Below are 44,246 nucleotides of genomic sequence, written 5' to 3' on the forward strand. Positions count from 1 at the left end.
GTCGAGGAGCGCTGACACTTCCGCGCCGACGCGCAGAGCCGCAGCTTTCCAGGCCCCGCCCCGCTTCCCGGGCGCGGGGCCTCGCCGTGTGCGGGGGCTGCTGGGGGTTTCAGGGTCGGCCGGGGGTTCGGGGGTTGTCCCCCGGGTCGGCACAGCACGGGTGTGGTCGAGCGCGACTTCGTTCCCGTCGAGGAGCGCTGACACTTCCGCGCCGACGCGCAGAGCCGCAGCTTTCCAGGCCCCGCCCCGCTTCCCGGGCGCGGGGCCTCGCCGTGTGCGGGGTCGCTGGGGGCGTGTGGAAGCGGAAGGGGCGTGCGGGACGCGCGCGGTGGCGGCCGGAGAAGAGGAAGGCGCCCGGAAAGCAGAAGGCGCTCGGAGAAGCAGAAGGCGGCGCCCGGAGAAGCGGCTGGCGCCTGGAGCAGCAGAAGGTGCTCCGAAAAGCGGAAGGCGCCCCGGCACAGCAGAAAGCACCCGGAAAAGCAGAAGGCGCCCCGGCGCCGGTCCCCCCACGGGCCGACGACCAGGGCGCCTTCCCAGTCCCGGTGCGGATTCCCCCCACGGGATCCGGCCGGGCGCTTGTGAGGACACAGCGCCTGAATCGCTGTCGAGTCGAGTCGAGTCGAGCAGAGCGGACGGACAGGCCCGCGGCTGCTCCGGTTCGGGTGCGGTCTGCCGGGACAACGCACACGCTGGGAGGGCCGCTCAAAGCTTCCCGGTGTGCGTGGCCCCGGCAACGCAATCACTGAGGCCGTCCCCCAAGACAGCCTCAGATGCCAGTCGGCGCCCCCCAAGACGCCTTCCGACATCGCCAACTTAGACCTTCGAACCCCTTCGATGGTTACGTTCACATCACTGTGATCTGCGTCTCTTGCAAATGTCCCGTTGTATGCGCAAGAGATCCGTTCGACGAACGATGCCCCAGCGTAAGGAAGATGCGCGAGACTTGTGAAGAGCTTATGTGAGGGCCGCCCCGGACTCCAGACCGCCCCCGGGTTTTGCGGCACGGAACGTCCGCAGCCGGAGGCTGTTGGTGACGACGAAGACCGACGAGAAGGCCATCGCGGCACCCGCGATCATCGGGTTGAGCAGGCCCGCGGCGGCCAGCGGCAGCGCCGCCACGTTGTAACCGAAGGCCCACAGGAGATTGCCCTTGATGGTGGCGAGAGTGCGCCGCGCGAGCCGTATCGCGTCCGCGGCCACCAGCAGGTCCCCGCGCACCAGCGTCAGATCGCCCGCCTCGATCGCCGCGTCGGTGCCCGTGCCCATCGCCAGCCCCAGGTCGGCGGCGGCCAGCGCGGCCGCGTCGTTCACACCGTCCCCGACCATGGCGACCACACGCCCCTCGGCCTGGAGCCGCCGTACGGCGTCCACCTTGTCCTCGGGCAGCACCTCGGCGACCACCTGCTCGATCCCGACCTCGCGGGCCACGGCCTCGGCGACCGCCCGGTTGTCCCCGGTGAGCAGCACCGGGGTGAGCCCCAGGCCGCGCAGCGCCCGCACCGCCTCGGCGCTGGTGTCCTTCACGGTGTCGGCGACCGAGAGAACGCCCAGGGCCACCCCGTCCCAGCCCGCCGGCACGGCCGTACGGCCGCCGCTCTCGGCTTCCCGGAGGGCCCGGGCCACGTCGTCCGGGACCACCTCGAACAGCCGGCCCACGGCCACCTCGCGGCCCTCCACCCGTCCGCGTACGCCCCGCCCGGGGACGTTCTCGAAGCCCTCGACCGCGGGCAGCGGGCCGACCCGCTCCTCGGCGCCGGCGGCGACGGCCCGCGCGACCGGGTGCTCGGAGGCGTGCTCCAGGGCGCCCGCGAGCCGCAGCAGCTCCTTCTCGTCGGTGCCCTCGGCGGCGTACACCTCGCGCAGGGTCATCCGGCCGGTGGTGACCGTGCCGGTCTTGTCGAGCACGACCGTGTCGACGCGGCGGGTGGACTCCAGCACCTCGGGGCCCTTGATGAGGATGCCGAGCTGCGCACCGCGCCCGGTGCCGACCAGCAGCGCGGTCGGCGTGGCCAGGCCCAGCGCGCACGGACAGGCGATGATCAGCACGGCGACGGCCGCGGTGAACGCGGCGGTGGTGTCGCCCGTCGCCCCGAGCCACAGCCCGAAGGTCGCGGTCGCCACCAGCAGCACCACCGGCACGAACACCGCGGAGACCCGGTCGGCGAGCCGCTGCACTGCGGCCTTGCCGCTCTGCGCCTCCTCCACCAGCCTCGCCATCCGCGCCAGCCGGGTGTCGGCCCCGACCCGGGTGGCCCGGACGACGAGCCGGCCCCCGGCGTTGACGGTCGCGCCGGTCACCGCGTCCCCGGGCGCCACGTCGACCGGCACGGACTCGCCGGTGAGCATGGACGCGTCCACGGCGCAGGCGCCCTCGGTGACGACGCCGTCGGTGGCGATCTTCTCGCCGGGCCGTACGACGAACAGGTCGCCGACGGCCAGCGTGCCGACCGGCACCCGCACCTCGCGGCCGTCCCGCAGCACGGACACGTCCTTGGCGCCCAGCTCCAGCAGCGCGCGCAGGGCAGCCCCGGCGCGCCGTTTCGCACGGGCCTCCAGATGTCTGCCGAGCAGCAGGAAGGCGGTCACCCCGGCGGCGACCTCCAGATAGATCGTGGAGGAGGCGTCCGCGCGGGAGACGGTGAGGTCGAAGCCGTGCCGCATGCCGGGCATGCCCGCGTCGCCCAGGAACAGCGCCCACAGCGACCAGCCGAACGCGGCGAGCGTGCCGAGCGACACCAGGGTGTCCATGGTGGACGCGCCGTGCCGGACGTTGGTCCAGGCGGCCCGGTGGAAGGGCAGCCCGCCCCAGACGACGACGGGCGCGGCGAGGGTGAGGGACAGCCACTGCCAGTTGTCGAACTGGAGCGCCGGGACCATCGCGAGCAGGACCACGGGCGCCGCGAGCAGGGCGGAGACGGTCAGCCGCTGCCGCAGCGCTGCCGGCTCGGGCTCGTCCCGCGCGGGTTCGCCGGACTCCTCCTCGGGGGCGGGCGGGGCGGGCTCCTCGGCCGTGTAGCCCGTCTTCACGACGGTGGCGATCAGGTCGGCCACCCCGACGCCCTCGGGGTAGCTGATCCGGGCCTTCTCGGTGGCGTAGTTGACCGTCGCGGTCACGCCCTCCATCCGGTTGAGCTTCTTCTCGATGCGGTTCGCGCAGGCCGCGCAGGTCATCCCGCCGATCAGCAGCTCGACCTCGGCCGGGGCCGGGGGTGCCTGGGGGGTGCTGGTCATCGCCGTACTCCAGAGAAGAAGACCGGGCCGTACCGGGCCAGTATCGGCGGCCCGGCACGGCCCGTGACGCGCAGGGGGTCTCAGGCGCGGCCGGTCAGCTCGTAACCGGCCTCGTCGACGGCGGCGCGCACGGCCTCCTCGTCCAGCGCAGCGGCGGAGACGACGGTGACCTCGCCGGCGGCGGCGACGGCCTGCACCGAGGTGACGCCGGGGATCTGGGAGAGCTCGGCGGAGACGGCGCCCTCGCAGTGGCCGCAGCTCATGCCGCTGACCTTGTAGACGGCGGTGACGGTGTCGGTCTGGGCGGTCATCTCGTTACTCCTCGTCGAGGCGTATGGGGCTGATGCGGTCCACGGTGGCGCCCGCACTCACCACTGTATACCCCTAGGGGGTATTTCTCCAAGAGGGGTCCCGACGCGCCAGCGAGCGCGCCCACAGCAGCCCCGCCATCGCCACCACGGCCAGCCCCGCGACCGAGAACACGGTGAACATGTGCTGCTGCGCCTCGGTCGGCCGCGGCAGATACCCCTCGGAGAACAGATCCCGCCGTACCCCGATGTCGGTCAGCCGGGACACCAGCCAGAGCGCGACGCCGTGCGCGGAGTCCCACAGCGCGTGCAGCAGCGAGACGCCGAGCCAGGTGCCCCACACCGGCGCGTCGAACCGGAAGCGCCCGTCCGTGCGGCGGTGCGCCAGCAGCACACCGCCGGCGATCGCCGTCCACAGCCCGTGACCGAAGGGGGCCAGCACCCCGCGCAGGATCTCCGTCTCCAGCAGTGCCCTGAGATCCACGCCCTCGGTGGACACGGCCGCGCTGAAGGCGTAGCCCGCGCTCTCCAGGGCCGCGAAGCCGACGCCCACGCTCGCGCCCAGCACCAGACCGGCCCGCGTCCCGCGGATCCGCGGCCGGCCGCGCAGCACGAACATCAGCGCGCCGAGCTTCGCCGCCTCCCCGGCCAGGGCGACCCCGGCGAACATCCCCAGCGACGGATGCAGCAGGTGGTACTCCATCAGCGAGGCGCCCAGTGCGCCGAGCACCCCACCGGCCAGGAAGCAGCCGAGGACCGTTCCCGCGCCCAGGTCGCGGCCGTGCGTCTCGTAGGCCCACAGCACGAAGACGACCGGAACCAGGAAGCTGCCCAGCAGGATCAGCGAGGGCAGCGGGGCCGTGCTCCGCGTCGCGTACGTCACCGCCGCGGTCAGTACCCACAGCGCCAGCCCGCCCCAGAGGCAGCGCCGCCACAGGCCGCGGCGGACCCGCATGTCGTCCGGCGGATGCTGGGGGCCGGGGATGCGGGCGCGCGGTGTGCCGGGCGGCGGGGAGTGGCTCACGGGCGGGGTCCCCTCGTACTCCTGAAGCTCGGGCAGGGCGGTTTGTCCGCACTTTATGTGGAGTGGACCTTTGGTGCAGTACGAGGGTCCCGGCGACGCCTCGCGGGCGCGTGCCCTTCTGGAGATCCCCGCCGACGGTTAGCGTTCGCCGCGGGAAGCGGCGAGGGGTGACGTATGCGAGCGGTGGTGTTCGAGCGGTTCGGCGAGCCGGCCGAGGTGCGCGAGGTGGCCGATCCGCGCCCGGCGGAGCACGGGGTCGTGGTGCGCGTCGAGGCGACGGGCCTGTGCCGCAGCGACTGGCACGGCTGGATGGGCCACGACCCGGACATCGTCCTGCCGCACGTGCCCGGCCATGAACTCGCCGGGGTGGTCGAGGCGGCCGGAGCGCGCGTGACCCGCCTGCGCCCCGGCGACCGTGTGACCGTGCCCTTCGTGTGCGGCTGCGGCACCTGTCCCACGTGCGCGGCGGGCGACCACCAGGTGTGCGAGCGCCAGACCCAGCCGGGCTTCACGCACTGGGGCTCCTTCGCGCAGTACGTCGCCCTCGACCACGCCGACGTCAACCTCGTCGCGATCCCCGACGAGCTGTCGTACGCCACCGCCGCCTCGCTCGGCTGCCGGTTCGCCACCGCGTTCCGGGCGGTCGTGCAGCAGGGCCGCCTCACGGCGGGGGAGTGGGTCGCGGTGCACGGCTGCGGCGGGGTCGGGCTGTCCGCGGTGATGATCGCGGCGGCCTCGGGCGCCCGGGTCGTCGCCGTGGACGTCTCGCCGCGCGCCCTGGAGCTGGCCCGCGGCTTCGGGGCGGCGCACGTCCTGGACGCCTCGCGGGTCACCGGCACCGCCGACGCCGTGCGCGAACTGACCGGCGGCGGCGCCCATCTCTCCCTGGACGCCCTGGGTTCGCCCGCCACCTGCGCCGCCTCGGTGGAGAGCCTGCGCAGGCGGGGCCGGCACGTGCAGGTCGGCCTGCTGCCCTCGGCCGACGGCACGACCCCCGTCCCCATGGCCCGTGTCGTCGCCCTCGAACTGGAACTCCTCGGCAGCCACGGCATGGCCGCCCACACCTACCCGGCGATGCTGGAGGCGGTGCGCGCGGGCGTGCTGCGGCCCGACCTGCTGGTGACGTCGGCCATCGGCCTGGACGCCGTACCCGCGGCCCTCGCCGGGCTGGGCACGGCGCCGGGGGCCGGGGTGACGGTCATCGAGCCGTGGCGTTGAGGGCCGCCCACTCGGGCGCGAGCAGCGCCATCCGGGTGGCGTCGATCCACTCCTCGCCCAGCCGCACCGACTGCCGGTCGACGCCCTCGGCCACGAAACCGGCCTTCTCGTAGACGTGCCTGGCCCTCGGGTTGTGGGCCAGGACGTGCAGGGACACGCGGTGCAGGCCGAGCTGCCCGAAGGCGTGGCCGACGATCAGCCGGACGGCCTCCGTGCCGAGGCCGCGGCCCCGGCCGCCGGGGCCGATCAGGATGCGGAAGTTGCAGCTGCGGTTGTGCTCGTCCCACTCGTTGAGGACGGCCTCGCCGACGAGCTCGCCGCTCGCCCGGTCGACGATGCCGAGGTCGAGCCGGTCGCTCTGCTCGTTGCGGCTGCCGTACCAGGTCCGCAGCCGGTCCGGGTCGAACTCCTCCACGGGGCTGCCGGTCAGACGCAGCACCTCGGGGTCGGCCAGGATGCGCGCCATCACCGGCACGTCGTCCTGTGTGAAGGGCCGCAGGGCGGCTCGTTCGCCGGTCAGCACCGGCTTGATCGAGAAGTCCATGTACCGCACTGTGCCCCACCGCCGGGGCGGGGCACAGCTCGTTTTTCCTCGTCAGTCGGTCCGGCGCCCCCGGTTCCCGGGCCGGGAGGCGACCCAGCTGCGGACGGTGTCCGGGTACCAGTACGGTTTGCCGCCCTCCACGTGGTCGGGTGGCGGCAGCAGTCCGTGCTTGCGGTACGAACGCACGGTGTCCGGCTGCACCCGGATGTGCGCCGCGATCTCCTTGTAGGACCACAGCCGTCGGTCGGTCATGTGTCGCACCTCCCTGCGCGGTGCGCCACGGCCCGGCCGGGGGGCGGCCGTCGGGGGAGCCGTGGCGCGGTGCTGGCGATCACCAGGCCTGTGCCCCGTGAACGACGCTCCGTTACAGAGAGAAAGCGGCTGTCGACCTTGTGTGACGCGAAACCCGCGTATCCGGGACATGTGTGACAAGAGAGTGACGTCCGTGACGGAAGTGATGCATCGGATCGCACCGGACCCGCCCGGCGGCGGGACGACTGTGCTACGGCGGCCCGGCGCCGCCCGAGTCCCGCCCGGCGGCGCGGTGACCCGACGGCCGGAGCCGGCCCGCATCCCGCCCGGCGGCCCGTACGGGCCCTACGCCCCGCAGGACCTCAGGAACGCCCGGGTCCGGCGGGCGATCGGCAGCGGACGGTCCGGCTCGCACGGGTACATGTCCTGCTCGACGATCGCGAACAGATCGACGTCCAGCTTCCGGGCCGCCTCAAGGACGGGCCCCAGCGCGGGCACCCCCGCCGGCGGCTCGCACATGACACCGCGTGCGACGGCCGGCCCGAACGGCGTCCCCTTCTCACGCACCTCGGCCAGGATCTCCGGGTCCACCTGCTTGAGGTGGAGATAGCCGATCCGCTCGCCGTAGGTCTCGATCAGCTCGACGCTGTCGCCGCCGCAGTAGGCGTAGTGGCCGGTGTCCAGGCACAGCGAGACCAGGGAGGGGTCCGTGCCGTCGAGGAAGCGGGCGACGTTCCGGTCGGTGTCGATATGGGTGTCGGCGTGCGGGTGGACGACGATCGTGAGCCCGTAGCGCTCGCGCACCTCACGGCCGAGGCGCTCGGTCAGCGAGGTCAGGTTCCGCCACTGCTCCGGCGTGAGGGTGTCCGGCTCCAGCACCTCGCCGGTCTTGTCGTCCCGCCAGAAGGAGGGGATGACCACCAGATGCCGGGCTCCCGCGGCCTGGGCCAGCGCCGCGTTGTCCGCGACGTGCGCCCAGGTCTTCTCCCAGACGGCCGGGCCGTGGTGCAGGCCCGTGAAGACCGTGCCGGCCGACACCTTCAGGCCACGCCGCGCGGTCTCCTCGGCGAGCACGGCCGGGTCGGTGGGCAGATACCCGTACGGCCCCAGCTCGATCCACTCGTACCCGGCCTGCGCGACCTCGTCGAGGAAGCGCCGCCACGGCACCTGACGGGGGTCGTCGGGGAACCACACGCCCCAGGAGTCGGGCGCCGAACCGATGCGGATGCGGGACAGTGAGGTGGGGAGCGACTGCGCCGGCGTCGTCGTCATGGGCGCCAGCGTGCGGGCCGCCGGAAGGGGTGTCAAGGGCTGGTCCGAATGTCCGGACAAAACATTGACAGGGTTGCCGCGAGCGGACTACAAACCGTCAGGGGAAACCCGTCCGTGAGCCGGCCCGACGCACGAAGGGAACTCGATGGCGTACGACCTGATCACCATGGGGCGGATCGGCGTGGACCTCTATCCGCTCCAGACCGGTGTGCCCCTGGCGCAGGTGACGACCTTCGGCAAGTTCCTCGGCGGCTCCGCGGCCAACGTCGCCGTCGCCGCCGCCCGTCTCGGCCGCCGCACGGCGCTGATCAGCCGCACCGGGGACGACCCCTTCGGCACGTATCTGCACCAGGCGCTGGGCGGGTTCGGCGTGGACGACCGCTTCGTGACGCCCGTGGCCGCGCTGCCCACACCGGTCACCTTCTGCGAGGTGTTCCCGCCGGACGACTTCCCGCTGTACTTCTACCGGCAGCCCAAGGCGCCCGACCTGGAGATCCACGCCGGGGACCTGGACCTCGACGCGATCCGCGACACCCGGGTCTTCTGGGTCACCGGCACCGGCCTCAGCGAGGAGCCGAGCCGTACGGCGACCCTCGCGGCGCTCGCCCACCGCGCCCGGTCGGGCACGACCGTCTTCGACCTCGACTGGCGCCCGATGTTCTGGCGCGACCCCGAGGCCGCCCGCCCCTACTACGCCGAGGCCCTGCGGCACGCGACCGTGGCCGTCGGCAACCTCGACGAGGTGGAGGTCGCCACCGGGCTGCGCGAACCGCACGCCGCGGCACGGGCGCTGCTCGCGGCCGGGGCCCGGCTCGCCGTCGTCAAACAGGGGCCCAAGGGCGTCCTCGCGGTCGGCGCCGACGGCGAGAGCGCCGAGGTCCCGCCGCTGCCGGTGACCGTCCTCAACGGCCTGGGCGCCGGGGACGCCTTCGGCGGCGCCCTGTGCCACGGCCTGCTCGCGGGCTGGGACCTGGAGACGACCATGCGCCACGCCAACGCCGCCGGGGCGATCGTCGCCTCCCGGCTCGAGTGCTCCTCGGCGATGCCGACGGCGGCCGAGGTGGCGGCGGCGCTGAGCGAGGGAGCGGTGCGGTGAGGGGCGGCCGCGTCGGCAGGGCGCACCAGCCGTCCCAGGCGCCGGAGAACGCCCCCGCGGGCCAGCCGTCCCAGGCGCCGGAGAACGCCCCCGTGGGCCAGCCGTCCCAGACGCCGGAGAACGCCCCCGTGGGCCAGCCGTCCCAGGCGCCGGACCACCAGCCCCCACCTGCTCCGCGGCACGCCCCGGCCCTCCCCGCCGTGGACGTCGCCGAACTCGTCCGGCTGCGCGCCCACCGCCCGGAGTCCGTCGCCGAGGCCGCCGCCCGCCGCCCCCGGCGCCCCCTGGTCGGCGACAGCGGCCGGCTGATGATCGTCGCCGCCGACCACCCGGCCCGCGGCGCCCTCGGCGCCGGCGGCCACGGGCTCGCCATGGCCGACCGCGCCGGTCTGCTCGCACGGCTGGTCCTGGCCCTGTCGCGGCCCGGTGTCGACGGGGTCCTCGCCAGTGCCGACGTCCTCGACGACCTGCTGCTGCTCGGCGCCCTCGACCACAAGGTCGTCATGGGGTCGATGAACCGCGGCGGACTGCAGGGGGCCCGCTTCGAGCTGGACGACCGCTTCACCGGACACCGCCCCGAGGACCTCGAACGGCTCGGCTTCGACGCGGGCAAGCTGCTGCTGCGCATCGACTACGAGGACCCGGGCTCGCTCGCCACCCTGGAGACGGCCGCGCGCACCATCGACGCCATGGCCGCGCGCCGACTCCCCGTGTTCGTCGAGCCGTTCATCAGCCGTCGCGACCCCGACGGACGGCTGCGCAACGATCTGTCGGCCGACGCCGTCACCCGGTCCCTGGCCATCGCCTCGGGTCTGGGCGGCAGTTCGGCGTACACCTGGCTGAAGGTCCCGGTCACCGAGGACCCCGGCCGCATGGCCCGGGTCATGGAGACCACCACCCTCCCGGCCGTGCTGCTCGGCGGAGACGTGGCAGGCTCCGTCGAGGAGCAGTCCGGGGCCTACGAGACATGGCGCGCGGCGCTCCGGCTGCCCACCGTGCGCGGCCTGGTCGTGGGCCGTTCGCTGCTCTACCCGGCGGACGGCGACGTGGCCGCCGCCGTGGACACCGCCGTCGGACTGCTGTGAGGGCCGCCATGAGCAAGGAGCTGCACATCCCCCGGGGCGCGAGCGCGCACGGCGCCTACACCGTCGACATCGACCCCGAACGGGCCGGCTGGACCCGCAGCAGTCTGCGCGTGCTCGAACTCGCGGCGGGCGACACGCATGTGTTCGACACGGCGGACAGCGAGTGGATCGTGCTGCCGCTCCGGGGCGGCTGTAGCGTCCACACACCGGACGGGGTCATCCGACTCCAGGGCAGGGACAGCGTGTTCGCGTCGGTCACCGACTTCGCGTACGTGCCCCGGGACGCCCGGGTCCAGATCGCCTCCGGCGCGGGAGGCCGCTTCGCCCTGGCAGGAGCGAAGTGCGAGCGACGACTCCCCGCCCGCCACGGCCCCGCGCCGGAGGTTCCCGTCGAAGAGCGCGGCAGCGGTGTCTGCGCCCGCCAGGTACGCAACTTCGCCGCCGCCGACGTCTTCGACTGCGACCGGCTCATCGCCGTCGAGGTGATCACCCCGGGCGGCAACTGGTCGTCGTACCCGCCGCACAAGCACGACGAGCACCGGCCGGGCCGTGAATCGGAGCTGGAGGAGATCTACTACTTCGAGATCGACGGCCCGCACGGCTTCGGCTACCAGCGTGTGTCCCCCTCCCGCGAGGGCGGCGCCGACGTCCTCGCCGAGGTCCGCACCGGCGACGCCGTGCTCGTCCCCGACGGCTGGCACGGCCCGTCCGTCGCCCAGCCCGGCCACGCCATGTACTACCTGAACGTCATGGCGGGCCCCGGCGCGACACGGGAGTGGCGGATCTGCTTCCACCCCGACCACGCGGAGGGATACCGATGACCGTCAGGCTCACCGTCGCGCAGGCACTGGTCCGCTTCCTCGCCGCCCAGTACACCGAGCGCGACGGCGAACGGCGTCGGCTGATCGGCGCGACCTGGGGCATCTTCGGCCACGGCAACGTCGCCGGGATCGGCCAGGCGCTCGTGGAGCACGCCGACGTCATGCCGTTCCACCAGGGACGCAACGAGCAGTCCATGGTGCACGCGGCGGTCGGCTACGCCCGCCAGTCGGGCCGGCTGTCCACCCACGCCGTGACCACCTCCATCGGCCCCGGCGCGACCAACCTGGTCACCGGCGCCGCCCTCGCCACGATCAACCACCTGCCGGTGCTGCTCCTGCCCGGCGACGTGTTCGCCGGCCGCCCCGCCGACCCCGTCCTCCAGCAGCTCCAGGTGCCGTACGCCGGCGATGTGTCGGTGAACGACTGTCTGCGCCCGGTGTCCCGGTACTTCGACCGCGTCCACCGGCCGGAGGCACTGATCCCCGCCCTGCTCCAGGCCGCGCGCGTCCTCACCGACCCCGTCGACACGGGCGCGGTCACCCTGGCCCTGCCGCAGGACGTGCAGGCCGAGGCGTACGACTGGCCGGAGGAGTTCTTCGCGGCCCGCACCTGGGCCGTACGGCGACCGGGGGCCGACCCGGCCGAACTGGCGGAGGCCGTGCAGATGGTCCGCGCCGCGCGGCGGCCGCTGCTGATCGCGGGCGGCGGGGTCCGCCACAGCCGCGCCGAGGCCGCCCTCGCCGAGTTCGCGCAGGCCACCGGCATCCCGGTCGCCGCCACCCAGTCGGGCAAGGGCGCCCTGCCGTACGACCACCCCCAGGACGTCGGCGGCATCGGCCACACCGGCACCGCCACCGCCGACGCGCTCGCCCGCGGCGCCGACCTGGTGATCGGCGTCGGCACCCGCTACACCGACTTCACCACGGCCTCGGGCACCCTCTTCGCGGACCCCGGCGTCCGCTTCCTCAACCTCAACATCGCCCCCTTCGACGGCCACAAGCAGGCCGGCACCCCGCTGATCGCGGACGCCCGCAGCGGCCTGGCCGAACTCACCGAGGCCCTGGTGATGCACGGCCACAGGGTTTCCGAGGCCTACGCCGCCGGGTACCGCGACGGCAAGGCGGACTGGGAGCGCCGCGTGGACGACTGCTTCACCGCCGCCGACCCCGCCGCCCGCCCCACCCAGGCGCAGGTGCTCGGCGCGCTCGACGCCCTGGTCGACGGCACGGACGTCGTCGTCAACGCGGCCGGCTCGCTCCCGGGCGACCTGCACAAGCTGTGGCGGGCCCGGTCGGCCGACCAGTACCACCTGGAGTACGGGTACTCGTGCATGGGCTACGAGATCCCGGCCGCCATCGGGGTGAAGCTCGCCGCGCCCGAGCGGCCGGTGTGGGCGCTGGTGGGGGACGGGACGTATCTGATGATGCCCACGGAGATCGTCACGGCCGTCCAGGAGGGGATCGCCATCAAGATCCTGCTGGTGCAGAACCACGGCTACGCCTCCATCGGCGGCCTGTCGGAGTCGGTGGGCGGCGAGGGCTTCGGCACCGCCTACCGTTTCCGGGACGCGGACGGCGGCTACCGCGGCGCCCCGCTCCCGGTCGACCTCGCGGCCAACGCGGCCAGCCTCGGCATGCGGGTGCTGCGTGCACGGACCGTCGCCGACCTGCGGACGGCCCTCGCCGAAGCACGGGCGGCCGACACTCCCACATGTGTCTACGTCGAGACCGAAACGGCAGACACAGTGTCGGGCCCGCCGCCCGCGCAGGCCTGGTGGGATGTTCCTGTGGCCGAGACCGCGACCCGAGCGTCGGCGGTGAAGGCCCGCGAGGAGTACGACCGGCACGTCTCCACCCGACGCCGCCATCTGTGAAGGAGTTCTTGGTCATGACGAAGATCGTCAACCACTGGATCGGCGGCAAGTCCGTCGAGGGCGCGTCGGGCAACTTCGGCCCGGTCACCGACCCGGCCACCGGCGCGGTCACCACGAAGGTCGCGTTCGCCTCGGCCGACGAGGTCGACGCCGCCGTACAGGCCGCGAAGGAGGCCTACCTGACCTGGGGCCAGTCCTCGCTGGCCCAGCGCACGTCGATCCTGTTCAAGTTCCGCGCGCTGCTCGACGCCCACCGCGACGACATCGCCGCGCTGATCACCGCCGAGCACGGCAAGGTGCACTCCGACGCCCTCGGCGAGGTGGCCCGCGGCCTGGAGATCGTCGACCTGGCCTGCGGCATCAGCGTGCAGCTCAAGGGCGAGCTGTCGACCCAGGTCGCCAGCCGCGTGGACGTGTCCTCGATCCGCCAGCCGCTCGGCGTGGTCGCGGGCATCACGCCGTTCAACTTCCCGGCGATGGTCCCGATGTGGATGTTCCCGATCGCCATCGCGTGCGGCAACACCTTCGTGCTCAAGCCGTCCGAGAAGGACCCGTCGGCGTCCATGAGGATCGCCGAGCTGCTGGCCGAGGCCGGTCTGCCCGAGGGCGTGTTCAACATCGTGCACGGCGACAAGGTGGCCGTCGACCGGCTCCTCGAGCACCCCGACGTCAGGGCGGTGTCCTTCGTCGGCTCGACCCCGATCGCCCGCTACATCCACACCACGGCCTCGGCGAACGGCAAGCGCGTCCAGGCCCTCGGCGGCGCCAAGAACCACATGCTGGTCCTGCCGGACGCCGACCTGGACGCGGCCGCGGACGCCGCCGTGTCGGCCGCCTACGGCTCCGCGGGCGAGCGCTGCATGGCCATCTCGGCCGTCGTGGCGGTCGGCGCGATCGCCGACACGCTGGTGGACAAGATCCGCGAGCGCGCCGAGAAGATCAAGATCGGCCCCGGCGGCGACCCCACCTCCGAGATGGGCCCCCTGATCACCAAGGTCCACCGCGACAAGGTCGCCTCCTACGTCGAGGGCGCGGCGGCCGAGGGCTGCGAGGTCGTCCTGGACGGTTCGGCGTACACCTATGAAGGCGTCGGCTTCGAGGACGGCCACTGGATCGGCATCTCGCTGCTCGACAAGGTGCCCACCAGCGCCAAGGCCTACCAGGACGAGATCTTCGGCCCGGTGCTGTGCGTGCTGCGGGTGGACACCTACGAGGACGGCGTGGCCCTGATCAACGCCTCGCCGTTCGGCAACGGCACCGCGATCTTCACCCGGGACGGCGGCGCGGCACGCCGCTTCCAGCTGGAGATCGAGGCGGGCATGGTCGGCGTGAACGTGCCGATCCCCGTCCCCGTGGGCTACCACTCCTTCGGCGGCTGGAAGGACTCCCTCTTCGGCGACCACCACATCTACGGCAACGACGGCACGCACTTCTACACCCGCGGCAAGGTCGTCACCACCCGCTGGCCGGACCCCTCCGAGGCCCCGGCCGGCGTGGACCTGGGCTTCCCGCGCAACCACTGAGGTCCCCCTCGGGCCCGGGCGCCCAGGTGCCCGGGCTCAGCCCTGCTGCATGCCCGCGACCTGCTCGGTGAGGTCGCCGGTCTGCGCGGCGGGCGGAGGCGTCACGGAGGCCGTGGCGCCGAACTTCTTGAAGTCCATGGTCACGCCCGCGCTGCCCATGTCCTGCTTCAGCCGGACCGGCAGGTCGTCCCCGCCCACCCAGATGTCCAGGACGACGGTGGTGACGGCGCCCGTCGCCGAGTTGAACGGGTTCTCCTCACCGCTGTAGACGTCCGCGAGCCTGCCCAGCTCCTCCTTGCCGAGCTCGGCGCGGTAGTGCGTCGTCGGCTTGCCGTTGACGGTCTCCTCGCCGAGGTCGGAGACGTTCTTCGCGTACTTCAGGCTGCGCATGGACGCGGCCGGGCTGCCCGTGCCGGCGGAGCCGCTGAGAGCGTCGGCGCCCTTCTCCCCGAAGATCGCCGACGCGTCGATGCTCATCCACTCCTTGCCCGCCAGCGGACCGGAGGGCTGCGGGTCGACGTCGTAGTAGTAGACGCCGTCCACGAAGAGCATCCGGGTCGTCGGCGCGTCCTGGAGCGCCTGCATCTGCACGGCCGCGGTGTCCATCTCCACGTCGAAGGCGTAGCCGTCGCCCCAGGAGTACGTGCCGTCCATGCTGACCGGCGTGCCGGTGCCCATGTCGGCGGTCAGGTCGATCTGCGCCGAGCCGAGCTCCTCCGTGCGGTCCGTCGCCCGCGCCAGCGCGGCCATGATCACGTCGGCGTCGCCGACCGCGTCCGCGGCCTGGCGCGCGGTGCCCGCCCCGCACGCCGAGGTCGTCACGAGTGCTACGGCCGTGACGCCGGCCCAGGCGGCCGTGTGTCGCAGCTTCATCGGTCCCCACCCCATTGCTGTCTGTCAGTTGTGAACGGCGACTGTATCGAAACCCACTGACAGCCTTGTGGACAAACGGATTTGCTCAGGTGAACTCCCAGGTCAGCACCGTGCAACCGCCGTCCGTCACGCCGCCCGCGCTGCGATACGCCGCCAGCGCCACGTCGTTGCCGGTGTCCACCAGCACCCACTGGCCGTAGCAGCCGAGTTCGCGGGCCAGCGCGGTGAGCCGCTCGACCAGCGCCCGGCCGACGCCCCGGCGCCGATGGGCCTCGTCGACCCCCAGCTCGTACAGCAGCATCTCGGCGCCCTTGTCGGGGTGGACCGTCTCCACCCCGGACACGAAACCGACCGGCTCGACACCCTCGTAGGCGAGGAAGAGGTGGTGCCCGCCGGCCGCCAGGAAACGCTCCGCCCACTCGGGGCGCACGGGGTCGTCGAAGAGGTGCTCCGCCGCCTTCAGCTCGGCGGCGCTCGTGGCTCTGCGAATCTCCATAGGTCCGTGTACCACGACTGCTGTACGCCGACGACCCGGTATACGCCTCAGGGATGCCGGAGAGTTCCGTCTGCGGTCTGCCGAGGCTGTCGGCGGTGCCCCGTACCGTTGACGCATGGATCTTCGACTGCCCGGCCCGCTGCGGCGGCCACGGCGGCTGCCGGCCGCCGCGGCCGCCGTCCTCGTGCTCGCCGGGGCCGGGACATGGACGGTCGCGTCGGCCGACGACGCGCCCTCCGTACGCCGGACCGACCAGGTGATGACCGTGGCCGACGGGGTGCGGATCGACACCTCGTACTTCACGTCCGCGACAGCCGGCCGCCGCCCCGCGGTGCTGCTGGGGCACGGCTTCGGCGGCAGCAAGGACGACGTCCGCGAGCAGGCCGAGGACCTCGCCCGCGACGGGTACGCGGTCCTCACCTGGTCCGCCCGCGGCTTCGGCGCCTCCACCGGCAGGATCGGACTGAACGCCCCGCGGGGCGAGGTCGCCGACGTCTCGAAGCTGATCGACTGGCTGGCCGGCCGCCCCCAGGTCCGGCTGGACGAGCCCGGCGACCCCCGCGTCGGCATCGCGGGCGCCTCCTACGGCGGGGCGATCGCCCTGCTGGCCGCCGGACACGACGACCGGGTGGACGCCCTCGCCCCGGCGATCACCTACTGGAACCTCTCCGACGCCCTTTTCCCCGACGGCGTGTTCAAGAAGCTGTGGGCGGGCGTCTTCGTCACCTCCGGCGGCGGCTGCCGCGCCTTCGAGCCCGGCCTGTGCCGGATGTACGAGCGGGTCGCCGAGTCCGGCACGCCCGACGCCGAGGCCCGCGCGCTGCTGGACGCCCGCTCCCCGTCCGCCGTCGCCGACCGCATCAAGGTCCCCACCCTGCTGGTCCAGGGTCAGTCCGACTCCCTCTTCCCGCTCGGCCAGGCCGACGCCGCGGCCCGCGCGATCCGGGCGAACGGCGCCCCGGTCGACGTCGACTGGATCGCCGGCGGCCACGACGGCGGCGACCTGGAACCGGACCGCGTCCGCGCCCGGGTGACCGCCTGGTTCGACCGCTACCTCAAGGACGAGAAGTCCGCCGACACCGGCCCCGCCTTCCGCGTCACCCGCACCGGCGGCATCGACACCACCGACGGCACCGCCCAGCTGCGCGGCGCGAGCTCCGACACCTACCCGGGCCTGCGCTCCGACCCCCGCGAGATCACCCTGCGCGGCCGGGGGCAGACCTTCGCCAACCCGGCCGGCGCCAGCCCGCCCGCAGTCTCCGCCCTGCCCGGCCTCGGCACCGGCGGCGGCCTCGCCCAGCTGTCCTCCCTCGGCGTCGGCGTCTCCGTCGACTTCCCCGGCCAGCACGCCCGCTTCGACTCGGCACCCCTGACGGCCCCGCTGCGCGTCACCGGCTCGCCGACCGTCACCGTCCACGTCGAGTCCAGCGCCGAGGACGCCGTCCTGTTCGGCAAGGTCTACGACGTCGGCCCGGACAGCACCCGGCAGGTGCTGCCCGCCCAGCTCGTCGCGCCCGTCCGGGTCGAGGGCGCCCGCGAGGGCAAGGACGTCACCCTCACCCTCCCGGTGATCGACCACGAGATCGACAAGGGCCACCGGCTGCGCCTGGTCCTCGCCTCCACCGACCTCGGCTACGCCTCCCCGGCCGCCCCGGCGACCTACCGGGTCTCCGTCACGGGCCCTCTGTCGGTGCCCACCGCCCCGCGCGTGGAGACCGCCGCCGCGCCCCTGCCCGCCTGGGTGTGGTGGCTCCCGGCCGCCGCGGCCGCCGTCGCCGCCGCGCTGCTGCTCGGCGCCCGTCGCCGTACCGCCGCCCCCGCGCCCGACCCGGCCCTGGCCGAGGTGCCCCTCCAGATCACCGACCTGAGCAAGAAGTACGCCAAGGGCGACCGCTACAGCGTCCGCGACCTGTCGTTCCGGGTGGAGAAGGGCCAGGTCCTCGGCCTGCTCGGGCCGAACGGCGCGGGCAAGACCACCACCCTGCGCATGCTGATGGGCCTGATCCGGCCCGACGGCGGCGAGATCCGCGTCTTCGGCCAGGCGATCCGCCCCGGCGCGCCCGTGCTGTCCCGGGTCGGCGCGTTCGTCGAGGGCGCCGGTTTCCTGCCGCATCTGTCCGGCCGGGAGAACCTGGAGCTGTACTGGCGCGCCACCGGCCGCCCGCCCGAGGACGCCCACCTGGAGGAGGCCCTGGAGATCGCCGGGCTCGGCGACGCGCTCGCCCGCGCGGTGCGCACCTACTCCCAGGGCATGCGCCAGCGCCTCGCCATCGCCCAGGCCATGCTCGGCCTGCCCGACCTGCTGATCCTCGACGAACCCACCAACGGACTGGACCCGCCGCAGATCCGCGAGATGCGCGAGGTGATGATCCGCTACGCCGCCGCGGGCCGCACGGTCATCGTCTCCAGCCATCTCCTCGCCGAGGTGGAGCAGTCCTGCACGCACCTCGTCGTGATGGACCGCGGCCGGCTGGTGCAGGCCGGCCCGGTCGGCGAGATCACCGGCAACGGCGACACCCTCCTGGTCGGCACGTCCGAGCCGCTGGAGGAGGTGGTCGTGGACAAGGTGGCCGCGCTGCCCGGGGTCGCCACCGCCACCCGCACCGAGGAGGGCCTGCTGGTCCGGCTGGCCGGCGACAGCGCCGAAGGCACCCCGCAGCGCCTTGTCGCCGAACTGGTCCGGCTGGATGTGCCCGTCACCTCCGTCGGCCCCCACCGCCGCCTGGAGGACGCCTTCCTCACCCTGATCGGAGGTACCGCATGAGCACGCTCACCGAGGCCGCCTCCGGCTACCGGGCGGCCCGCACCCTGCCCCTGCGCGTGGAGCTGGTCCGCCAGCTGCGGCGCCGCCGCACCCTGGTCATGGCCGCGATCCTCGCCGCCCTGCCCTTCGTGCTGGTCGTCGCCTTCGCCATCGGCGGCGAGCCCGGCGCCCGCAACGACCGGGTGACCCTGCTGGACACGGCCACCGCGTCCGGCGCCAACTTCGCCGCGGTCAACCTGTTCGTGTCGGCGGGCTTCCTGCTGGTCATCCCCGTCGCCCTGTTCTGCGGAGACACCGTCGCCTCGGAGGCCGGCTGGTCCTCCCTGCGCTATCTGCTGGCCGCACCCGTGCCCCGGGCACGGCTGCTGTGGTCGAAGCTGATGGTCGGGCTGGGCATGAGTCTCGCCGCGATGATCCTGCTGCCGGTCGTCGCCCTCGCCGTCGGCACGGTCGCCTACGGCTGGGGCCCGCTCGCGATCCCGACCGGCGGTGAGCTGGACGCGGCGACCGCGGCACAGCGGCTCGTGGTGGTCGTGGGCTACCTCTTCGTTTCCCAACTGGTCACCGCCGGGCTCGCGTTCTGGCTGTCGACCAGGACCGACGCCCCGCTCGGCGCGGTCGGCGGCGCGGTCGGCCTGACCATCGTGGGCAATGTGCTGGACGCGGTGACCGCCCTCGGCGAATGGCGCCACTTCCTGCCCGCGCACTGGCAGTTCGCCTGGGCCGACGCCATCCAGCCCCGGATGGAGTGGTCCGGCATGATCCAGGGGACCGCGCTCTCCATAACGTACGCCCTGGTGCTGTTCGCGCTGGCCTTCCGCGGTTTCGCCCGCAAGGACGTGGTGTCCTAGGTCACCGGAAGATCACCCACCGGTCTCGGCGGGCCGCTTTCGTGCCCGCTTCGAGACCCATCCGCAACGCCCCGTCGCGCACGTTCCGCGCCCCCACGACGTCACAGTCACAGACGTACCACGACGTCAACGGACCGAGGGGGCACGGAAGATGAAGCGCTACGGCACACGGACGCGGCGGCGCGCGGGGCGGCTCGGCGGCACGCTGACCGCTCTTGCCGCGACGGGCGGCCTGCTGCTCACCGGATGCAGCGGGAGCGGCTCCGGCAGCAGCCACACCGAGGACAGCTCGATGGACAAGTCCTCCGGCCTCCCCGCCCCGGCCGCACCGCGGCCGACCGGCGACGACGGCGAGCAGGGCCTGCGCGAGGACACCGAGCGGGCCCCCGACCTGCTCTCCACCTTCGCCCTCGACGTGGACACCGCCTCCTACGGCTACACCCGCCGCGTCCTCGCCGAGGGCCGCGCCCCCGAACCCTCGCAGGTGCGCCCGGAGGAGTTCGTCAACAGCTTCCGCCAGGAGTACGAGCGCCCCGACGGCAACGGCTTCTCGGTGTCCGTCGACGGCGCCCGCACCACCGAGGACGACTGGTCGCTGGTCCGGGTCGGCCTCGCCACGCGGCTGCCCGAGGAGAGGGGCGAACGCCCGCCCGCCGCGCTCACCTTCGTCGTCGACGTCTCCGGCTCCATGGCCGAGCCCGGTCGGCTGGACCTCGCGAAGCGATCCCTCGGCGTGATGACCGACCGGCTGCGCGACGACGACTCCGTCGCCCTGGTCACCTTCTCCGACGAGGCCGAGACCGTGCTGCCGATGACCCGGCTCGGCGGCCACCGCGAGGAGATCCACGGCGCCGTCGACCGACTGGAGGTCCTCGGCTCCACCAACCTCGGCGCGGGCGTGGAGAACGGCTACGCCACCGCCGTCGAGGGCCTGCGCGAGGGCGCGACCAACCGGGTCGTGCTGGTCTCCGACGCCCTCGCCAACACCGGCGACACCGACGCGGACTCCATCCTGGAGAAGATCGACTCCTCCCGCCGCGAGTACGGCATCACCCTCTTCGGCGTGGGCGTCGGCAGCGACTACGGCGACGCCCTGATGGAACGCCTCGCCGACCACGGTGACGGGCACACCGTCTATGTCTCCGGCGAGAAGGACGCCCGCGAGGTGTTCTGCGAGCAACTGCCCCGCCATGTCGACCTCACCGCCCGCGACGCCAAGGCCCAGGTCGCCTTCGACCCGGCCACGGTGAAGGAGTTCCGCCTGGTCGGCTACGAGAACCGGGCCGTCGCCGACGAGGACTTCCGCGACGACCGGGTCGACGGGGGAGAGGTCGGCCCCGGCCACACCGTGACCGCGCTGTACGCGGTGCGCACCGCGCCGGGAGCGTCCGGCCACCTCGCCACGGCCACGGTCCGCTGGCTCGACCCCGAGACGCGGACCCCGCACGAGCGCTCCGGGCAGCTGGAGGGGTCGTCCCTGCACGAGTCGGTGCGCAGCGCGGCGCCCCGCTTCCAGGTGACCGTGGCAGCGGCCTACTTCGCCGACGCCCTGCGCCGCTCCGGCGACGCCGAGCGCTATCGTCCGCTGCCCGGTACCCCTGGTCTCGCCCGTCTCGCCGACCAGGCCGAGGAGCTGGCCGACCGCACGGAGGATCCGGCGGTGGGTCAGCTGGCCGCCGCGGTGCGGCAGGCGGATCGGCTGATGTGAGGGGTGCGCCGTCCGGCGGGGGCGGGGGCGGGGCTGTGCTGCGGCTGCGGGCCGGCTGCGGGGCTGCGCAGTTCCCCGCGCCCCTTCTCTCCGGGTGGGTGGTGCGGTGGGTTTTTGGCTGCGGGCCCGTTGGGGTGTTCGCGCAGTTCCCCGCGCCCCTTTGTGGGGGTGGGTTTTCGGCTGCGGGCCGGTGGGGGCTGGTCGCGCAGTTCCCCGCGCTCCTTGGGGCGGTGGTGATTCTGTCGCGCAGTTCGCCGTGCCCCTTGGGGCGGTGGGGATGCGGGTCGGTGAACCCTGTGTGCCTCAGCCATTGACGATTTCTTACGCGTGAGTAAGTTGACCTCGCACCAGGGTCGTTGACCGGCATACGGGCACCGGGAGCCGTCATGGGCGTACGCAGGGATCTGAAGCGGGCCAAGCAGCGCACCGATCTGGCCGCCCGCGCGGCGGTCGAGCTGACCAGGGACGGCACCGGCGCGGTGCGCGAGGCCCGCACCCCGCCCCTGGTCGCCGCGCCGGCCACGGGCAGCGTCGCGGACATCCCGTTCACCAACGCGGCCGAGGCCCCGGACGCCGTGGTCCTGCGCCGCCGCGAGCCGGAAGGCTGGCGCCCGGTCACCGCCGCCGCCTTCGCCCGCGAGGTCACCGAGGTCGCCAAGGGCCTCGTCGCGGCGGGTCTGGAACCCGGCGGCCGGGTCGCGGTGATGTCCCGCACCCGCTACGAGTGGACGGTCCTGGACTTCGCGATCTGGGCGGCGGGCGGGCAGGTCGTCCCCGTCTACCCGACCTCCTCCGCCGAGCAGGTGGAGTGGATCGTCCGCGACTCCGGCACCCGCTTCGTGATCACCGAGACCGCCGGGAACACCGCGACCGTCCGCGAGGGCACCGCCGGGCACCCCGAGCCCCCGCGCACCTGGGAGATCGACGCGGGCGCCCTCGGCGACCTCACCGGCCTCGGCCAGGACGTCGCCGACGAGGAGATCACCAAGCGCCGTACGGCCCTGACCCCGGCCACGGTCGCCACCCTCTGCTACACCTCCGGCACCACGGGCCTGCCCAAGGGCTGCGTCCTCACCCACGCCAATCTGCACGCCGAGGCCGCCAACACCGTCGAGCTGACGCACCCGGTGTTCAAGGAGGTCACCGGCCGGAGCGGCTCGACCCTTCTGTTCTTGCCCCTCGCCCACATCATGGGCCGCAGTCTCCAGATCTCCTGCCTCATGGCCCGCATCGAGATCGGCCACTGCCCCAGCATCAAGCCCGGCGAACTGCGCCCCGCGCTCAAGGAGTTCCGCCCCACCTTCCTGGTCGGCGTGCCCTATCTCTTCGAGAAGATCCACGCCACCGGCCGCGCCACCGCCGAGAAGCTCGGCCGCGCCGCCTCCTTCGACCGCGCCCACCGCGTCGCCGTCCGCTTCGGCGAGGCCTCTCTGGACAGGTTCCTCGGCCGCGGCAGGGGCCCGGGGCCGGGCCTGTACGCCGCGTGGGCCCTGTACGACCTGCTCGTCTACCGCCGTATCCGCAAGGAGCTCGGCGGCCGCGTGCGCTACGCCATCAGCGGCGCCTCCCCGCTGGAACGCGAGCTCAACCTGTTCTTCTACGCTGCCGGCATCCTCATCTACGAGGGCTACGGCCTCACCGAGTCCACCGCCGCGGCCACCCTCGTCCCGCCCCTGGAGCCGCGCCCCGGCACGGTCGGCCGCCCCGTCCCCGGCACCGCCGTACGGATCGGCGAGGACGGGGAGGTCTTCCTCAAGGGCGGCATCGTCCTCGGCTCGTACTGGAACAACCCGAAGGCCACCGAAGAGGCCCTGAACGACAACTGGTTCGGCACCGGGGACCTCGGCGCGCTGGACGAGGCCGGCTATCTCACCATCACCGGCCGCAAGAAGGACCTCATCATCACGAACGGCGGCAAGAACGTCTCCCCGGCCGTCCTGGAGGACCGGCTGCGCAGCCGCGCTCCCGTCGGCCAGTGCGTCGTGGTCGGTGACAACCGGCCCTTCGTCGCCGCGCTGATCACCCTCGACCCGGAGGCCGTCGCCCACTGGCTCGCCGTCCGCGGACTGTCGGCCGACACCCCCCTGGCCGAACTGGCCCGGGACCCGCGGATGCGCGCCGAGGTGCAGCGGGCTGTCGACCACGCCAACAAGGCCGTCTCCCGCGCCGAGTCGATCCGCGCCTTCGCCCTGGTGGAGGGCGAGTTCACCGAGGACAACGGGATGCTCACCCCGTCGATGAAGGTCAAGCGGCAGGCGGTCGTCACGGCCTACGCCGACGCGATCGAGGAGATGTACCGGGGCTGAGCGGCCGCACCGCCCCGGGCATGCGAACGGCGGACCACCGTGGGACCGGTGGCCCGCCGTCGCGGGGGAGCGGGGAGGCTCAGCCGTTGCCCGCGCCGTTGCCCGACAGGGCCGAGATGTCGTCCAGGATGTGCGACAGCGGCTCGTCGCCCTTGGCCTGGGTGGAGTTCTCGACGCACTGCTGGTTCTGCGGGGAGGACAGCACGTTGATGTCCTGGACGGCGATCGGGATCGCGCCGACCAGGGAGCCGACGTTGGCCTTCAGCGGCAGACCGACACAGGGCTTGTTCAGCGAGCCCTGGACCAGCGAGAGCTGCGGGCTCATGTCGCCGAACGTGGCCGAGTTGCCGAACTCCTGCGAGGCGCCGTTGCCGCTGGCGGACTGGGTGCCGTCGCCGTCACCGATCGCCATGGCCGGGGAGGCGGCGCCGACGACGGTGGCGGCGATAGCCGCGGTTGCCCACAGCTTCTTCATGATCTTTCCCTTCGAAAAGCGGACTCCGGTGGGGAGTTGCATGATCGACAACGGCAGGAACGGGGCCGGGGTTGCGGAAACCCCCCCGATCGGCGCAGCGCACTCCGATCATGGGACGAACGCCCCCGGGCGCGCCGCGGCCCGCGCCGCCCGCCCACTTCCCCCACCCACTCCGCCCACCCGCGACGGCCCGCGCGCGAGGGGCCCGGACATGCGCTCGGGCCGCCTTCGGGTACGGCTCAGTCGCAGGCCAGCGCGCTGCCGCGCACGGGCGGGGCGGGCTCGAAGCCGGGCGGGTCCTTGGGCAGGGGATTCTCACCGTCCGCGAGCAGCGGCCGGTCCTCGCGCAGCTTGGTGAACATCTCGGCGGACTTCGTACGGTCCCAGGCCAGCGTCGAACCGACCTTCGGGATCTCCGGGTTGAACCCCGCGACCGGCACCGTGGCGAACTCCGTCGCCGAGGGCGGCACCTTCTGCAGGGCCGCCGCCAGCTCCAGCAGGCCGCCCGCGTCGAGGCCCTGCTCCACCTGCCCCATCAGGGTGCGCGCCAGCGGCTTCATGCGTGCGGGGTCGGCGAGCAGACCGCGCCCCTGGAGGCCACTCAACGCCGCGACCAGGAACCGGTGCTGGCGCTGGATGCGCCCGAGGTCGGCGCTGCCGTCCGTCTTGCGGGCGCGCACGTACTGGAGCGACCGACCGCCGCCGAGCCTGTGCGTGCCGGGCGACAGATCGAGCTCGGTGGCGGGGTCCCGCAGCGTGCGCGCGGTGCACACCTCGACCCCGCCGACCTGCTCGACGGAGTCGATGAACCGCCGGAAGTCCACCTGGAGGTAGCTGTCGACCTCCACGCCGGTCATCGACTCGACGGTGTCGACGGTGAGCAGTGGGCCGCCCTCGGCGTAGGCGGCGTTGATCTTCGCGGGGTGGGCCGGGTACTCCCGGCCGTCCGCGTCGCGGTGCGGGGGGATCTCGGCGAGGGAGTCACGGGGCAGGCTGACGACGCTCACCCGGTCCCGGTCGGCCGAGACATGGACCAGCATCAGCGAGTCCGTGCAGTCGCAGGCGACGCCGCCCGCGTAGAACTCGCGCTGCTCCTCGGCGGTCGTGGTGTCCCGGGTGTCGGTGCCCATCAGGAGGATGTTCATGGCGCGCGGCGCCTGTCGGTCGGGGAGCACAGCGGCGCCGAGCAGGCCCGCGGTGGTGGCCAGGGCAAGGCTTGGCACGGCGAGCCGCAGGGTCTTATTGATCGTCACGCGACGCAAGGTAAGCCAACGGGCCGCCGAGAATTCGGCGGCCCGCTGGGCGGGGCTGCGGAATACAGCCCCAGGGCTCACAGGGTGAGCCCGAGTGGCGCGAAGGGTCAGTGGTTGCCCGCGCCGTTGCCGGCGAGCACCGAGATGTCGTCCAGGATGTGCGACAGCGGCTCGTCGCCCTTGGCCTGGGTGGAGTTCTCGACGCACTGCTGGTTCTGCGGGGAGGACAGCACGTTGACGTCCTGGACCGCGATCGGCACGAGGCCGAGCAGGGAGCCGACGTTCGCCTTGGCGGGCAGGCCGATGCAGGGCTTGTTGAGCGAGCCCTGGATGAGCGCCATCTGCGGGCTCATGTTGCCGTACGTGGCCGAGTTGCCGAACGACTGCGAGGCGCCGTTGCCGCTGGCGGAGTGGGTGCCGTCGTCGTTGCCGATCGCCATGGCCGGCGAGGCGGCACCGGCAACGGAGGCGGCGACCGCGGCGACGGCCAGAACCTTCTTGATCACTTGCTAAGTCCCTTCTGGAGAAACCCCGTCCACCGGAGCCTCCTGACCAACTCCTCCCGGCGTGCTTGGTTGCCCCTATTCACTCGAACGGCCCACGCGGGTGGAGGTGCGCCAGGGGCATTCGGGGCGCATTCCATGAATGTCCGTCCGCCGGACGATCCTTCCGGGTGAATGCCCGCAACCAATCCCGTGTCCCGGGGTTGATGCGGGAGCAGGCACCCGCTTGACGGGTCAGCAGAACCCGCGGGGCGGGACACGAAACCCGCGTGGTGGGTCAGGAAAGGAAAGCGAAATGCTGAAGAAGGCAATGGCCGCTGCGGCGGTCGCCGCGTCCGTCGTGGGCGTGGCGGCGGCGGCCGCCCCCCAGGCGCTTGCCATCGGTAACGACGACGGTACGAAGTCCGCCAGCGGCAACGGCGCCCACTCCGCGTTCGGCAACTCGGTGACCAAGGGCGACATGAGCCCGCAGGCCACTCTGGTGCAGGGCTCCGTCAACAAGCTCTGCGCCGGTCTTCCGGCCAAGGCCAACGTCGGCCCGCTGCTCGGTGTGCTGGTGCCGGTCGCCGTCCAGGACATCAATGTCCTCGCCGCCCCGCAGAACCAGCAGTGCGCCGAGAACTCCACCCAGGCCAAGGGCGACGAGGCGCTGTCGCACATCCTCAGCGACATCTCGGCGCTGTCCGGCAACGGTGTGCAGAACGGCTGATCTGCCGTCAGGGACCGCCCGGAACGGGGTGTTTCACACACCCGTTCCGGGCGGTCCTGTCCGCGTCAAACGTATTACCCGCTGAATTTCCTCCGCTCAGGCGAAGCGTTTCCTCATCTGCTCTCACCCGGCGTCAATTCTGTGAGGACGGACGAGTGAATTCCCCCGCGACTCGCGTTCGTCAGTTTCCTCTTCCGTCTATCCCTCGTTCTACAACCTGCCGGTCATGGTGCGGGCCCACTCCAGTCGAGCCCGCTCGGCTTCGGCCGTCAAAGAGGCATGACCGCAGAAGAAGGGAAAGTCCATGAAGAAGACCGCTGCCCTCGTCGCGGGCGCGATCCTGGCCCTCGGCGGCGCCGCTCCGGCCTTCGCCGACTCGGACGCCACCGGCGTCGCTGTCGGCTCCCCGGGTGTCCTGTCGGGCAACGTCGTCCAGATCCCGGTGCACATCCCGATCAACGTCTGCGGTAACTCCGTGAACGTGCTCAGCCTGCTCAACCCGACGCTCGGCAACGTCTGCGTCAACGACTGACGTCGTTCGACTGCACACCGCGCGGCCGCGCCCAGGCCGACCCCGGAGCGATCCTCAACACCGTTCCGGGGCCGGCCTTTCTCATCCCATCGAGCAGGAAGAAACGAGCGTGCGTCAGACCCTGAGCAAGGGAATGGTCGCGGCCGCCGCCGCGACGAGCATTCTGGCCCTGTGCGGCAGCCCCGCCCTCGCGGACTACGTGTCCGGCGGGACCGCCTCCGCCTCGCCCGGCACGACGTCGGGCACCCACCGGACCGCCTCGGACGACTCCGGCCACGGCGAGGACCCGTCCGGCTCCGCCGTGCCCGGCCTGTGCGACGAGGCCTTCGACGCGCTCGCCATGGGCGCCGGCCCCTTCGGACAGCGCTGCGACGGCGACAAGAGCGGCTACGGCGACAACGGCGACGAGAACTCCTCCGACGCCGGCTACGGCGACGAGGACTCCGACGGCGGCTACGGCGACACCCCGTCCTCCCCGCCGCAGACGACGTCCCCGCCGCACACGAAGCCCCCGCACACGCACCCCCCGCACACGAAGCCTCCGCACACGAAGCCTCCGCACACGCACCCCCCGCACACGAAGCCTCCGCACACGACGCACCCGCCGACGACTTCACCGCCTCCCACGAAGCCGCCGCACACGAAGCCCCCGCACACCAAGCCGCCGCACACGAAGCCCCCGCACACGAAGCCCCCGCACACCACGCACCCGCCGACGACCCACCCGCCGCACACCACGCAGCCCCCGACCCAGCCGCCCCACACGGGTGGCACCAAGCCTCCCGGCCACCCCGGCGGCCCGCACATGCCCGACACCGGCAGCGGCGAGGCCCTGATCGCCGCCTCGGGAGTCAGCGCCGCACTGATCGCGGCCGGAGCCCTGCTCTTCCGCCGCGGCCGCAGGACCGGGTCCCACCGCTGAGCGCCGAGCGCTGAGCCACGGCGGCCCCGGCCGGCCGCACCGCGCCCCGGGTGACGTCCCTCGCGCCGTCACCCGGGGCGCCCGTGCGCACAGAGCCCGTGTGGCTCAGCGGCTGTTGGCCCACTCGTCGTCAACCGGCCGGCCCGCGTCCGGGCCGTTCCCGACCGGCGCTCCGCCCTGGCGGACCACCCGGGGCGCCCCGGCCGGCGGCTCCTGCCGTGGCGCCGGCAGCCGGTCCAGCAGCCGGCCCGCCACATGCCGCGACCACAGCGCGCGCAGCGCCCGGCCCGGCGCCCGGTCGTCCGCGGCGTGCCAGGCCAGCTCACGGCCCGCGGGCGCCGGCCGCAGGGCGGTGAGCGGGGCGTAGTTCTCCACGACGAACTCCCGACCCGGCCGCGGCCGCCCCTCCGGCAGCGGACGGTGGGTCAGGTCCAGATGCAGCGCGCGGACGACGTCCAGACCGGCGCCGTCGGCGAAGAGCCGGAACTGGGCGCCGGGGCGCGGGTTGAAGTCCAGCAGGTGGTAGTCGCCGGTGCCGCCGAGCCGGAAGTCCAGGTCGAGGACGCCGCGGTAGCCCAGCCCCGCGGTCAGGTGCTCGGCGAGCGCCCGCACCCGCGGGTTGGGGGTCCAGGTGCCGACGGCGGTCAGCCCCGCCGCGCGCGGCCAGGAGCGCAGCTTGCGGCCGGACCCGCCCCCGTGCACCGAGCCGCCGCGGTCGGCGTAGCCGTGGAAGAACCAGTCGCGGTTCTCGCCCGGCGGCAGGAACTCCTGGAGCAGCAGCGCGCTGCCCGCCTCCGTGCCGCGCGCGTGCAGTTCCCGCGCCTCGCGGGTGGACCGCACCAGGACCGTGCTGCGCAGTCCGCTGCCGGGCGGCAGCAGCCACGGCCGGCTCCACTTCGCGACCACCGGCAGGCCCAGCCGCCACGCGGCCGAGGCGGCCTCCGCCGGGCTGTCCGGGAGCAGCGTCCGCGGATGCGGTACGTCCAGCGCCGCGCACACCGAGGCCAGCTCCGCCTTGTCGGCGACGTGCTCCGGCGAGGTACGGGAGGGGCCGGGCAGCAGATAGGAGGAGGCCAGCTCGCCGCGCAGCCGGCCCGCCGCGACCGCGCCCGCGTCGTCCATCGGCACCAGCACGGCCGGGCGCGCGATCCGGGCCGCCACCTTGCGCAGTACCTCCGTGATCACGGCGTCGGACGCGCCGGGCGGCGGCGGGGCGTGCAGCCCGCGCAGAAAGCGCGAGGCACGCACCGGGCTCTGCGCGCAGTCGGCGACCACATGGACCTCCACGCCCGCCCGGCCCAGGGAACGGACCGCCCCGAGCGTCCCGTGGTGGAAGGGATTGCGGTCGATCCGCAGCAGCACCGCGGGAACGCGGACATCGAACAGGGGCACGGACGGATTTCCTTACGTCGGATCACCCGGGTGGGCGAGCGGGGCACACGGACGCCGTAACGGCGCTGGCGGGGAGCACATTCATATGACTGAGTGTCAGTACTGAGCGCGAGAGAGAAGAAGGGAGCAGGCATGGCCCCACAGCAACGTCGGTCCCGGTCCCGGCGCCTGGCGCTGGTCGCGGCGACGGTCGCGGCATCGGCCGTCCTGGCGTCCGGTCCAGGTTTCGCCGCGGGAATCGGAGTGGTGGCCGTCGGCGACCCTCCCGCTCCCGCGGCGTCCCCCGCGCTCGCGGCGGGCGACCCGGCCCAGGTACAGGCCCCGGCGGCCGCCGCCCAGGCCGCGCAGACCCCGGCCCCGGCCGCGGCGGAGCAGCGGCCCGCCTTCGGCGCCTACCTCGACTACGGCGCGCGCGGTGTGGCCCGGATCGCGGAGTTCAGCTCCTGGCTGGGCGGCGCCGACGTACGGGTCGGCCACACCTACCTGCCCGGCGACCGCTGGAGCAACATCGAGGGGCTGCCCGGCTTCCTGGACGTGTGGGCCGACTGGCGCACGGCACGCGAGGACCGGATGTTCGTCCTCAATGTGCCCATGCTGGAGCGCAACGAGGAGGGCCTGTCGGACGCCGAGGTGCGCCGGCTGCTGCGGGAGGGCGCGTCCGGGGCGTTCGACCGTCACTTCCGCACCCTGGCCGAACGGCTGGTGGCGCTGCGGGTGCCGGACACGGTGATCGTGCTCGGCTGGGAGATGAACGGCATCACGTACACCCACCGCTGCGGGCCGGACCCGGCGGCCTGGAAGACGTACTGGAACCGGATCGTCACCGCCATGCGGTCCGTGCCCGGCCAGCGGTTCAAGTTCGACTTCACGCCGAGTCGTGGGCGCGACGCGGTGCCGTGGACGCAGTGCTATCCCGGTGACGCCACCGTCGACATCATCGGGATGGACGCGTACGACCAGCCGGAGGGCATGTCGTTCGACCAGCAGGTGAAGGAGCCGTACGGGCTCCAGGCCCATGTGGACTTCGCGAAGGCCCACGGGAAGGCCATCTCCTTCCCCGAGTGGGGACTGTTCCGCAACGGCGACAACGCCGAGTACATGCGCCGCATGCTCGCCTGGATGGACGAGCACAAACCGCTGTACAACACGGTGACGGACTACTGTCCGCACGGCGTGTGGCAGTGCGGGCGCAACCCCGGGGCCTCGGCGGTCTACCGCGAGATGCTGTCGGCCCGCCCCCAGGAGCCGACGCCCACGCCGACCCCGACGGTGCCCACTCCGACACCGACCACACCCCCCACCCAGCCTCCGGCGAACTGCTCGCCGGTGGAGCTGGGCGACTGGGTCGAGAACTGGCTCGGCGGGAAGCTGTGCCTCAAGTTCGACTGGTGGTCGCGGCTGCGCTGACCGCGCACGCGCCGGGTGGCGGCGGGCTCTCTCAGGATCCGCCGCCACCGTCGTGCTCCCTCCGGCGCAGCAGTTCCTTGGCCCGCTGCCGGGCCGCGACCTCGGCGAGGGCGGCACCGAGCAGCGGGGCGGTGCGCCTGCGGGCCAGCAGCAGCCGCTGGTTGACGACCGGTTCGGGACGCCAGTGGTGTTTGTACGGCTCGTTCCCGCGCAGCAGGCTCAGCGTGCCGTGGCCGCCGCCGCGGGTGTGCTCGGCGCAGGCGTCCAGGAGCATCACCGCCACGTCCGCCTTGCGCTCGCGCAGCCGGGGGTGGGCGCCGTAGAGATAGCCGCCGGCCAGGCGCGGCGACATCAGCGTCAGATCGACCGCGACCACGTCGTCGTCCAGCCGGAACTCGGTGACCACCGCGTCGCCGGAGCGCACCATCGGGCCGACCGAGCGTGCCAGATGCTCCCCGAACCGGGGCCGCAGATGCTCGCCGGTCACTTTGCGGCCCTGCCACTGGAGCCGGTGCAGTTCCAGCAGCCGGCGCAGCGCGTCGTCCACGCCGTCGGGGCGCACGACGGAGCGGTGCACGCCGAGCGCGCGCAGTTTGCGCAGCTTGGCGCGCACCCGCTGCTGCGCCTTGGCGGAGGGCAGCCGCGCGACCAGCTCGTCCATGGGCAGCGCGGGCAGCTCCAGGCACACGGAGTCGCTCACCCGGTGGCGCGGGCCGTCCCAGCGGTCGAAGACCCGCTCGGCGGCGGCGCCCGGCCGGACCTCGCGGAAGTCGATCAGCGCACTGCGGGCGGCCGCCGCGAGCCCCTCGGTGAGCGCCGCGACCGCGCCCTCGGCGTGCGCGTCGTCCAGCAGGACGTCCGCGTAGTCGGAGATCGCCCCGCCGAGCGGCACCAGCGCGGGCAGCGGACGTCGTACGGCCATCAGCGGCGCGGCGGCCACCGGTTCGCCCCCCGGCGCGCGCACCAGGAGCAGCCGCAGCCGCCCGCGCCGGCCGTACGACAGCCACCACGAGTGCAGCCAGGGATGGCTCTGGAACGGTGTCGCGGCGGCGCAACGGCGGTACAGGCGGCTCCAGTCGGCGGCCAGGGCGGCGAATCCGGCGTCGGTGGTGACCAGTTCGGAGGTGTACGACGCCTTCACAGGGCGCCGCGGGTGTCGGCGGCGACGGCCGGGGCGGGCAGGGAGGCCGTGGGTTCCGCGGCGCGCGCGGAGCGCCGGGGCCGGACCAGCAGGACCATGCCGCCCAGCAGTCCGCCCGCGCTCGCGCCGACCAGGCCGGTCAGCGCCGGGGACGCGGAGGACGGCTCGACGGGCTTGACGGCGCGGGCGAACTGCTGGAGCTCGACGTTGGTGGCGTCCGAGCTGTCGGCCGCGTGCCGGGTCAGCGCGCGGGAGACGGCGTTGGCCATGTCGGCGGCCAGGTCGGGCCGCGAGGAGGTGGCGGAGACCGCGACCATCGGGGCGTCCGGGGACGTCGCGGTCGTCACGGCGGACCGCAGCGTCGCCGCCGGCACGCCCGCCCACACCTGGGCGTCGCCGAGCACCGCCACCTGGGTGGCGACCCGGCCGTACGCCTGGGCGAAGCCGAGCGCGGCCGCCGGGTCGGCCTTGTCGGCGGGGACGGCGACGACATACGCGGTCGCGGTGTACGACGGCGTCCTCAGCGCGCCGTACGCGCCGCCCAGCACACCCCCGGCCAGCACGCCGGCCGCGATCACCGTCCACGGCGGCAGGGACCTGGCGCGGGCCAGCGGGCGGGGCGCGCGGTGCTGGGCGGTGGGGTTGTCGGTCATCAGGAGCTCACTTCCTGGGCTGAGGGGGACGACGAGGGGGCGACCGCCGCCGCGTACACGTCCATGAGCCGGGCGGCGCTGCGGGTGATGCTGTAGTGCCGGGCCGCGTCGGGGGCGGTGCGCGGCGCGGGGACGGCCGCCCGGACCTCGCCGACCGCGCGCGCGAACTCCTCGGCGCCGCCCGTGACACGGCGGGCGGCACCGGCCGCGCCCGGCGGCAGGTCCTCGACGGCGGGGCAGGAGGCGTAGAGCACGGGCAGGCCCGCGGCCAAGGCCTCCACCACGGCCAGCCCGAACGCCTCCTCGGGGGACGGCGAGGCCAGCACGTCCATCGCGGAGGTCAGGGAGGGCAGATCGGGGCCCGGCGAGCCGTCCGGCACGTAGGGGCGCTCTCCGGTGAACAGCACCCGGTCGGCGACCCCGGCCTCGTGCGCGGTGCGCCGCAGGACGTTCTCCTCGGGGCCGCCGCCGACCAGCAGCAGCCAGTGGTCGCCGGGCAGCAGGGCCAGCGCGCGGACCAGCACGTCGAAGTGCTTGCCGGCGGTGAGACGGCCGACACCGCCGACGACGTAGGCGCCCTCGGGCAGGCCGAGGCGCTGGCGGGTGCGGTGGCGCAGGAGCGGGTCGAAACGGAAGCGGCTCAGGTCGATGCCGTTGGGGACGACCTCGATCCGGGGCGCCGGCACGCCCCAGCGGCGCAGCCGGTCCGCGACCGTCGGTGAGACGGCGACGGTGGAGCGGCCCAGGCGTTCGGTGGCCAGATACAGGCCGCGCACACCCCGGGTGAGCCGACGGCCCTCCATCTGGGAGTCGCCCAGCGAGTGCTCGGTGGCGACGATCGCCCGCACCCCGGCCAGCCGCGCGGCCAGCCGCCCGTAGACGCAGGCCCGGTACAGGTGGGTGTGGACCAGGTCGTAGCCGCCGGTGCGGATGAGCCGGGCCAGCCGGGGCAGGGCCGCCAGGTCGCGGTTCCCGGCCATGCCGAGGTCGGTGACCCGGACCCCGTCGGCGGTCAGCCCGTCGGCGACCGCGCCGGGGTTGGTGAGCGTCACCACGTCGCAGTCGACCGGCAGATGCCGCAGCAGCAGCCGCAGTTGCTGCTCCGCGCCGCCCACCCCGAGCCCGGTGATCACATGCAGCGCCTTCATCGCGGACCTCCCACGGGCCGTCGGCGCAGCCCGTGCAGCCGGAGCTTGAGATACAGGCGTACGGCGGTGTCGCGCTGCCCGATGTGCACCCGGGGCAGGGCGAGCGGGCCGGTCAGCGGGCCCGGGTCGATGGCACAGGCGTAGTCGTAGCCCGCGACCGCGACGGCGTCGACGACCCTGCGGTCGACGGTGCCGTACGGGTAGCAGAACCCGGCGACCGGAGCACCCGTCAGCTCCGTGAGCAGTGCTCGGCTCTCCCCGAGCTCGGCGGCCAGCACCTTGTCGTCCGCCTCGGTCAGGTCGACATGGGTGAGGCCGTGCGAGCCGATCTCCACGCCCTCGGCGGCCGCGTGCAGGATGCCGTCGGCGGTGAGCAGGGGCTTGCGGGGGCCCAGCGGGTCCCAGGCGTTGTCGCCGCCGAGCCGGCCGGGCAGCACGAACAGGGTGGCGTTGCAGCCGTGGCGGCGCAGCACAGGCAGGGCGGCGTCGACGAAGTCGGCGTACCCGTCGTCGAAGGTCAGTCCGACCAGCCCGTGCGCCCGGCCGCGGGCACGGGCGGCCAGCAGTTCGGCCATCCCGACACCGGTCAGACCGCGTCTGCGCAGCCAGGCCAGCTGTCCGTCGAGCCGTTCGGGGGTGACGGTGATGCGGTAGGGGTCGTCGGTGCAGTCGGCCACCGAGTGGTACATGGCCACCCAGGGGGCCGACGTCCTCGACGGTGATCTGCCGGTGTCAACGGTTACGGCCATAGGGGCGCCTTAGGGTCGCGGGACGTACGGATCGGAGTGCCGGTGCGCTGCCCTGGGCGCCCAGCGCCCAGCCCAGCAGGACGAAGACGACGGTGACGGTGGTGCCGCCCGCGGCCAGGCCGGGCAGCGCCCCCTCGAAGCGGCTCGCGGCGAACGCCCCGGCGGCGCCCGCGGCCAGCGCCGCCAGCACCGGACGGCTCAGCTCGCCCAGCACCGGGCGGAGCCGGACGGGGACGCCCCGGCCGCGCGTGCCGGCCAGCATCAGCGCGGCGGTGACGGTGATCCCGGCGGCGTTGGCGGCGGCGATGCCGAGCACCCCCCAGGGGCCGACGGCGAGGACGCCGGTCCAGGTGGTGGCGAGGATGCCGAGGGCCATCGCGCCGACCGGGTACCAGCTGGCGCGGGCCGCGGAGAAGTAGGAGCGGGCCAGGACCCCGACCAGGGTCTGCCCGAGCAGCCCGAGCGCGTACACCCGCATGACACCGGCGGTGGCATCGGTGTCGTGTGCGGTGAACGCGCCGCGCTGGAAGAGCAGTTCGATCATCTGCGGAGCGCACGCGACCACCGCCGCCGTGCCCAGCAGCACCATGCACGCGGCCAGCGCCAGGTCCCGTTCCACCCGGCCGCGGGCGCGCTCGGTGTCGCCGTCGGCCAGGGCGCGGGCGACCACCGGGAAGGTGACCGTGCACAGCATCAGCGACAGCACCATCGGCATCTGCGCCACCTTCTGGGCGTAGTTGAGATGCGAGATGGCGCCGGAGGGCAGGAGCGAGGCGAGGAACCGCTCGACGAGGATCTGGGACTGACGGCACAGGGCGAACAGCAGCACGGTGGCGACCAGGGCGATCCCCACCCTGCGTTCCCGTTCCCGTTCCCGCTCCCGGCCCGGCTCGCGCGGTGTGGTGCGGCGCAACTGCCGGAGCAGCGACGGGAGTTGGACGAGGAACATCAGACAGCCGCCCACCGCCACACCGGCCGCCGCCGAGCGCACCCCCCAGCGCCCGCCCAGGACGAACATGCCGGTGATGATGCCGGTGTTGTACGCGACGTAGATCGCCGCCGGGGCGAGGAAGCGGCGGTGCGCCCGCAGGACGGCGCTGCAGTACCCGGCGAGACCGAAGCTGACCACGCAGGTCGCGGTGAGCCGGGTGCAGTCGACGGCGAGACCGGGGTCGGGCAGACCGGGGGCCATGGCCTCGACCAGCCACGGCGCGATCAGCATCAGCAGTCCGCCGGCCGCGACCAGGGCCAGGGCCAGCCGGGGCAGGGTGGCCGCCACCAGCGCCCGCACCGGGTCCCCGCCGCCTCCCCGGGCGCGCCGCGCCAGGGCCACGCTGAACGCGGGGATCAGCGCGAACGCGAGGCCGTCCTCGATCAGCAGGGTCGCCGCGAACTCCGGCACGGTCCAGGCGACCAGGAACGCGTCCGTGCCGCTCCCCGCCCCGAACAGCCTCGCCAGGGCCTGGTCGCGCACCAGGCCGAGCACCGCCCCGGCCATCGACAGGGACGCGGTGACCAGCGCGGCACGGGCGAGGAACCGGCTGGTGGGGTGGGGGAGTCCGGCGGGGTCGCCGGGGCGCGGGGGGTGGCCGGCGGGAGGAACTGGAGGAAGGTGCCCGGTGGAGCGGTGGGTGCGGGCGGTGGGCGGGGCCGGGGTGCGCGGGTGTGGAGAGCCCTGAGTACGCGGGTGTGGAGAGGCCTGGGCGTTCCGGCCCGCGGAGGGGTGCCCGGCCGGTGTCGTGGGGGCGTCCGGGGTGTGCAGATCTCCGGTGGTGTGCCCGGTCGGGGCGGCGGGGCGGGGCGCGGGCCGGGCCGCGGAGAGCGGTTGTCCGGTCGGTACGGCAGCCTCGTCCGAGGCCGGCTGTCCGGTCCGTACGGCAGCCTCGTCCGCGGCGTACAGTCGGCCGGTCCCGCGTGCGGTGGGGGCGGTGGGGCCCGCCGGGGCGGGGGGATACCCGGGCTCCTCCCCGGCCCGCTCACCGGGACGGGCCGGCGGCAGGCCCGCCGTGTCCTCGGCCCAGGGCGGCCGTGAGGGCGTCACGGTCATCGCGCCGCGACCTCCTCGGCGGACGCCGGACCGCCGGGCGCCGCGACCCCCTGCGCGCGGGCCGGGCCGCCGGGCGCCGCGTCCGCCCCGCTCGCCAGCGCCCACCACGCCGCGAGCCCGAAGGACACGGCCGTCAGCACGGTCGAGGGGCCGCCGATGTCGGCGTAGAAGAAGTCGGTCAGCTGCCAGGTCAGCAGGCCGCAGGAGACCAGGGCGCAGTCGAGGCCGGTGCCCGTGCGGTGGGCCCGGGGCAGCCGGCGCAGGGCGCACACCAGCAGGGCCAGCCAGCTCCCGGCGAGCGCGAGCAGTCCGATCAGCCCCTGCTCGGCGAGGACCAGCAGATACATGTTGTGCGGGGACAGCAGCGGCTGCCTGCGGAAGGCGGCCCCCGCGCCCTCGGTGTCGCTGCCCGAGGACAGGGCGAGCGAGGCGTGCGCGTCGCGGTGCTCGGGGAAGCCCTTGAGGCCGACACCCGTCAGCGGCCGCTCGCGCCACATCCCGGTAGCCGCCGCCCACAGGCTGTACCGGTCGGTGACCGACTGGTCGGGCGCGTCGGTGACCTGGGTGATGCTGGCGATGCGCTCCTGGAGCATGGCCGTGCCGAACCCGAGGCCGCCGACCAGCAGCACACCGGCGGCCAGGGCGGCCGCGGCCACCTTCAGCGCCCTCCGCAGCCCGGCCAGGCACAGCTGCACCACGCAGGTCACGGCCGTGGCGATCCAGGCGCCCCGGCTGAACGACAGCGCGAGCGGCACCAGCAGCGCGAGGGCGCAGGCCAGGGCGATGGCGCGCTGCCTGAACGGGCCGCGTCCTAGGGCGAGTCCGACCGCGCAGACCAGGCCGAACGACACCACGGTCGCCATGCCCATCACGTCCTGCGCGCCGAAGGTGCCCACCGCCCGCAGCGTTCGGCCCTGGTAGGAGGCGCCGGTGCCGGTGACGTACTGATGGACGCCGACCGCGCCCTCCCAGCCGGCCAGGGCCACGAACGCCCAGGCCAGCAGCCGGAAGTCGGCCCGGTCCCGGACCAGCAGCAGCACCGCCGCCGGGACCAGCACGAACACCTGGAGATAGCGGCCGAGTCCGGCCAGCCCGGCCGCCGGCGAGGACGCGCCGACCGCGGCCAGCGTCAGCCCCACCACCGGCAGGGCCAGCACGATCGCCGCCGTCCGGCTCAGCGGACGGCGCCGCTGCCGCAGCAGGCGGACCGCGCAGAAGCCGACGACCAGCGCGGACAACGCGTCGGCGGGGCCCGCGCCGCCCTCTCCGCCGGTGGTGAGCGGCAGGCCGAGCAGGGCGACCACGGCCACCACCGGCCACACCGGCGACGGTGTCCGGCGGGGTGTCGGCGGCAGGGCGAGGCTCATCGGGTCAGCTCCCCGTCGGGCGGACGAGCGTGGACGCGGTGCGCGCCAGGATGCAGATGTCCTGCCACAGCGACCAGTTGTCGATGTAGGCGTTGTCGAAGCGGGCCCGGTCCTCGATGGAGGTGTCGCCGCGCAGCCCGTTGATCTGGGCCAGCCCGGTGATGCCGGTGCTCATCCGGTGGCGGGCCGCGTAGCCGGGATGGGTCTGGCTGAACTGGCCGACGAAGTAGGGCCGTTCGGGGCGCGGGCCGACCAGGCTCATGTCGCCGCGGAAGACGTTCCACAGCTGGAGCAGTTCGTCCAGCGAGGAGCGGCGCAGGAAGCGGCAGAACCACGGCATGTCCCGCTGGTTCGCCACGCTCCAACGGGTGGCGGCCTCGTGCGCGTCCATCGGGCGGTAGGTGCGCAGCTTCAACAGGGTGAAGGGGCGCCCGTCCTTGCCGATGCGCTCCTGGCGGAACACCACCCCCGGCCCCGAGATGCACCGCAGCGCCGTCGCGCACACCAGCAGCAGCGGGCTGACCGCCACCAGCAGCGCACCGGACACCACCACGTCCAGCACCCGCTTGCCGGCGCTGCCGCGCAGGCCCGAGCCGAGCCGCAGCCTGCGGCAGGAGAACCCGGCGAGCAGTTCACGTGCCTCGTGGGCGGGCGAGTCGGCGTCCAGCTCCCACACCGCGCATCCCGACTCGGCGAGCGCCCGCAGCAGCGGCGCCTGCTGGACCCGCGCCGAGGGGTGCACGACGAGGATGTCCCGTACGGCGTTCTGGATGAGCGCCCGCTGCACCTCCCCGCCGGTGGTCAGCACGGGCAGTCCCTCGACGCCCTCGTGGTGGGCCGCGACGACACCGACCGGCCGCATCCCGCAGCGCGGGTGCCGCAGCACGGCCGCTGCCACCCGCTGCGCGGTGGGCGCCGGGCCGACCACCAGGGCCGCGCGGGGGCGGCGCAGCAGCGCGGTCCGGCGCCGCCGGTGCACGAGGGCCCGTCCGGTCATGGCCGTCGCCGACTGCGTCAGGACGCCGAGGGCCAGGGTGCGGGCGGACAGCGCGGCATGCGGGGAGTACGCCGCGAGCAGTGCGGCCAGGCCCAGCCAGACGACCACGACCCGCCCGCAGACGGCGGGGAGTTCGTCCAGTACGCCCGGCATCCGCACGGTCCGGTGCGGGCGCAGCAGCAACGCCGAGGCCACCAGCAGACCCACCAGCACCGGGTGCCGGTCGGTCAGGGCCAGGGTGCCCAGCAGCGCGGCCGTGGTGTCGGCGGCGATCAGTGGCAGCGGGGACGCGGGGCGGGCTCTGGGTCTGCGCGCGGGGAACAGGAAGCCCGAGGCGCGGCGATGGCTGCGCGGCACCAGGGTGAGGGGCGTCGGTCCGTGGTCCCGTGCCTGCGTGCCGGGCGAGGGGACGGTGCTTTCCGCGGTCACGAGTGGATGTGCTCCCTGTCCTCGGTGGGCGCGGGACGCGCCGCAGGGTCCTCGGTGAGCGTGGGGTGGGGCGCGGGGTCCTCGGCCGGGCCGGGGCCCCCGGCGGGCGGGAGATCCGCCGCCGAGGGGGCGGTTCGCCGTGCGCCGCCGAGCAGTTCGCGGTACAGGTCCGTGACCGCGCCCGTGGTGTGCCGTACGTCGTGCGAGGCGAGGACGTGGCGGCGTCCCTGGTGGCCGAGGGACTCGCGCTGCATCGGGTCGAGCAGCAGCGCGGCGAGGGCCTCCGCGAGCGCGGCCGGGGCCTTCGGGGGCACCAGGCAGCGGGGCGCCAGTTTGGACGGCAGGCTCTCCCGGGAGCCGTCCACGTCCGTCAGCAGTACCGGGCGCCCGCACGCCATCGCCTCCAGCGGCGCCAGCGCCATGCCCTCCCAGCGCGAGGGCAGCACCACCAGATCGGCGGCCTGGTACCAGGGCACGGGGTCGGCCACCGCACCGGCGAACAGCACCGACTCCGGTGCCAACGCGGCGAGTTGCTCGCGCAGGGGTCCGTCCCCGACGAGCGCGAGCCGCGCCCGGGGCACACGCCGCAGCACCCTGCGCCAGGCCTCGAGCAGGACGTCCTGCCCCTTCTGCTCGCACAGCCGCCCGACGCACACCACCAGCGGGGCGGCGGGGTCGCAGTCCGGCAGCAGGGACGCCCTTACGGTGTCCACGGGGGCCGGGTGGAAGGCCTCGGTGTCGACGCCGTTCGGGACGACGCTCCACCGCGCGGCGATCCCCGCGCGCACCCCCCGCTGCCGCTCGGCCTCGCTGACACACACCGTGCGCCGCGTCCAACGCGCGCCGAACCGTTCCCAGTTGAGGGCGAGCGCGGCGGTGGCGCCGCCGACCGCCTCGAACGACCAGGCGTGCGGCTGGAACACCGTCGGGATCCGCCCGCGCAGCGCGAGCCGTGCCGCCAGACCCGCCTTCGCGCTGTGCGCGTGCACCAGTTCGGGCCGTACCTCCCCGGTCAGACGGCCGAGGGAGCGCACCTCCCGGGCCAGCGCGGGGCCGGGCGAGCGGGTCGCCGGCCAGTGCAGCACTTCGGCACCGGCCTTGTGGAGCAGGCCGGCCAGCGGTCCGTCGGGGCAGGCCACGCTCACCCGCAGCCCGGCCGCGAGCTGGGCGCCGACCAGCTGGACGACCACCCGGGCCACCCCGCCGTCCACCGGCTGCGTGACGTGCAGGACCCGCGGCGGGGGGTCGGTTGCTGACTGGTGCATGCGCGGTTTCCTCGCTCACGGATGACGCTGGGGACGTGCGGGAACGCGCTTCACTGCTGGGCGCCGACGGCGACGGAGAGCACGCCGGCCCATGCCGCGTCCCGTGAGGGAACGAGTCGGGAGCCCGGCTGGTCACCGCCGCGCCGCAGACCCGCGGTCCGTTCGAACGCCTCCGGGACGGGACCGGGGCCGTGCGCGTACGCCGGTTCGCGCGCCCCCGCCGCCCTGCCGGCCGTCGAAATCGGTACGTCGTCCAGGGGTTCGGCGACGGCGTTCCGCGGGGGACCCGGGGGAATGCGCATGACCGGCTTTCCCTTTCGTGCGATTTGCTGGCTATAAGGGTGGGTCGGGAGGCCCGCAACTCTAGCCGTTATCCGTACTAATCCTCCGAAAATGGGCATGTGTGTCGGAATCGTGAAGCCGGGCCTTCGGTGAGATCACCCCATTGGCGGCACAACTCATCGGCGTGCCATGCGTTTTCACAACGCCGGGCATCCCCGCCCTGGTGTTTGTGTCAATCCCCAAGGAGCTCCTCTCCATGTCATGTGCGGAAAAGGGCCTGTTCCGCCCCTCTGCCTTTGCCTTGGCCGGAGCTGGTGGTGCTGTGGTCCCCCCCCCCGCCGGGGGGGGGGGGGGCGCCCCCCCCCACTCCCCGGGTGTGCTGTCCGGCAACGTCGTCCAGGCTCCGATCCACGTCCCGGTCAACGTCTGCGGCAACACCGTCAACGTGATCGGCCTGCTGAACCCGGCGTTCGGCAACACCTGCGTCAACGCCTGACGCGTTCTCGCGAAGCCGGCCGTCCTCCCGCTCCAGGGAGGGCGGCCGGCTCGTCGTTGCGGGTGCGCATGGTTCCCCGCTCCGAATGGGGGGTTCCGCGCAAGGGGCGTGGATCACTCTCGGCGGGCCTTCGGCCTGGAGTGATGCCCGCGCGGGCGGTGATCGGGTGCGACAGGCCTGAAGCGTGACGTGATCGATCAGTTGCGGAGAGCGAACGTCACTCCCACGGTGGACACGAGATCTGACGCACCACCGAAAGGAACACGTATGCGTGGTCTGCCCGTAAGGCGTATCGGTACCACCGCCCTGTGCGCCGCCCTTGTTCTCGGGATCGCCGGTCCGGCCGTGGCCGCGGCCGACAGCGGTTCCGGTCAGGAGCGCACCCGGGCGGCGTCCCGAGCGCCCGTCCCCGGGGCCGACTCGCTCCTCGCCCAGGTCGAGAGCCTGGGCGACCTAGGCACCCTCACCCCTGTCACCGACCTCGTCGACACCGCGCTCAAGGCGGAGAACGGCCGGCTCACCGCGGAGCAGGCCACCCGGTCGGGTGAAGCCGCCCAGGCGGCCGTCGCCCAGGCGGTCGCCGCGGGCTCCTCCAGTTCGACGCTTCCTCAGACACTCGCCGCGCCCACGGTGTCCATGGTTCCGGGCGCGGCCGCGGCACCCGCCGTACCCGCCGCGCCCGGCCTGCCCGCCCTGACCCGCGGCACCGACCGGGCGCCGTCCGCCGACCCGCCGGGCGACGCGCTCGTCGGCCTCCAGAAGGCGGTCGAGTCACTGCTCGCGGCCGTCACCTCGGGGAACGTCTCCGGTGTGCTCCCGGCGGCCACCGCCCTCGTCGCCGGCCTGGTCGACCTGCTCGCCTCGGCGCTGCCGGTCGGCGCACTGCCCGCGCCGAGCCTGCCGGGGCTGCCCCAGCTGCCCGGCCTGCCGGTGACCCCGCCGGAGCTGCCGCCGGGCGCTCCGGAACTGCCCGCGAGCACTCCGGAACTGCCGGTGGCACCCGCGGTGCCGGAGGCGCCCTCCGTCCCGGCGGAGGCACCGTCCGTCCCGGTGGACGTGCCGCCGCTCCCGGTGGACGCGCCCGCGCTGCCTGCCTCGGGGCTGCCGCCGCTCGTCTGACACAGCACCGCGGCCGTCGCCGCCGGTTCCGCAGCGCGCGCGGGCCGGCGGCGACGTTGTGACAGGCGTTGTGACGGCCGTCGTGACCGGCCCCTCCCGCGAGCCGGCGGGGGACGGCCGTTCAGGCGGTCCCTCCCCGGCAGCCGGCGAGGTGGTCCCTCCCCGGCGACCGGTCCGGCTCCGGTCGCCCTCCGACTCCCCTCCCGGCCGACCGAATTCAACACGCGGAACCGAGATCACGGAAATTTCCCCCACGTTCGGAGTTTCCGCTCCGGCGTCATCTCGTTGTGCACGGCGTCAGAATTTCCCCCGGTGACACGAGTTGCCGAAGAAAGGAACACGATGAAGTCCCTGAAGGCTGCCGCTGTCGTTGCCGGTTCCCTGGCCCTCGCCGGTGCCGCCGCACCCGCGTTCGCCGCCAGCTCCGCCGACCTCACGCCCACCAGCCTCACCGGCGCCGTCAACAACGTCACCAGTGGCCGCCTCCAGCCCGGTGTCGCCGACGCGATGCCGCTCCAGCACCAGTCGGACGCGCTGAACACCGAGAACCCCGAGTCCGTGCTGAACACGGTCAAGGGCGCGACCACCGCACTGAACTCCGCGGGCGGTCTGCTCGGCGGCCTGCCGCTCCAGGGCTGACGAATTCCGGGCCCTTTTCCGTAATTCCGGGGCCCGGTAAACGCGGAGAGCCGATACCGTGCCGTGTCCCACGCCTTTCCGGGTGCGTGGGGTGCGACGCACGGTGTCGGCTCTCTCCGTGTTTGTCCCGGCGCTGTTCGAGAAGCCGTCCCTCGATCGTGTGGAGCCCGCCCGTGAGGTCCCCCGGTCGGGTGAGAACCCGCCCGGCGGTGTTCCGCCCCGTCGATATGGTCGCGCGGTGACCTCAACCCCCAGCACAACCCGCCCCTTCCACCCCGCCGATCTCGGCACCCTCGTCGTCATGGCGTGGAGCGGCGAGGCCCCCGACGGCGCCGACATGCCCTACCTGCTCGCCTACTGCCTCGGCGACGGCCCCGGCGGCCCCGAGGCGACCAGCGAGGCCGTGGCCCGGCTGCTCGCCGACAAGGGACTGCCCGTCGGCGGCGACCTCGTCGACGGCAACGTCACGTCCAACGTGCCGGCCAGCCTGCTGGTCGAGGCCGGCCAGGCCGTGCTCACCCTGCCGCCGCTGAACGCCCAGTGCCCCGCCCCGCCCGAGTGGCTCGCCGCCGTCGGCGAACGCGGCTACGCCTACCTGGTGTTCACCACGCGCCCCTGGCCCGAGGCCGCGCCCGGCCGTCCGATCGAGCCCGAGGCGCTGGCCGCGTTCGCGGGCGCGGAGGAGACCCTCACCGCCGCCGCGCACGTCGTCCTGCCCGCGCGCAGCCTGCGCGTCTGAGCCGGGGTGACCGCCGCCGCGGGACAGCGGGTGCGGCACACGGCGGGCTCCGGCCGCGCCTTCGCCCTGCTGCTGGTGATCACCGGCGCGGCCGGACTGCTGGCCGCCTGGGTCATCACCATCGACAAGTTCAAGCTCCTGGAGGACCCCGACTTCACGCCGGGGTGCAGCCTGAACCCGGTCGTGTCCTGCGGCAGCGTCATGGAGAGCGACCAGGCCGAGGCGTTCGGGTTCCCCAACCCGATGCTGGGCCTGGTCGCCTACGGCATCGTGATCTGCGTCGGCGTCGGCCTGCTGGCCGGGGCGGTCTTCCCACGCTGGTACTGGCTGACCTTCCTGGCCGGCTGTCTGTTCGGCATCGGCTTCGTCTCCTGGCTCCAGTTCGAGTCGCTGTACCGGATCAACGCACTGTGCCTGTGGTGCTGTCTGGCGTGGATCGCCACGACCGTCCTGTTCTGGTACGTCCTCGCGCACACCGTCCGCCAGGGCTTCCTTCCCGCGCCGGGCTGGGTCCGTACGTTCCTCGACGAGTTCGCCTGGGTGCCGCCGGTGCTGCACCTGGGAGTGATCGGCATGCTCGTGCTGACGCGCTGGTGGGATTTCTGGACGAGCTGACCTCCCCGCGTACACGGCGTGCGAACGGTCGGCGTGGGGGGGGGGGGGGGGGGGGGGGGGGGGGGGGGGGGGGGGGGGGCCTTCTGCTTTCCTTCTCTTGCGGCATGGGGGTGGATAGTGG

General features: G+C 73.8%; 40 protein-coding genes. 19 read left to right on the forward strand and 21 right to left on the reverse strand.

The annotated features are described in order from the left end of the window. Nucleotides 1-954: 954 nt before the first annotated feature. From ACZ6SQ_RS10360 to ACZ6SQ_RS10370, 3 genes are all read right to left on the reverse strand, one after another. On the reverse strand, nt 955-3,231 hold the full coding sequence (locus ACZ6SQ_RS10360) for a heavy metal translocating P-type ATPase (protein WP_469558973.1): 2,277 nt from the start codon (nt 3,229-3,231) through the stop codon (nt 955-957). 80 nt (nt 3,232-3,311) lie between these two features. Beyond that, nucleotides 3,312-3,542: a heavy-metal-associated domain-containing protein gene (locus tag ACZ6SQ_RS10365; protein ID WP_469558975.1), complete on the reverse strand. Its 231-nt coding sequence runs from the start codon at nt 3,540-3,542 to the stop codon at nt 3,312-3,314. 73 nt (nt 3,543-3,615) lie between these two features. After that, on the reverse strand, nt 3,616-4,563 hold the full coding sequence (locus ACZ6SQ_RS10370; RefSeq protein WP_469558978.1) for a PrsW family intramembrane metalloprotease: 948 nt from the start codon (nt 4,561-4,563) through the stop codon (nt 3,616-3,618). A 174-nt stretch (nt 4,564-4,737) separates the two neighbouring features. Between ACZ6SQ_RS10370 and ACZ6SQ_RS10375 the strand changes: the two genes are divergently transcribed. Then, nucleotides 4,738-5,781 (forward strand): zinc-dependent alcohol dehydrogenase family protein, encoded by a 1,044-nt coding sequence (locus tag ACZ6SQ_RS10375; protein ID WP_469558980.1) that lies wholly within the window; start codon nt 4,738-4,740, stop codon nt 5,779-5,781. Here the strand turns inward: ACZ6SQ_RS10375 and ACZ6SQ_RS10380 are convergent. From ACZ6SQ_RS10380 to ACZ6SQ_RS10390, 3 genes are all read right to left on the reverse strand, one after another. Continuing rightward, nucleotides 5,762-6,325, reverse strand: a complete 564-nt coding sequence (locus ACZ6SQ_RS10380; protein WP_469558983.1) for a GNAT family N-acetyltransferase — start codon at nt 6,323-6,325, stop codon at nt 5,762-5,764. The genes ACZ6SQ_RS10375 and ACZ6SQ_RS10380 overlap by 20 nt on opposite strands. Nucleotides 6,326-6,376: 51 nt before the next feature. Beyond that, nucleotides 6,377-6,577 (reverse strand): helix-turn-helix transcriptional regulator, encoded by a 201-nt coding sequence (locus ACZ6SQ_RS10385; RefSeq protein WP_386380643.1) that lies wholly within the window; start codon nt 6,575-6,577, stop codon nt 6,377-6,379. A gap of 345 nt (nt 6,578-6,922) precedes the next feature. Beyond that, a complete protein-coding gene (locus ACZ6SQ_RS10390; RefSeq protein WP_469558988.1) occupies nt 6,923-7,849 on the reverse strand; it encodes a sugar phosphate isomerase/epimerase family protein in 927 nt (308 codons plus the stop codon). A 145-nt stretch (nt 7,850-7,994) separates the two neighbouring features. Between ACZ6SQ_RS10390 and iolC the strand changes: the two genes are divergently transcribed. From iolC to mmsA, 5 genes are all read left to right on the forward strand, one after another. Further along, a complete protein-coding gene (iolC, locus tag ACZ6SQ_RS10395) occupies nt 7,995-8,945 on the forward strand; it encodes a 5-dehydro-2-deoxygluconokinase (protein WP_469558991.1) in 951 nt (316 codons plus the stop codon). Nucleotides 8,946-9,145: 200 nt separating this feature from the next. Continuing rightward, nucleotides 9,146-10,030 (forward strand): Cgl0159 family (beta/alpha)8-fold protein, encoded by an 885-nt coding sequence (locus ACZ6SQ_RS10400; RefSeq protein WP_469559586.1) that lies wholly within the window; start codon nt 9,146-9,148, stop codon nt 10,028-10,030. Between the two features lie 8 nt (nt 10,031-10,038). Beyond that, nucleotides 10,039-10,851, forward strand: coding sequence for a 5-deoxy-glucuronate isomerase (iolB, locus tag ACZ6SQ_RS10405; RefSeq protein ID WP_469558993.1), 813 nt, complete (start codon nt 10,039-10,041; stop codon nt 10,849-10,851). After that, nucleotides 10,848-12,725: a 3D-(3,5/4)-trihydroxycyclohexane-1,2-dione acylhydrolase (decyclizing) gene (gene iolD, locus ACZ6SQ_RS10410; RefSeq protein WP_469558996.1), complete on the forward strand. Its 1,878-nt coding sequence runs from the start codon at nt 10,848-10,850 to the stop codon at nt 12,723-12,725. The genes iolB and iolD overlap by 4 nt, the downstream gene beginning before the upstream one ends. Before the next feature lie 14 nt (nt 12,726-12,739). Then, nucleotides 12,740-14,248: a CoA-acylating methylmalonate-semialdehyde dehydrogenase gene (gene mmsA / locus ACZ6SQ_RS10415; RefSeq protein WP_469558999.1), complete on the forward strand. Its 1,509-nt coding sequence runs from the start codon at nt 12,740-12,742 to the stop codon at nt 14,246-14,248. A 36-nt stretch (nt 14,249-14,284) separates the two neighbouring features. Here mmsA and ACZ6SQ_RS10420 read toward each other — a convergent pair whose 3' ends face one another. Both ACZ6SQ_RS10420 and ACZ6SQ_RS10425 read right to left on the reverse strand, forming a co-directional pair. Then, the gene (locus ACZ6SQ_RS10420) at nt 14,285-15,121 is read right to left on the reverse strand and encodes an SCO4651 family lipoprotein (protein WP_469559003.1); all 837 of its coding nucleotides are present in this window, start codon (nt 15,119-15,121) and stop codon (nt 14,285-14,287) included. An 85-nt stretch (nt 15,122-15,206) separates the two neighbouring features. Further along, a complete protein-coding gene (locus ACZ6SQ_RS10425) occupies nt 15,207-15,617 on the reverse strand; it encodes a GNAT family N-acetyltransferase (RefSeq protein ID WP_469559006.1) in 411 nt (136 codons plus the stop codon). Between the two features lie 115 nt (nt 15,618-15,732). Here ACZ6SQ_RS10425 and ACZ6SQ_RS10430 point away from each other — a divergent pair, with 115 nt between their 5' ends. The 4 genes from ACZ6SQ_RS10430 (at nt 15,733) to ACZ6SQ_RS10445 (ending at nt 23,246) form a co-directional block, all read left to right on the forward strand. Then, on the forward strand, nt 15,733-18,381 hold the full coding sequence (locus ACZ6SQ_RS10430; RefSeq protein ID WP_469559009.1) for an alpha/beta fold hydrolase: 2,649 nt from the start codon (nt 15,733-15,735) through the stop codon (nt 18,379-18,381). After that, nucleotides 18,378-19,232 carry an ABC transporter permease gene (locus tag ACZ6SQ_RS10435; protein WP_469559013.1) on the forward strand — a complete coding sequence of 285 codons (855 nt, stop codon included), beginning with the start codon at nt 18,378-18,380 and terminating at the stop codon, nt 19,230-19,232. Before ACZ6SQ_RS10430 ends, ACZ6SQ_RS10435 begins: the two co-directional genes overlap by 4 nt. Before the next feature lie 151 nt (nt 19,233-19,383). Further along, nucleotides 19,384-20,940 (forward strand): vWA domain-containing protein, encoded by a 1,557-nt coding sequence (locus ACZ6SQ_RS10440; RefSeq protein WP_469559016.1) that lies wholly within the window; start codon nt 19,384-19,386, stop codon nt 20,938-20,940. 386 nt (nt 20,941-21,326) lie between these two features. After that, nucleotides 21,327-23,246, forward strand: coding sequence for an AMP-dependent synthetase/ligase (locus ACZ6SQ_RS10445; RefSeq protein ID WP_469559019.1), 1,920 nt, complete (start codon nt 21,327-21,329; stop codon nt 23,244-23,246). A 79-nt stretch (nt 23,247-23,325) separates the two neighbouring features. On the opposite strand, the gene ACZ6SQ_RS10450 is transcribed toward ACZ6SQ_RS10445, so the two are convergent. The 3 genes from ACZ6SQ_RS10450 to ACZ6SQ_RS10460 form a co-directional block, all read right to left on the reverse strand. Then, on the reverse strand, nt 23,326-23,721 hold the full coding sequence (locus ACZ6SQ_RS10450) for a rodlin (RefSeq protein WP_386380632.1): 396 nt from the start codon (nt 23,719-23,721) through the stop codon (nt 23,326-23,328). 239 nt (nt 23,722-23,960) lie between these two features. Beyond that, complete coding sequence (locus ACZ6SQ_RS10455; RefSeq protein ID WP_469559023.1) at nt 23,961-24,974, reverse strand: LCP family protein; 1,014 nt, start codon at nt 24,972-24,974, stop codon at nt 23,961-23,963. A gap of 107 nt (nt 24,975-25,081) precedes the next feature. Then, nucleotides 25,082-25,480, reverse strand: coding sequence for a rodlin (locus ACZ6SQ_RS10460; protein ID WP_469559025.1), 399 nt, complete (start codon nt 25,478-25,480; stop codon nt 25,082-25,084). A 292-nt stretch (nt 25,481-25,772) separates the two neighbouring features. Here ACZ6SQ_RS10460 and ACZ6SQ_RS10465 point away from each other — a divergent pair, with 292 nt between their 5' ends. The 3 genes from ACZ6SQ_RS10465 to ACZ6SQ_RS10475 all read left to right on the forward strand — a co-directional run bounded on the left by ACZ6SQ_RS10465 (nt 25,773) and on the right by ACZ6SQ_RS10475 (nt 27,640). Next, nucleotides 25,773-26,186, forward strand: a complete 414-nt coding sequence (locus tag ACZ6SQ_RS10465) for a rodlin (protein WP_469559028.1) — start codon at nt 25,773-25,775, stop codon at nt 26,184-26,186. A 304-nt stretch (nt 26,187-26,490) separates the two neighbouring features. Beyond that, entirely contained in the window at nt 26,491-26,718 is a 228-nt protein-coding gene (locus tag ACZ6SQ_RS10470) for a chaplin (RefSeq protein ID WP_469559030.1), read from the forward strand. Nucleotides 26,719-26,827: 109 nt separating this feature from the next. Then, the gene (locus tag ACZ6SQ_RS10475; protein WP_469559033.1) at nt 26,828-27,640 is read left to right on the forward strand and encodes an LPXTG cell wall anchor domain-containing protein; all 813 of its coding nucleotides are present in this window, start codon (nt 26,828-26,830) and stop codon (nt 27,638-27,640) included. Nucleotides 27,641-27,745: 105 nt separating this feature from the next. On the opposite strand, the gene ACZ6SQ_RS10480 is transcribed toward ACZ6SQ_RS10475, so the two are convergent. Continuing rightward, nucleotides 27,746-29,032: a carboxylate--amine ligase gene (locus tag ACZ6SQ_RS10480; RefSeq protein ID WP_469559036.1), complete on the reverse strand. Its 1,287-nt coding sequence runs from the start codon at nt 29,030-29,032 to the stop codon at nt 27,746-27,748. A 132-nt stretch (nt 29,033-29,164) separates the two neighbouring features. On the opposite strand from ACZ6SQ_RS10480, the gene ACZ6SQ_RS10485 reads away from it, so the two are divergent. Beyond that, nucleotides 29,165-30,439 (forward strand): glycoside hydrolase family 26 protein, encoded by a 1,275-nt coding sequence (locus ACZ6SQ_RS10485; RefSeq protein WP_469559039.1) that lies wholly within the window; start codon nt 29,165-29,167, stop codon nt 30,437-30,439. 31 nt (nt 30,440-30,470) lie between these two features. Here ACZ6SQ_RS10485 and ACZ6SQ_RS10490 read toward each other — a convergent pair whose 3' ends face one another. The 9 genes from ACZ6SQ_RS10490 to ACZ6SQ_RS10530 are packed head-to-tail and all read right to left on the reverse strand — an operon-like array spanning nt 30,471 to nt 40,537. After that, nucleotides 30,471-31,580, reverse strand: a complete 1,110-nt coding sequence (locus ACZ6SQ_RS10490; protein WP_469559042.1) for a GNAT family N-acetyltransferase — start codon at nt 31,578-31,580, stop codon at nt 30,471-30,473. Then, nucleotides 31,577-32,233, reverse strand: coding sequence for a YveK family protein (locus ACZ6SQ_RS10495; protein WP_469559044.1), 657 nt, complete (start codon nt 32,231-32,233; stop codon nt 31,577-31,579). Before ACZ6SQ_RS10495 ends, ACZ6SQ_RS10490 begins: the two co-directional genes overlap by 4 nt. Continuing rightward, the gene (locus ACZ6SQ_RS10500; RefSeq protein WP_469559046.1) at nt 32,233-33,381 is read right to left on the reverse strand and encodes a glycosyltransferase; all 1,149 of its coding nucleotides are present in this window, start codon (nt 33,379-33,381) and stop codon (nt 32,233-32,235) included. The genes ACZ6SQ_RS10495 and ACZ6SQ_RS10500 overlap by 1 nt, the downstream gene beginning before the upstream one ends. Next, a complete protein-coding gene (locus ACZ6SQ_RS10505; RefSeq protein ID WP_469559050.1) occupies nt 33,378-34,130 on the reverse strand; it encodes a polysaccharide deacetylase family protein in 753 nt (250 codons plus the stop codon). Before ACZ6SQ_RS10505 ends, ACZ6SQ_RS10500 begins: the two co-directional genes overlap by 4 nt. Beyond that, nucleotides 34,114-36,177, reverse strand: a complete 2,064-nt coding sequence (gene murJ / locus ACZ6SQ_RS10510) for a murein biosynthesis integral membrane protein MurJ (protein ID WP_469559053.1) — start codon at nt 36,175-36,177, stop codon at nt 34,114-34,116. The genes ACZ6SQ_RS10505 and murJ overlap by 17 nt, the downstream gene beginning before the upstream one ends. Then, nucleotides 36,174-37,544: an O-antigen ligase family protein gene (locus tag ACZ6SQ_RS10515; protein WP_469559056.1), complete on the reverse strand. Its 1,371-nt coding sequence runs from the start codon at nt 37,542-37,544 to the stop codon at nt 36,174-36,176. The genes murJ and ACZ6SQ_RS10515 overlap by 4 nt, the downstream gene beginning before the upstream one ends. Before the next feature lie 4 nt (nt 37,545-37,548). Continuing rightward, complete coding sequence (locus ACZ6SQ_RS10520) at nt 37,549-38,970, reverse strand: exopolysaccharide biosynthesis polyprenyl glycosylphosphotransferase (RefSeq protein ID WP_469559058.1); 1,422 nt, start codon at nt 38,968-38,970, stop codon at nt 37,549-37,551. Beyond that, nucleotides 38,967-40,235 (reverse strand): glycosyltransferase, encoded by a 1,269-nt coding sequence (locus ACZ6SQ_RS10525; RefSeq protein WP_469559062.1) that lies wholly within the window; start codon nt 40,233-40,235, stop codon nt 38,967-38,969. The genes ACZ6SQ_RS10520 and ACZ6SQ_RS10525 overlap by 4 nt, the downstream gene beginning before the upstream one ends. A 50-nt stretch (nt 40,236-40,285) precedes the next feature. Further along, nucleotides 40,286-40,537, reverse strand: coding sequence for a hypothetical protein (locus ACZ6SQ_RS10530; protein WP_469559065.1), 252 nt, complete (start codon nt 40,535-40,537; stop codon nt 40,286-40,288). Between the two features lie 236 nt (nt 40,538-40,773). Here ACZ6SQ_RS10530 and ACZ6SQ_RS10535 point away from each other — a divergent pair, with 236 nt between their 5' ends. From ACZ6SQ_RS10535 to ACZ6SQ_RS10555, 5 genes are all read left to right on the forward strand, one after another. Next, nucleotides 40,774-41,013 carry a chaplin gene (locus ACZ6SQ_RS10535; RefSeq protein WP_469559588.1) on the forward strand — a complete coding sequence of 80 codons (240 nt, stop codon included), beginning with the start codon at nt 40,774-40,776 and terminating at the stop codon, nt 41,011-41,013. Nucleotides 41,014-41,280: 267 nt separating this feature from the next. Next, nucleotides 41,281-42,132 (forward strand): hypothetical protein, encoded by an 852-nt coding sequence (locus tag ACZ6SQ_RS10540; protein ID WP_469559067.1) that lies wholly within the window; start codon nt 41,281-41,283, stop codon nt 42,130-42,132. Nucleotides 42,133-42,474: 342 nt separating this feature from the next. Then, complete coding sequence (locus ACZ6SQ_RS10545) at nt 42,475-42,771, forward strand: hypothetical protein (RefSeq protein ID WP_386385418.1); 297 nt, start codon at nt 42,475-42,477, stop codon at nt 42,769-42,771. Nucleotides 42,772-43,009: 238 nt separating this feature from the next. Further along, on the forward strand, nt 43,010-43,510 hold the full coding sequence (locus tag ACZ6SQ_RS10550; RefSeq protein WP_469559070.1) for a DUF5949 family protein: 501 nt from the start codon (nt 43,010-43,012) through the stop codon (nt 43,508-43,510). Nucleotides 43,511-43,516: 6 nt separating this feature from the next. Continuing rightward, entirely contained in the window at nt 43,517-44,125 is a 609-nt protein-coding gene (locus ACZ6SQ_RS10555; RefSeq protein ID WP_469559072.1) for a vitamin K epoxide reductase family protein, read from the forward strand. Nucleotides 44,126-44,246: the final 121 nt, after the last annotated feature.

This window comes from Streptomyces sp. NPDC048600 (assembly GCF_055587025.1).

Coding starts and splice junctions, on each gene's coding strand:
- ACZ6SQ_RS10360 (WP_469558973.1), bottom strand. CDS start 3,231: ATGACCAGCACCCCCCAGGCACCCCCGGCCCCGGCCGAGGTCGAGCTG.
- ACZ6SQ_RS10365 (WP_469558975.1), bottom strand. CDS start 3,542: ATGACCGCCCAGACCGACACCGTCACCGCCGTCTACAAGGTCAGCGGC.
- ACZ6SQ_RS10375 (WP_469558980.1), top strand. CDS start 4,738: ATGCGAGCGGTGGTGTTCGAGCGGTTCGGCGAGCCGGCCGAGGTGCGC.
- ACZ6SQ_RS10380 (WP_469558983.1), bottom strand. CDS start 6,325: ATGGACTTCTCGATCAAGCCGGTGCTGACCGGCGAACGAGCCGCCCTG.
- ACZ6SQ_RS10385 (WP_386380643.1), bottom strand. CDS start 6,577: ATGACCGACCGACGGCTGTGGTCCTACAAGGAGATCGCGGCGCACATC.
- ACZ6SQ_RS10390 (WP_469558988.1), bottom strand. CDS start 7,849: ATGACGACGACGCCGGCGCAGTCGCTCCCCACCTCACTGTCCCGCATC.
- iolC (WP_469558991.1), top strand. CDS start 7,995: ATGGCGTACGACCTGATCACCATGGGGCGGATCGGCGTGGACCTCTAT.
- iolB (WP_469558993.1), top strand. CDS start 10,039: ATGAGCAAGGAGCTGCACATCCCCCGGGGCGCGAGCGCGCACGGCGCC.
- iolD (WP_469558996.1), top strand. CDS start 10,848: ATGACCGTCAGGCTCACCGTCGCGCAGGCACTGGTCCGCTTCCTCGCC.
- mmsA (WP_469558999.1), top strand. CDS start 12,740: ATGACGAAGATCGTCAACCACTGGATCGGCGGCAAGTCCGTCGAGGGC.
- ACZ6SQ_RS10420 (WP_469559003.1), bottom strand. CDS start 15,121: ATGAAGCTGCGACACACGGCCGCCTGGGCCGGCGTCACGGCCGTAGCA.
- ACZ6SQ_RS10425 (WP_469559006.1), bottom strand. CDS start 15,617: ATGGAGATTCGCAGAGCCACGAGCGCCGCCGAGCTGAAGGCGGCGGAG.
- ACZ6SQ_RS10430 (WP_469559009.1), top strand. CDS start 15,733: ATGGATCTTCGACTGCCCGGCCCGCTGCGGCGGCCACGGCGGCTGCCG.
- ACZ6SQ_RS10435 (WP_469559013.1), top strand. CDS start 18,378: ATGAGCACGCTCACCGAGGCCGCCTCCGGCTACCGGGCGGCCCGCACC.
- ACZ6SQ_RS10440 (WP_469559016.1), top strand. CDS start 19,384: ATGAAGCGCTACGGCACACGGACGCGGCGGCGCGCGGGGCGGCTCGGC.
- ACZ6SQ_RS10445 (WP_469559019.1), top strand. CDS start 21,327: ATGGGCGTACGCAGGGATCTGAAGCGGGCCAAGCAGCGCACCGATCTG.
- ACZ6SQ_RS10450 (WP_386380632.1), bottom strand. CDS start 23,721: ATGAAGAAGCTGTGGGCAACCGCGGCTATCGCCGCCACCGTCGTCGGC.
- ACZ6SQ_RS10465 (WP_469559028.1), top strand. CDS start 25,773: ATGCTGAAGAAGGCAATGGCCGCTGCGGCGGTCGCCGCGTCCGTCGTG.
- ACZ6SQ_RS10470 (WP_469559030.1), top strand. CDS start 26,491: ATGAAGAAGACCGCTGCCCTCGTCGCGGGCGCGATCCTGGCCCTCGGC.
- ACZ6SQ_RS10485 (WP_469559039.1), top strand. CDS start 29,165: ATGGCCCCACAGCAACGTCGGTCCCGGTCCCGGCGCCTGGCGCTGGTC.
- ACZ6SQ_RS10495 (WP_469559044.1), bottom strand. CDS start 32,233: ATGACCGACAACCCCACCGCCCAGCACCGCGCGCCCCGCCCGCTGGCC.
- ACZ6SQ_RS10500 (WP_469559046.1), bottom strand. CDS start 33,381: ATGAAGGCGCTGCATGTGATCACCGGGCTCGGGGTGGGCGGCGCGGAG.
- ACZ6SQ_RS10505 (WP_469559050.1), bottom strand. CDS start 34,130: ATGGCCGTAACCGTTGACACCGGCAGATCACCGTCGAGGACGTCGGCC.
- murJ (WP_469559053.1), bottom strand. CDS start 36,177: ATGACCGTGACGCCCTCACGGCCGCCCTGGGCCGAGGACACGGCGGGC.
- ACZ6SQ_RS10515 (WP_469559056.1), bottom strand. CDS start 37,544: ATGAGCCTCGCCCTGCCGCCGACACCCCGCCGGACACCGTCGCCGGTG.
- ACZ6SQ_RS10525 (WP_469559062.1), bottom strand. CDS start 40,235: ATGCACCAGTCAGCAACCGACCCCCCGCCGCGGGTCCTGCACGTCACG.
- ACZ6SQ_RS10530 (WP_469559065.1), bottom strand. CDS start 40,537: ATGCGCATTCCCCCGGGTCCCCCGCGGAACGCCGTCGCCGAACCCCTG.
- ACZ6SQ_RS10535 (WP_469559588.1), top strand. CDS start 40,774: ATGTCATGTGCGGAAAAGGGCCTGTTCCGCCCCTCTGCCTTTGCCTTG.
- ACZ6SQ_RS10540 (WP_469559067.1), top strand. CDS start 41,281: ATGCGTGGTCTGCCCGTAAGGCGTATCGGTACCACCGCCCTGTGCGCC.
- ACZ6SQ_RS10545 (WP_386385418.1), top strand. CDS start 42,475: ATGAAGTCCCTGAAGGCTGCCGCTGTCGTTGCCGGTTCCCTGGCCCTC.